This window comes from Paenisporosarcina sp. FSL H8-0542, assembly GCF_038632915.1.
Classification (GTDB): domain Bacteria; phylum Bacillota; class Bacilli; order Bacillales_A; family Planococcaceae; genus Paenisporosarcina.
Map to the genome: position 1 here is coordinate 102,501 of NZ_CP152050.1, position 54,165 is coordinate 156,665.

The window sequence follows — 54,165 nt, forward strand, 5'->3', positions numbered from 1 at the left end:
TCATTTAAAGAGTGCGTAATAGCTCACTGGTCGAGTGACGCTGCGCCGAAAATGTATCGGGGCTAAACAATTCACCGAAGCTGTGGATGGATTCCGTATGGAATCCGTGGTAGGAGAGCGTTCTAAGGGCGTTGAAGCTAGACCGGAAGGACTGGTGGAGCGCTTAGAAGTGAGAATGCCGGTATGAGTAGCGAAAGACGGGTGAGAATCCCGTCCACCGAATGACTAAGGTTTCCTGAGGAAGGCTCGTCCGCTCAGGGTTAGTCGGGACCTAAGCCGAGGCCGATAGGCGTAGGCGATGGACAACAGGTTGATATTCCTGTACCACCACTCCACCGTTTGAGTAATGGGGGGACGCAGAAGGATAGGGTAAGCGTACTGTTGGTTATGTACGTTCAAGCAGTAAGGCGTGGAATGAGGCAAATCCCGTTCCTATAACGTTGAGCTGTGATGACAAGGACCATTAGGTCTGAGTTCCTGATTTCACACTGCCAAGAAAAGCCTCTAACGAGGTGGAAGGTGCCCGTACCGCAAACCGACACAGGTAGTCGAGGAGAGAATCCTAAGGTGAGCGAGAGAACTCTCGTTAAGGAACTCGGCAAAATGACCCCGTAACTTCGGGAGAAGGGGTGCTCTATTAGGGTGTTAAAGCCCGAGAGAGCCGCAGTGAATAGGCCCAGGCGACTGTTTAGCAAAAACACAGGTCTCTGCAAAACCGTAAGGTGACGTATAGGGGCTGACGCCTGCCCGGTGCTGGAAGGTTAAGAGGAGTGCTTAGCGCAAGCGAAGGTGCGAATTGAAGCCCCAGTAAACGGCGGCCGTAACTATAACGGTCCTAAGGTAGCGAAATTCCTTGTCGGGTAAGTTCCGACCCGCACGAAAGGCGTAACGATCTGGGCACTGTCTCAACGAGAGACTCGGTGAAATTATAGTACCTGTGAAGATGCAGGTTACCCGCGACAGGACGGAAAGACCCCGTGGAGCTTTACTGTAGCCTGATATTGAATTTTGGTACAACTTGTACAGGATAGGTAGGAGCCTGAGATTCCGGAGCGCCAGCTTCGGAGGAGGCGTCGGTGGGATACTACCCTGGTTGTATTGAACTTCTAACCCTTGCCCCTTAGCGGGGCAGGAGACAGTGTCAGGCGGGCAGTTTGACTGGGGCGGTCGCCTCCTAAAGTGTAACGGAGGCGCCCAAAGGTTCCCTCAGAATGGTTGGAAATCATTCGTAGAGTGTAAAGGCAGAAGGGAGCTTGACTGCGAGACCTACAAGTCGAGCAGGGTCGAAAGACGGGCTTAGTGATCCGGTGGTTCCGCATGGAAGGGCCATCGCTCAACGGATAAAAGCTACCCCGGGGATAACAGGCTTATCTCCCCCAAGAGTCCACATCGACGGGGAGGTTTGGCACCTCGATGTCGGCTCATCGCATCCTGGGGCTGTAGTCGGTCCCAAGGGTTGGGCTGTTCGCCCATTAAAGCGGTACGCGAGCTGGGTTCAGAACGTCGTGAGACAGTTCGGTCCCTATCCGTCGTGGGCGTAGGAAATTTGAGAGGAGCTGTCCTTAGTACGAGAGGACCGGGATGGACACACCGCTGGTGTACCAGTTGTTCTGCCAAGAGCATCGCTGGGTAGCTATGTGTGGCCGGGATAAGTGCTGAAAGCATCTAAGCATGAAGCCCCCCTCAAGATGAGATTTCCCATTACGCAAGTAAGTAAGATCCCTCAAAGACGATGAGGTAGATAGGTTCGAGGTGGAAGCGCGGTGACGTGTGCAGCTGACGAATACTAATCGATCGAGGACTTAACCAAAATGAACTTGAATGGTTTTCAATGGCCCGTTTATCCAGTTTTGAGTGAACAAACACTCAAATAGTCTAGTGATAATGGCAAAGAGGTCACACCCGTTCCCATACCGAACACGGAAGTTAAGCTCTTTAGCGCCGATGGTAGTTGGGGGTTTCCCCCTGTGAGAGTAGGACGTCGCTAGGCAAAATAAGAAACCGATACCTTCCGAGGTATCGGTTTTTTTGTGTTGTTTTTTAAGCTTAGTACGAAGGTGTGCGAGAAAGAGGAGGAACAAAGAGTTCGAGGAAACAAAGGGATGAGACTCGGAGCGAAGAATTTCCAAATGCTTAAATTAAACACTTTGCAAAAGAACAACGAAAACACCCATCATCAAATGAAAGGTGTTCACGATAGTAATTAATTTCGTCTGTTCTTTCCAAATGTTTTAAGAGCGTTCAAAAAAAGTAATGCACACACCATCTGGATCAATAATGGAGAACTCCTTAGTCCCCCAAGGCTTGGCTTCTAAAGATCCATTCTGATGAATCACCTGTTGTTTTTCATATTCACGATACAGAGATTCAATTGCATCGACCTGGATGCGGAAGCTCGTCCATTCGCCTAAATGAGTATCATCCGTTTGGTAAAAAAGAATTTCAATATTTCCACGGTAGACACCGCCATAGCCGTTTGGAGTGAAACCCAGCTTTTGTTCATAGAAAGTTATGGCGGTTTCGATATCTTTCGCTGGGCTTAAAGGGGTCAAGCTCTTGAAATTAATAGACTCACTCATTCATTGTCACCACTTTCTCAAAAGATAGCCAGCTTACCAATCCTATCTACTGCTTCTTCCAATCGTGGCTCATCAACTAATAACCCAACCCGAATATAGCCTTCTCCAAATTCACCGAAGCCATTTCCTGGGGCTACGGCTACGTCTGCTTCATTCAAGAGTTTATCTGCGAATTCCTGGCTGGTATATCCTTTTGGAACGGGTAACCAAGCAAAGAATGAGCCTGTAGGGGCTTCTACTTCCCAACCAATCCGTTTACATGCGTTGATAAAGGTATTGCGACGGTTTTCGTAGCGCTCGACCAATGAGGAAACGCATAATTGATTTTCATTCAAAGCAGCGACTGCAGCATGCTGTATTGCAGGGAAAAGGCTGACGAATAAATGGTCTTGAATCAGGTTCAGGGCTTCAATCATCTCTTTGTTACCAACTGCAAAACCGACACGCCATCCTGCCATATTGTAGGTTTTAGATAACGTATACATCTCAATTCCTATTTCCTTAGCTCCTTCAGCTTGTAGGAAACTTACCGGTTTATCGCCGTCAAATCCAATGGCTCCATAGGCGAAATCGTGTGATACAGCAATTCCATTTTCTTTTGCGAACTCGACGGTTTGGTTGAAGAATTCAAGATCTGCCGTTGCTCCAGTTGGATTATTTGGATAGTTAAGATACATGAGTTTTGCGCGTTCTTTCGTGTCTTGAGAAAGTATATTGTAATCAGGTAAAAAGTTGTTTTCGGCGACTAGTGGCAGTGTTTCATATTGAACGTCAGCCATGACGACTCCAGATAAATAATCCGGATAACCTGGGTCAGGCAGTAACATCAAATCTCCAGGATTCAGTACAGCAATCGGCAACTCCACAAGTCCAATTTTCGTTCCGAATAAAACCGCAACTTCTGTAGTTGGGTCAATCTCAACATTGTATTCTCTTTTATAAAAGTCTGCTGCAGCTTCCTTCAATTCGCCAATTCCACGAAATGGCGAATATTTATGTGTAAGGGGATCTTCTGCAGCTTCTTGCAAGGCTTTTACGATGTGTGGAGGTGTTGGTTGGTCAGGATTTCCTTGACCTAAATTGATCACATCGCGACCTTGTGCCACTGCAGCTCCTACTTTTTGAACAAGTGAAGCAAAGAATTGTGGTGGTAATTGTTGAAGCTTCTTAGAAAGTTCCATGGTTTTTCCTCATTTTCTGAAATAGTTGCAATCATCAGCCAAATCTTATAATCTTTTGTGTATCTTGTCTACAGGGGGTGTACCCATGAAAATCGCATGCATTCAGCTCGACGTAGCGTTTGCCGAGCCTGAAAAAAATTTTTCCAACGTTCAAAAGTACATAAAAAAGGTCGCAAGTGAGGGTGCAGAGCTCGTTGTATTACCTGAAATGTGGAATACTGCCTATGCATTAACGGAGTTAGAACATCTTGCAGACGTCGAAGGGCAACGAACAAAAGAATTTCTTTCCGAGCTGGCCCGTACATATCATGTCCATATCGTAGGAGGGTCGGTTTCTACGAAAAAAGGAGACAGCTTCTACAACACGATGTACATTTATTCGAATGAGGGGCAGTTGGTCTCCGAATATGATAAAGCGCATTTGTTCCGTCTCATGGATGAACATCTATACTTAAAAGCAGGAAATCAATCAAATGTATTTTCATTAGGTTCTATTCAAGCAGGAGGGGTCATATGTTATGACCTAAGGTTTCCTGAGTGGTTAAGGGCACATGCATTAGCCGGAGCGAAAGTGCTCTTCTTACCAGCACAATGGCCTGAAACTCGTATCGATCATTGGAGAATCTTGCTTCAAGCCCGTGCAATCGAAAATCAATGTTTTGTCATCGCGGTCAATCGAACTGGGAACGATCCGAACAATCAGTTCAATGGCCAATCCATGATCATTGCACCTTGGGGGAAAGTGTTATGGACTGGAGCTGATGATGAAGATTACGCAATCATTGATGTTGATTTTTCAGAAGTTGAAGAGGTACGTACTCGCATACCGGTATACGAGGATCGCAGACCTTTGCTATATAAACCTTTGTTTGAAAAATGAAAATAATTTTCAAAAAGTGTTTGACACGTGTATAAAAACATCGTAAGATTTACTTCAGCAACAAAACAACCAAACAACTACATATGGAAATTTATCAAGAGAGACCGAGGGATAGGCCCTATGACGTCCGGCAACCCCCAGCACGAGCTGGGAAGGTGCCAATTCCTACAGAATGATTTCATTCTGAAAGATAACCCAAAATCCATTTTTCGGTGCCTCTTTCATGATGAAAGGGGCATTTTTTATTTGGCAAAAAGGAGCTTGTGATGATAAAAATTAATGATTTATCTAAAGAGTACATAACGAAAAAAGGAACGGTTATAGGTGTTGATCGCGTAAATCTCACCGTCAATGAAGGGGAAGTGTTCGGTATTGTCGGATACTCAGGTGCAGGCAAAAGCTCATTATTACGGTGCATCAATCTGCTGGAACGACCAACAAGCGGACAAATTGAAGTGAATGGACTGGACCTCACAAAATTAAAAGGAGAAAAATTACGTAAAGCCCGCTTGAAAATCGGCATGATCTTTCAACACTTTTACTTGATCAGTCAAAAAACAGTTGCTCAGAATATTTCCTTCGCATTAAAGGCAGCTAATACACAAAGTGAAAAAATGGAGACCCGCGTTTTGGAGTTGCTAGAAATGGTTGGTTTGACAGATAAGAAAGATGTTTATCCGGCCCAATTAAGCGGTGGACAGAAGCAGCGTGTCGGAATTGCTCGTGCACTGGCAAACAATCCTTCCGTCCTGCTGTGTGACGAAGCAACTTCAGCGCTTGATCCGAATACGACCTTATCTATTCTGCGCTTGCTCAAAAAAATCAATCGCGAATTGAACATCACCATTGTGTTGATCACACACGAAATGAATGTGGTAAAAGAAATATGTGATCGCATGGCCGTCATGCAAGATGGACGGGTGGTTGAAGAGGGAACGGTTTACGATATTTTCTCCAATCCGAAAGCAGAATTGACGAAAGAGTTCATCAGTAGCGTCGTATCATTCGAAGTACCTCAATCCATTTTGGATCAAGTCACTGGACGTATTGTGAAAGTGCTATTTAAAGGCAATGTGGCGGGAGAAGGTGTCATCTCGGATATGATTCAGAATTTTGATGTACGAGGTAATTTCTTGCATGGCGCGATTGAATACATTCAGGAAATACCACTCGGCTTGTTTTTGATGGAAATTCAAGGACAACCAGAAAATATAACAAGAGCTATCACGTATATGGAAGGACGAGGGGCGCAAGTGGAGGTGGTACGTAATGGGAATTGATATAACGCATGTAATTGAAATGTGGCCAGACATCCTGAACGCATTCGGGCAATCGATGTATATGATTGGGGTTTCATTAACAGTCGCAATCATTATTGGCTTACCGTTGGGGATTGTGCTTTTTGTTACAGACCGAGGTTTATTTTTAGAAAATCGATTTGTTAAAGGAACACTCGGTTTTATCGTCAATATGGTGCGTTCCATTCCATTTATCATTTTGTTGGTAGCTCTTATCCCTTTAACCAAATTACTGGTAGACTCAACGATTGGCCCAGCAGCTGCAAGTGTATCATTGTCAGTTGCTGCAATTCCTTTCTTCGCTAGAATTGTGGAAACGTCTCTTCGTGAAATTGATAAAGGGGTGATCGAAGCAGCCATTGCAGTTGGCGCGACACCTTGGATGATCATCAGGGATGTATTATTGCCTGAAGCAAAAACCAGCATCGTGCAGGGCATTACGATGACAATCATTAGTTTAGTAGCATACTCCGCCATGGCGGGTGTGGTTGGAGGCGGCGGTATTGGAGACTTAGCCATTCGCTTCGGATATTACCGTTACGATGAAACAATCATGATGGTGACAGTTGTCATTTTAATTGTTCTTGTTCAAGTCATTCAGCAGCTGGGTGACTGGACGTCAAAAGCAATAGATAAACGATAAAAAGGGAGAGAAACAGAGATGAAAAAAGTGTTATTAATGTTCATTCTAGTCTTAATGACAGCAGCACTTGCTGCATGTGGAGGAAGCGACAAAGAGTCAAAAGGTAATGCGGACAATGACAAATCAGTGACATTAGGCGGATCAGCAGGTCCATATAGCGACATGCTCAATAAGGCAATCAAACCTGCTCTTGAGGATAAAGGATACAAAGTGAAAATCGTTGAATTCAGTGACTATATTCAACCGAATATTGCGTTGGACAATGGAGATATTGACGCAAATCTTTTCCAACACTCGATTTACTTGGAAAACTTCTCAAAAGAAAATGATATGGAATTGACAGGCTTGATTGCAGTGCCGACAGCACCAATGGGTATTTACTCCAACAAGTTCAAATCTGTTGAAGAGATCAAGGATGGAGCAACCATTGCCATTCCAAATGACCCGGTGAATGCAGCTCGTACATTATTAATCTTGCAAGACCATGGATTAATTGAATTAGACCCTAATGCAGAACCATTGAAGGCATCTGAGAAGGACATTAAATCAAATTCGAAGAACTTGGTGTTCCAACCAATTGAAGCTGGCCAACTTCCACGTGCAGTGGACAGTGCGGACTTAGCAGCTGTACCTGGTAACTTTGCTTTGGCAGCGGAAATGAACCTGCTGGACGCGATTTTGCTTGAGAACATGCCGGACCGATACCGCAACTTAGTTACTGTAACGACACCAAACAAAGACTCACAATTAGCGAAAGATTTAATTGAAGTCGTGGAAGCACCAGAATTCGAGGAAATCATCGATGCGGAATTCGAAGGCTTCGGCAAACCAGAGTGGATGAAAAACCGTTAAGAGAGAAGGGTTTTTGTGGAAGACATCATAGTTCGGGGCGCACCAGCTGAATATGTTTATAAAAGTGGTGTACTGAATGAATTAGAAGAGAAGTTACAGCTAAGAAGCATTCAACGAGTACTTATTGTATCAGGCGTGAAATCATGGAATGCAGCGCGCTATTACTTTCCAAATCTAAAAAGCATTCAGGTATCACATACCTTCTATAAAGGCGAGTGTTCACTCACTGAAATTAATAGAGTCTCTACGTTGGCACAAACTGATGGTGTGGATGCCATTATTGGAGTAGGCGGCGGAAAAGTATTGGACGTGGTGAAAGCGGCTGCTAGCGCAAGTAGAACGAAGTCAGTGTTAATTCCAACGCTTGCTTCAAACTGCGCACCGTGGACACCACTAAGCGTTATTTATTCGGATGAAGGGGTTATGACACATTACGATGTGTACCCCATGAGTGTTGACATTCTTCTCGTCGAGCCGCGCATTTTAGTGGAAGCCCCAGCTCCACTTTTAATTGCAGGCATCGGCGACACGCTAGCCAAGTGGTATGAGGCAGACGTCCAAATTCGGCGATTAACCCATCCCCCGGTTGCGCTGAAAGTTGCTCATCATACCGCTCGGCTGTGTGCTGAAGAAATGTTTGCTCATGCAGAAGAAGCCATTGCTGACGCGAAAGAAGCCCAAGTGTCAGAGTCATTTAAAAAAGTAGTTGAATCCATTATTATGCTAGGCGGCATGGTTGGTGGATTTGGTGACAAATTTGGTCGCATTGCAGGTGCCCACTCCATTCATAACGGAATGACCATTGCACCGGAGTCACACGAGGCGCTTCATGGAAATAAAGTAGCTTACGGCATTTTGGTTCAACTGCTCCTTGAACAAAAAGAAAGCGAAGTGGAGCGATTACTGCCGTTCTATCATAAACTGGGTTTGCCTTCTTCACTTCGAGAATTAAATATTTCTGATACATGGATTGACGAAATTGCTGTGCACTCCACACGTGAAGAAGAGTCGATACATAACATGCGGAGTGAAAAGATAACCGCTACTGAAGTGTCACAAGTCATGCGTGACTTAGAGTCATTCCAACTCGTGAAAAGTCCGATTATGATTGAAGTAAAGACGAACCCGTGAATTTTGCGATCATCGATGATTATCAATTTGAAAGACCGACATTAAGCTGTTGGTCTTTTTTGTTGTGTAGAAGATTATACTTAAAAGGTCATGGTCATTTATATAAAATGGTCCGTCAAAACGTACATTTTATCCCCTTACACTTTGTATGGGGTTTTTTCTTGCTTAAATCCATATGTTTCGGTCACAATGACAGTAGAACAAGCTTGGAGGAACCATAGATGAAGCTCGTTACACGTATATTTATGCGGTTTTTTTCGGAGCGATTTTTCGATGAAGCTGCTCAAACCGCTTATTATCTGCTTTTATCGGTATTTCCTTTCTTACTATTTATCCTGTCATTAATTAGCTTCTTTCCGGTAGATGAGCAACAGATTTTAAATTTCTTGAGACCGTTTGCTCCTGGTGAATCGTTCAATTTAATAGAAGACAATGTGACAAATATCCTGGCTGCAGACAAAGGACGCGTACTGTCCCTCAGTTTGCTGGCTGCGTTCTGGGTTTCATCTATGGCTGTGCAGGCGCTTGCCCGTGCATTGAATGAAGCGAATGGAATTAAAAGTACACTTCCTTATTGGAAAGGACTGCTTCGAGATCTTGGCATAACCCTTTTGTTTATGACACTTATACCGTTGTCATTGTTTTTACCATTCATTGAAAGTGGATTGCACTGGGTGGTATCAAAAGCGGGTACAATCGATCACTGGCAAGGGTGGATTTATATTTGGCCCGCAGTTAAGTGGGGGCTTGGGTCTGTATTTTTGTTCCTGTTTTTCCTGCTTTTCTATAAAATCGTACCAAACAAAAGACTCACTTTCCGTGATGTATGGCCTGGTGCTTTATTGTCGGCAGTTGGTTGGCAAGTCGTTTCGATTCTTTTTGCCGACTACGTGGCGAATGTCAATTACAAGCGACTGTATGGTCAACTGTCAGGGATTATCGTGCTGGTGCTTTGGTTCTACTTGACCACCGTCGTGATTTTATTGTCAGGGCTGCTGATTGCAGAAGTACGAAAGCTTCGATTGGGAAGCGATGAAGGGGTTGAGTAAATGCGAACCATATTATTGGTAGATGATGATCCAAATATTTTAGCGCTTATGAGTATCCATTTAAGCAAAGCGAGATATAAAGTGGAAAAAGCACTGGATGCAGAGAGTGCACTTACGTTAATTCCACGTGTGTGGCCACATGTGGTTGTCGTTGACGTGATGATGCCCGGCATGGATGGTTTCGCGTTAACAAAAAAGATTCGGGATGAATTTGATATTCCCGTTATATTGGTAACAGCCAAAAATTTGCTTGAAGATAAAGAAAAAGGATTTCTTGCAGGTTCTGATGACTACGTCGTTAAACCGTTTGAACCGCAGGAACTCCTTTTCCGCATAGGGGCTGTGTTAAGAAGGAGCGCCAAACCAAATGAAATACGCATGCAGGTTGGGTCACTTGTGATTAATCGAAAGCGACTCGATATTTCAAATGGAGTTGAAACAAAGTGGCTGCCCTTAAAAGAATTTGAATTGCTTGCTTTGCTCGCATCCAATCCAGGCACTGTATTTACACGAAGTGTACTGATGGAGCAAGTTTGGGGATACGATTATGAAGGTGATGAACAGACATTGAGTGTACATATAAAACGATTAAGGCAACGCTTGGAGGGATTTGTCTCAGATGTGAAGATTGGTACAGTACGTGGAGTTGGCTATAAGTTGGAGGCTCAAACATGAGATCTTTGTATAGCAAGTTTATCCTTGTGACAGTCGCCATCATGGTTGGAAGTGCCACCCTTGGGTTTTTATTGGTCAATACGTATTACCATCAACAATTAAAAGAACAAAATGACGCCAAAAATGTTGGGATTGCACAAGACATGGCAGCTTTCATTGAACGCAATCCAAGCGTCCCTTTAACTGAATCAATCGAGGTATTTGGTGATGTCGGATACCAATTGTACGTTGTAAATGAAGCGGGTGAATCAGATTTTCATGGTGGTCCATTTCGTAAATCAACTTTGCCTGCAAAAGTAAAAGAAGGGGTACTTGAAGGAGAAATTTATCACGGCATGAGAGATTTTCCGAAAGAAACGTTTGTTACCGGCTTCTTTTCAAATCAATTGACCAATACAGTCGGCGTTCCATTTGTTTATGACGGCGAGAATCATGCGCTGTTTATTCGCCCAAATATCAAAATGTTATTTACGGAAGTACACCTTCTGCTGGGTGGACTGGCTACATCCATGACCGTGTTTAGTTTACTTGCGATGATAATTGTCGCGAGAAAGATGATTCAACCCATCACCTTATTAACGGAAGCAACGAATAAAATAGCGAATGAACGCTTTGATGAGCCCATTGCTGTTTCAAGTAGGGATGAAATCGGACAGCTGGCTGCAAGTTTTCAAATCATGGCCACTCGTTTGAAAGAGAATGATCAAGTACGAAAAGATTTTATAAGTCATGTCTCACATGATTTCCAGTCACCCTTACAGAACATCCAAGGATATGCGCAGTTACTTGCAAATCCATCTTGTCCGAAAGATGAACGACTTCAATATGCTGAAATCGTGGAGTTAGAGAGTAGGAGATTGTCAGCATTAACAAAGCAGCTGTTGTATTTGACTTCACTAGATCATCAATCGTATCAACCCACTTATAAGAGGGTTTCTATTAAAGAGCAAATTGAAAGGTCCATTCGTCAAAATGAATGGCGTTTTGAAGAGTTGGAGCTGGATGTTCAGATAGATATGCCACCCCTGCTTACACACGGAAATCCGGAATTATTGATGCAAGTATGGGAAAACATCATCACCAATGCAGTAAAATACAACCGTTTAAATGGATTCATTCACATTAAAGGATTTGAGTTGGAGAAGGAAGTTGCTATTACAATAGAAGATTCAGGGATTGGATTGACCGATGAACAAGCAGAAAAAGCTTTTGACCGGTTTTACCGAGCCGATCTCTCCCGGACTCGAGCTAAGGAAGGAACAGGGCTTGGACTGGCAATTGTCAGTGAGGTCGTGAAACGTCACAAAGGAACAGTGTCAATCAATAGTGAGATTGATAAAGGAACCACCATTCAAATCATTCTTCCAAAACTGTAATACCAAGTTCACGTTATGTTCATCTTCGTGTGGTAAGATGAACTCATCTTAAAAGAAGAAAGGTAGAAATAATATGCAAGAAAAATGGAGTATTCGTTTAATCCGGATTGCCGCAATTTTTGGGATTATTGGCGCCTATATCGGCTCGCATATGGCGGGAGCCGGGTCGTACGCATTCAAGCCGATTCATGCACATATTTTGCTGGTGGGTTGGTTATCTGTATTTAGTTGGGGTGTATTCTACAAGTTGTTTGAAGTGAAATATCCGAAATTGGTCGTCGTTCATGCATGGTCAGCCATTTTAGGAGCAATCGGATTAACAGTAGGAATGTGGCTTCAATTTATGCAACCTCTTGGAATACCTGAAACATTCTCATTGATTTTCTACATTGTGGGTGGAAGTACATTACTCTTAAGCTTTGCGTTGTTTGTAGCGGTTACATTCGCCATTAAACCAGCTAAGAAATAGTAGACTGAAAACATCAAGCTCTTCTATCACAAAAGGGCGTTCCATGCAGTCCTTAGAGAAAGAAGGAAAGAGGAGGCCAGATTGGCGCTCCTCTTTTTTGTTGGCTCAGTTATTGTTCAAAAAGAAAATAGAGCCATGATAGACAGATAAACTTCTTTAAGATAGCCTCTTTATAAAAAAAAACGCAATCCCACTTACAGGATTGCGTCTATCTTATTTCACTGTATACGTTTTTACCACATGGTCGTGCACATCGTCGCCTTTAGTTACATGAACTTGAATTTCGTAAGTTCCAGACTCTGTAAAGGTGAATTCTGTCTGGTACACGCCTGCGCCTTTTTCAGGGGCTTCAAGCCAAGTGTGGTGGTCGTCATCACTGCGTGAAATTTCATATCGTACGCGTGCTCCTTCAAGAGGCGCATCTGATAGAGAAACATTGGCAATTAACATTACCGCTTCACCAACAGTCGCAGAACCGTCTGCAAAATCAATCGTTGCACCGTGGCCATGATGGCTATCGTCGCCATGAGCTTTTCCTTCAGTCGAAGTGTCTGTCGCTTTGCTTGACGTTTCTTCGCCACCTGTCACCGTTGTTTGTTTGGTAGGCATAATGTGCATGTCACGAGCTGTTACATGCGATGTAATATCATACGTCCCATTTGTCTTAAATGTATAGTCGATTGCATACTGTTTGTCTTCATTTAATGTTGCAACAATCATTTCTTTTTCGCCAGAAGTTAAATTCAAGACCTCGATCTTTACTTCATTCGCATCTTCCACAATTTCTCCGTCTTGTGTGACTGCAGCAGCGATTACTACCTTTTCACCGGCAGTAACTGTTTCAGGTACGATTAAATCGACTTCAACTATTTCTGGAACTTCATCTGTTTTTGCTGCGTTATGTCCTTCATGTTCGTCATTTGTTCCACAAGCACTAAGAGTAAGAACAGTGAGTATTGATCCAATTGCTAAAAATCGTTTCATTTGTCATACGCCTCATTTCGTTTCGTTGATGTCATTGTAGCAAAAAAAAGCTTATACAGCTGTGACAGAACTAGGAATTTAGTATGTTACACTGCTTTTGTTTAAGTATCGGATAAAGTGGAAGGAAAATATTCTATAAAAATAGAGTTTCTTCTTATTATTATGAAATCATTGCACTCATTCAAAAGCCCAGTAACAAAAAAACGCCCAGCCTTACAAAAGGCTAGGCGTTTTTTTAGAGAATGGTTTGTCCTAAAGAGGTTTCACCATGTGATGAAAGGCACCGCCATAGATTTCCCACGGTTCAGCAATATGATAACCGATTCTTTCATATAGCCGAATGGCTGCTTCCTTTTCCAACTCCACATTAAGTGCGGCTTTAGAGAAACCTTCTTTTCGTGCGACTTCTTCTGCGTGCTTCAATAAGATACTGCCGATGCCCTGCCCACGGAAATCGGGGTTTACACAAACGGTATCAATATAAAATTCGTCTTTACGTGCCTCTGGTGGAATAACGATTGGTTCTCCTGTTTTCGTGCGTAACCATGTTACTAAATTCGCATCCATTTCAATGGCGTCGGTTCCTGAATATAGAACCATCACTCCAGTAATCCCATCTTGTTGTTCGGCAATTACCGTATTTAAATAGGAATGTCGATTGTCTTCTTGTTGAAATAAGTGGATTAACTGTTCTGTCACTGCTTCGGCATCCTTTTCGCCAGTCATTTGCTCGGCAATGTCGCCAATCGCATCGATGATGAGTGGAACGGCTATTTCAGCATCTTCAGGTCTTGCTTTTCGAATATGTATGGTCATGAAACTCAACTCCTTCCTTCAACTATACCAAAATGTACATGTTCCCTCTACAACGCCGTTCATGGTAATCTAATGCTACTAAATAGAAGGAGGATGGATGATGACTCAATCACATAAATCGCACGTCCTCACTTACGGGGATGCTTTTGTAGACTATATTGCAACCGATTCAACGAATACATCATTTTCAATGTTTTTGGGAGGGGCTACCGTTAATGTAGCAGTAGGTGTTGCTAGGCTTGGCGTACCTTCAGCGTTTATTACCATTACAGGTGATGATGCAACGTCTGAGTTTGTACGAGGTGAACTTGAAGTTGAAGAAGTCATCATGGACTTTGCCAAAGTAGAACCTGAAAAACGGGTGAGTGGAGTGTATGTGCATTTAACGGAAGACCATGATCGCATTTTTCATCAATATATTGACGATGCACCACATATTCAAGTCGGAGCTGAGGATTTGAAAGAAGAGGCATTTGAAAAAGCATCTGTTTTAAATTTATGTTCTGGTACATTGTTTCAACCGAAGGCATTGGAGACATCCCGCAAAGCAGTAGAATACGCGAAAAAGCACGGAGCTTTATTGTCTTTTGATGCCAATATCCGCCCGCTACGCTGGAATAGTGAAACCGAGTGCCGCGAAACAATCTCTTCATTTTTCAAAGACGCAGATTTGTTGAAGTTCACGGAAGAAGAGTTAACGTTCTTAACTGAAACGACTACCATGGAAGAAGGACTTTCAGCAATTGCCAAGCTGAATATCCCTATCATTTTAATAACAGCCGGTGCGGAAGGGACTTATGCCGTTTTGAATGGAGAACTCCAGCATGTTCCGGTAGAACCGGTGGTACCTGTAGATACGACCGGAGCTGGAGATGCCTTTATGGCAGGCGTATTACGCTATGTCCATCTCAATGGTTTGCCGACAACGATGGAATCCCTTATTGAATGTACTGCTTTTGCCAATCATCTTGGAGCCCTAGCTGCTACAAAAGCTGGTGCTTTGACTGCAATGCCGCGACTCAGTGAATTGCAAATATAATAGAAAATCGCCCATGACAACGTTTGTCAAAGGGCGATTTTTTGGTTCAGCTCAAAAGGAAGCCAGTGACACTACTGCCTATCAATATACTGATTATAATGATGGCAAGTAACCAATCACGGCCAGCGATGGTGAGTGGTTCGTAATAAACGGAACGCCGCTCACCTGTAAAGCCTCTTGCTTCCATGGCGAATGCCGTCCGTTCCGCTCGACGAACAGCGCTCGCAAGCAGTGGAATCAATAGCCTTTTCATGCTTAAGAGGCGTTGCCAAGCATGTTTTTCCTGACCAATTCCTCGCAATCGATGTGCATGTCGAATCTGAATGAACTCATCCTTCACGACAGGCAAAAACTGATATCCAACCATCACACCGTATGCAAGTTTTGGAGACAGCCTTAATTGTTGCATTAAACTCATCACAAATTTAACTGGATCTGTTGTTAATGCAAACAACAAAGACAGTGAGGATAAAGCGAAAACACGAAACGCCAATGATAACGCTGTATGCCACTGTTTATCCGTCACTTCAAATCCATGCCATGCCCAAATGACGTCACCACTTGTATCAGCCGCAAAGAGCACTGTCGTCCATAAATATCCGAGGGCAGTAAAGCCTATTGGAATCATGAATAAAATCCAAACTTTCCAATTTACTCGACTGAACGATATTTGAACAAAAATAACACCGATAAATAATAGAAAAGGCGTCCATGGATTGAAAAACCACGCCAAAGTCAACATAGAGATAATAACTAACATAAACTTCAAAGCAGGATTCATTTCATGTAACCAAGTACGACTAGACATATGAACCCACTCCAATCGGTGAAAGTAATTGGTGACGTTTTAATAATTCGGATTGCTGCCACAATTGGTCAATTTCATAACGCCCCGTTAATTCACCGTTATTTAATAAGAAAACGGTGTCTGCGATGGCTTCAGCAAACGCCATATCATGCGTCACAATCAATACGCTGAACCCTTCTTTGGCACGAGCATCGAGTAAGTGAAACAATTCGATAAGAGCATCTGAATCCTGTCCAGATGTAGGTTCATCTAATAATAGAACCGGTCGCTTATCTGCTAGCAGAGCTCCAATTGCCACACGTCGTTTTTGTCCATGACTGATTGCAAAAGGGTGGGCATCGTGAATTTCAGCTAGTCGTAACCGTTGCATAATATCCTCAATTTCATCAGTGCTAGAGTAATTTGAAAAGGAAATCTCCTGTCCTACTTGTTGAGTAACAAATAAATGCTCTGGCGATTGTGGAACGTACCCCGGAAACGTGTTTCCACTTTCGATGTACCCTGCCGATTTTTTCAAAATACCACATATGGTTTTCAGGAAAGTGGATTTTCCACTGCCATTCGGACCTGCAAGGACGGCGATTTCACCTCTTTGCAAACGGAGGGAAACGTCATGTAATAAATGTTTTTCATTGATGTTCACACTGACATTTCTTGCTTCCAACGTTATACCTTCTTGAATAGTCGAAGTACGTGAAGGAAAACGAATTGGAAATCTCGTCGGATGCTTTTCGACAGGGAAATTCACGGATGATGTGACGAGAAGGGCACGGTCGAAAAATGAACCCCACAAATCGAGACGGTGTTCAACAGCCACGATCGTGAAGCCATTGGATAATTGCAATGCATCCAACCACTCCACATATTGTTGTGCGGTCAGAGGGTCTAAATGAGCAAGCGGCTCGTCGAGCAACAGCACTTGCGGTTCTATTAACAATGCACAAGCGGTTGCAAGTCGTTGTTTCATTCCTCCGGAAAGCGTTTGAATCATTGCATGCCGGATTTCAGAAAGACCGGTTAGGGTAAGTGTTGATGTGATTCGCTGTTCCATTTCTGCCCGATTGACGTGCAGATTTTCTAACGTAAAAGCCATTTCTTGTTCAACTGTAGGCATACAAAATTGTGTATCCGGATCTTGGAAGACGGTAGCGATTCTCCGATTAATTTCCCCAGCGACATAACTACTGGTGTCTTTATTAAAGAGGATAACCGAACCACTTAGCTCTCCGTCACAATTGGCAGGGTACAAACGGTTCATTAAATACAGTAAACTACTTTTCCCGCAGCCACTCGGACCATATAAGACGACACGTTCGCCAGCATCTATCGAAAATGAAATGTTTGTAAAAACTGGCGAGTCATCGTCTGGAAATTGAAACGTGACTCCTCTGAAGTCAACTACTTGTGAGATGCCACTTGGTGATTCATTCGTGAAAGCTTTACCCAATGGACTCACCCTTCAGCTTGTGTTTCTTTGATGTATTGCGAGAAATCGAATATCCACGGAGAGCCCCTGTTGCCAGTAAACCATCGGATACATACTTTCCTCCTAAACCAGCGATGATGGCACCACTCATCACTCGAAGTGTGAACATCAAGAGAAGCAGTGAAGGGTCAAGCGCTGCGTAACCAGATACAAAGAAGCCATAGGCAAAACTGAAGACTGCAGAACCAATCCCCGCTAAACAAAGCACCCACCAGTCATAGCGTTTGTAACCTGTCGCGGCAAACGCAGCTTCTGCACCAAGCCCCTGGACTAGTCCAGATAAAATCAAACGTGGTCCCACCGCATTACCGATCATCACTTCAATAGTCGCTGCCATGGTTTCAGACAAAAGAGCGGCACCCGGTTTGCGGATGATGTATGCACAAATGATCGACACAATAAACCAAATCCCAAAGATCCACTCGTATGCAATAGGTCCAATCACTCCAGCCCAAATGTTTCCTACTTGAACAAACAGCAAATAAACGACGGCAAAGACAACTGCAAAAACGGATAGCAACACAACTTCTTTCAGTTTCCAGGACTTCAACATATTACTCATCTCCTTTGTGAGAAGGGCTGTTGATGCTCATGTTAACAGTCATGACCAAATGTTTATGTTGTTCCGATCGAGCGTGTGTAAAAGAATCTTCAAGGAATGCAAACACATCGTGAATATCCCCATGAAGTCCACTTGCATAATGCATGGAATCATTGAACACACCATATTCTTTTGCGCGTGCCACTTCCTGATAAATAACCGACATATAATCGGGGTTATTCATCGGATACAGAGCAAATTGTGATGATACATATTGTTTGATTTCGCTAATTTGAGGATGGTTTAACAGAACATCATCTTTTTCCAGATAAACATCGCCTGCAGAATCACCTGGGCAGCCAATCGAAAAGGTTCCGTTAAAGGCGACATGGGCACCCGTTTTTGCTGCATACAATACGATGGCTCTCGCTGTATCGAATACATGCACTTGCTTCCCACGCATCACCGTACTGACGTCGTCGGTATGCATCCATACATTTGAGGTATCTGCTTCACGCAAAGCCCCTTTAATAATTTTAATAAAATTGTCCGCCATCGGGTGAATCGAAAACCGTAAACCAACGATTGGACTAATCCCACAACTAAACTCATTCGACATCTCTTTTTCCTCCTTTTTTAGTGCCAGGCACCTATTATTGAACATAAAAAAGCTGCATTCGACGTGGAATGCAGCTGGTTTGCGCAAAAAGAAAAAAAGTTGGGCAAAGGTCACCGCACTTCCTCACGCCAGTATTACCTGGATCGAGTGTTAAGGGATCGGAGCAAATGCTCTCATCTCAGCCAAACTATAGCACCCCTAGTGCAAATTCGTATGCAGTTTTATATATTCAAGAACGGCTTCATTGTAACGCATGAAAAAAGGATTGTAAATAAAGTGAATATCAATACTTGCCAATCAGCAAATTCTGTTCTATATTGTATATAACAAGACTGTTCTACTAAGAATAGAACAAAGGGAGGTCGCATATGTTTATTGAGATTGAACCGGAATCGACCGTACCGATTTACTTGCAATTGGCTCAGCAAATTATTGAAGGGGTAGCAAAGGGGTCTTTGAAACCTGGAGATTCTTTGCCATCTGTACGCTCATTTGCAGCTGATCTCGGCATGAACATGCATACGGTAAATAAAGCTTATCACTACTTGGAAGAGAAGGAATTTATTCAGATTGTACCGAAGAAAGGTGTATTCATTCATGAAAAAGGTGTACGGAAAGCATCAGCTTCCGATCGCCAACGACTGAGTAAAGAATTACGCCCAATCATAGCAGAAGCACTTTGTCTTCAGTTGTCTCAAGAGGACATTGAGTTACTGGTGAAAGAAATTATTTTGGATTTGAAGGAGGTTAAGTAATGTCAGCAATCATTTTTATCGTCCTATTAATGTTCAACATTGCCATTCAAGCCTTTTTACCGAAGTTTCTGAAGGAAAGTGAAGCGTTTGGCGTGTATATCCCGGATACGCACTTAAAAGACCCGCGTCTTATGAAGATGAAAAATCGCTACACACAATTGGTTTTGCTATGTGGTGTGGTTGTTCTGGTCCTATTCATTGGCGGGGTGTTAATCGTCCGTCCACAGGAGCAACAAATTGTATTTTGGGGATTAGCCGCACAAATAGGTGCATTGGTTCTGCCGATGGGGCTATATGCAAAAAATCATATTGCATTAGCTAACTGGAAGAAAGATGAAAAATGGACAGCGGGTCAAGTTGAGCGGAAAGTGGTAGACCTGCAGTTTCGTGAGCAACTGAAGCTGTTGCCCAACATGTATTTTATCTTGCCCATGCTTTTGACATTCGGTCTAAGTGTTTATGGATTAACCCAATATGATTTGTTACCTGACCAGCTTCCGACGCACTGGGGTCCGAATGGGGAAGCGGATGCATTTACGGAAAAAAGTTGGCTTTCAGTCAGTTCGTTGCCATTCCTGACACTCGTGCTTCAAGGCATGTTGCTGTTTTTCAATGGGGCTATGAAGCAATCGGGTGCAAAGATTCAGGTACGAAATAAAAAACGTTCCCGAGAACAACAACTCGCGTTCCGTAAATATACAAGTTGGTTATTGTTTGTCGTGACCATCACGGTGACGTTGTTGATGGGGTACTTACAACTGACCATTATTTTTCCTGAAACCATGTCAACTTCAGTAACTCTTGCTTCCACCATCTCTTTCTTGGTCATTATTTTAGGTTCCGTTCTATTTTACGCCATTAAAGTAGGGCAAAGTGGCACCAGAATAACCGTATCACACCCGGATGAAAGTCTAGAAGGGGTAATCGATCAAGATGACGATCGATACTGGAAATTTGGAATGTTTTATGTGAATAAGAACGATCCGAGCATAATGGTGGAAAAACGTTTTGGGATTGGCTGGACCATCAATTTCGGTCACAAAACCAGTTGGATTTCCTTACTATTACTAATAGGAAGTATCGTGTTCGTTTTAACATTGCAATAAAGAGGAGTGGGAGAAAATGGAGGAATTACAAGGGGTGCCTTGGGGTATTATCACACCGATATTTATCATTCAATTTATTTTACTGGTAGTTGCACTTATCGATTTAGCAAAAATACATCAAACAAACGGACCTAAATGGGTCTGGGTACTGGTTATTATTTTCATTAGTATTTTTGGACCTATTACATACTTTATTGCAGGGAGAAAACAAGCATGACGACAATCTTAGAAGCTAATCATTTAATGAAAATATACGGCTCAGAGCGAGCTGTAAATGATGTGACTTTTGCGCTGGGAGAAGGCACATCTACGGCATTAATCGGACCAAATGGAGCCGGTAAAACGACGACTTTATCCATGCTTGGTGGGTTATTACAACCAACATCCGGTACCATTTCACTGAATGGGGAAAAACATGCGGACGTAAGAAAACATATTGGTTTCCTGCCTCAATATCCACAATTCTTTTCGTGGCTGACAGCACTGGAATTTACTGAAATGGCGGCGAAATTAAGTGGGATGGACTCACGGTCTGCCAAGCTTGAAGCACAAAAAACACTGGAGTTCGTAGGACTTGGAGACGCACTACGGAAAAAAACGGGCACTTTCTCCGGCGGAATGAAACAACGTCTTGGATTAGCACAGGCCATTGTTCATAAACCAAAGCTCTTATTATTGGATGAACCCGTATCTGCGCTGGATCCCGTTGGAAGACGCGAGATTATGAATCTATTAAAAAGCTTGCAACAAGACATGACCATTTTGTACTCGACACACATTTTAAATGATGCGGAAGAAATGACGGATCAATTGTTGTTTTTACGAAAAGGACAATTGGTCGAACAAGGTTCGATTGGCGATGTGCGTGCAAAATATGATCAACCAAGATACCGCTTGGAATTTGGCCGAGCAGAAGATGCCCTCATTTATTCAGAAAGTGCTCCATGGAAAGTACAAGTGGAAGGCACTTGCGGTACCATTCACATTACTCAAGGATTGCCGACAATGGCGGAAGTGTTGAAGTCGTTGGCGGAAAGTGGACTGGATGTCCAGAAAGCGGAGCGACAAACAGCGAACTTAGAAGAAATCTTTATGAAGGTGGCGGGGAAGGCATGAGGGAATTAATCGTACTTTTTCAAAAAGAGTGGCGTGAAAATACACGCAACTATAAATTTTTATGGGTACCTCTAGTCTTTATTTTCTTCGGATTGTCCGAGCCGCTGACAAGTTATTATTTGCCGCAAATACTCGACGCAGTAGGGAATATGCCTGAAGGCTCCGTCTTCCCAATGCCGGATTTCACGCCCGCTCAAGTCATCATGGCGACAATGGGGCAATACCAATTCATCGGCATGCTCGTATTAGTATTGGCATTCATGGGTACCATTTCTCGCGAGCGTAAAAATGGAACAGGAACGCTTATTTACGTACGACCGATTTCTTATATAAATTACTTTTTGAGCAAATGGAAAGTTGTAGGCTTAATTGCGCTAGTGAGCGTATGGCTAGGATTGTTGACGAGCTGGTATTACACAGGGTTGTTATTCGGCAAAATCGAAGCAGTTGATTTCTTAGCTTTTGCAGGCACTTATAGTGTATGGATTTTATTTGTTGTGACAATCGTTTTGGCTATGAGTGCGTGGTTACCTACAGGTGGTGCTGCAGGTGTATCATTATTACTGGTCTTACTTGTTCAAATTGCAGACTCTTTACTTGGAGCTTACTGGACCATATCACCTTGGAAGCTGTCTATTTATGCAACGGAGTGGTTGACAGGTTCACCAGACTCAGGCGATTTCTGGTGGAGCATGGTGATCACGATTGTGGCTATTATCGCGTTGATGATGTTTGGTGTATGGATGTCAAAACGCAACGCATCAAAAACAAAAGTGTAAAAGTTATCCCTCTCCAAATTAATATGGAGAGGGATTTTTTTGTAGGCTTATTTTTGGTCGTTATCGTCAGCTGCACCATCAGCATCTGGTATATCTGATTTGTCCATCGTTGGTTCTTCACCATCTGTTTTATTCTCTCCAGGTACGAAGTCTTTATCTTGATCACTTGGTCCCTGTTGAGTACCGATGGAAGTACCTTTATCCGTTCCACAACCAGCAAGCATAAACATAGCCAAAACGACTAATAATATAGATTTCATATACAAACTTTTACCTCCTGTTTCACCTGATTTTTGTTTTCAGCTTAGGTTGCTCATACAGGAGTGAAATATGTATTTTAATAAAATAGGTTTTGTATTTTGTCAGTCGTGTAACGTTTTTGTCGAGTGTGAAGTGGTTTCTGACTCGAAGGGGATTTTGACCATTTATTAATTTCCATCCTGACCATTCGAGAAAATTCCGATATACATGTTATTTTCCGGGTCTGCGATTTTCTTCCGATTTGAACCATGCACGAATGCCTTTTCCAGCATAAGGTTCGTCTGCAAAACGAGGCAAAATATGAAAATGCGCATGCGGAATCGATTGGTTTGAAGCGTCTCCAACATTCCAGCCTAGTGTGTATCCGTCTGGTGAGTAGTTCTCGTCCGCATAGGACTTCACTTGTTGCATCAATTCATATGTAGCGTTCCATTCTTCCTGTGTTAAATCAAAAACCGTTTGTCGATGGATTTTTGGAACGATTAGTCCACTGCCTTCTAAAATGGTTTGGTGATTGGGATGTTGTAAGTACTGGCAATATTCATTTTCAAACACAATACGCTGTTTAGAATCCTTTTGCGGATTGCAATAAGGACAATTTAATAGGTTTTCCAATTTCAACACCTCTTCTTACAGTAATTGTAATAGAACGACAGGAAAATAAGCAAACTATGTAGAAAGAGTTGCGAACGGGAGGAATGCAAAATGGATAAAACACAACAGGCCGAGCAATCAATTCGGAATTCCAATCGCTTTTTGACGGCTTTTCATCGCATTGAACATTCGATGAAAGACATTATTGGCACCAATGATCATCTGTCATTTTATAAATTAGTTGAGCTTTCGAAACGGAAGAATGCCGTTGTCAGACGATTTGAAGAGGATTTAAAAGAATATGCCACACTGCGAAATGCCATCGTCCATCATCAAACCTCAACAGAGTATGCCATTGCTGAACCCCATGATGAAATTGTACAAGCTCTTGAAGCAATTGATGAAGCACTGGCAAAACCAGTTACCGTAGGAGAAATGTTTGCACGAAAAGTAAGCACACTCCAAGCGCAAGACACGTTACTTGATGCCTTAGTCATGATAAGAGATAAACAATTTACCCAAATACCCGTATATGAAGGTAAAGTTTTTGTAGGCCTATTAACTGCGGTGGGAATTACCTTCTGGCTTGCAAACCATGTCGAAAAAGAGGATATTTCCTGGGAAATGACTATCGAATCCACTCTTCAACATGAAAAAAAGAAAGAAAATCATCTTTTCGTCCCACGAGAAATGTCGATTTTTGAAGCGGAAGAACTTTTTAAAGAGGCAATGGCAAAAGGAAAAAGACTCGAAGCATTGCTGATTACTGACAAAGATGGACTGGTCGGTATTGTCACGCCGTTGGATCTGATGAAAATTGAAGCGTGATTGAGTTTTATGCTCCGATTGGACGAAAACTCATATTGAATGGACAAAAACTTAAATGGGAGAAGGCTGCGTCTCCTCTTGAAAAGAAAAACCCTTCCATGCTGAAGCTTTGGAAGGGTTCGTTGCTTAAATTTCACTCATAACTGCATGTGTATTGCCTTCACCATCTTTGAAGAAAGCCATCCAGATTTCAATATCGCCCATTTTTCCAACCATATGGGGTTCATCAAAAAAATCTGCTCCCGCTTCTTTCATGGTGCTCACTGTTGAATTCAATTCTTTCACTTTGAAGTACAGCACGGAGCTGGGGTGGTCAAACTCTTTTTTCTCCGGCAAACTCAATAACAAACGTGTTTCTCCACATTGGAAAAACGCCAGTCCATCTGTTTCGAACAGTAACGGCAAGCCGATTACATCTCTGTAAAAAGCGACAGCTCGAGGCACGTCCTTTACATTGACGGCAATTTGACCAATGGACTCAATCGATAAATTTTTCATATGTAATTCCTCCAATCCCTTCTTTTTCAATTCGACAGAACGAGTGGAAATCCTGCTGTGGTATTCTTTAGAGTAGACTCGAAAGTTTGATAATAAAGGATGAAATCAAAATCAAGGGGTGAAGAAGTGAATTGGAATTGGAATGAAACGAGCATCACTTTGGCTTATACACCTGAAAATTTAAAGGACTTACTAAATAAGGTATGTAATAAAGAAAACAGTTTTTCACAATTTGATTTTAGTAAGTGGTGTGATAACTTAACGATGTTTTTTGATGATGACGAACGAGAAGAGTTGAATGAATTTGAAACCCTCGCTACGTGGGTTGCGACAGACATTGAAGCCCAATGGGATTTGTTTTTAATTAATACTTATTCGTCTAAGATATTGCAGGACTTGGACCTCACTAAAGTAGAATTGCCTCATCAATGGTGGATTCAATGGTCAGAAGAAATGAACGAGGCGTTATAGCTTTTGTTAATCGAACAAATACGCCCTCGAAAAAGGAGGATAAGCATGTTACATCACGTAGAAATGAATGTCTCCAATTTACAGCAATCCCGCGCCTTTTATGACTTTCTATTGCCGATGCTAGGCTATGAACTCTATCAACAATGGGATAAAGGATTTAGTTATAAGGTCAATCATACATATCTAGTTTTTGTACAAACAGAGGAGAAGCATGCGGATGCGTCATTCCACCGAGGTTGTACAGGCTTAAACCACCTCGCATTTCATGGGGAGTCCCGCACGCAAGTTGATGCTCTGACGGAAGAATTGATAAACCGTGGCGTAAACATTCTATATAAAGATCGTCATCCCTTTGCAGGAGGCAATCATACGTACGCTGTATTTTTTGAAGATCCGGACCGGATAAAATTAGAGATTGTAGCGCCTAAATAACGGGTATCAGGTAGAAAAGGAGTGATTCTGCCATGCCGTTTGATTATGACCTGGATTATGAAAATTTAGACCTTCGGAAAAAGCCTGAGTCTGTACCACGTTATAAAACGCCGGGCTTCCGTATACAGTGATAGAGACTACCTTGGTTGAATCATTAGCCAGACCATTCGCATTCCTTTATGCTTAAAGAAAACGATAGTTGGGGGAATCTCCATGAACATTACGATATTTGGTGCGACAGGTCGTGTCGGAAATGAAATCTTACAACGCGCTTTAAAAGATGGTCATCGTGTGAAAGCTCTTGTACGCACACCATCCAAACTAACGCCTCATGAAAATTTAACGATTCTAGAAGGCGATATCCGAGAACAACAATCGGTGAGTGAAGCGATTAAAGGTGCGGATGCCGTATTCAGTGCAATTGGTACTGATAAAACCACAACACTGACAGATGCGATCCCGCTTATTATTGAAGCCATGCAAAAAGAAGAAATAAAACGTATCGTCACAATCGGCACGGCAGGGATTTTGCAAAGTCGTACCAACCCTGAAGAGTACCGCTTTCAGTCAACTGAATCAAAACGTCGTTTAACCTTTGCGGCAGAAGAACATGCAAAGGCTTATGAACAGCTTGTTACAACGAATCTGGAATGGACAGTTGTCTGCCCAACCTATTTACCGGATGGAAAGGCGACGGGTCAGTGGAGAATCGAACGGAACTTTTTACCAGAAGATGGCGTTGAAATATCTGTAGGGGACACTGCTGAGTTCGCTTACAAAGAATTGCTGGACCCTCAGTTTATAAACGTTAGAGTGGGTCTTGCTTATTAAAAGGAGTTTTACATGTTTCGAAAACTATTGAAAGGTATCATTGCCGTCGCTTGTCTGATTGGCTTCTTATATGTGAATAACAACTGGCTCAGCGTTACGAATCATACCGTAGAATCTTCTGAGATTCCTTCATCTTTTGATGGATATCGGATTGTGCAAATTTCAGATTTACAGGATGCTACTTTTGGTGAAAATCAACAGCGGTTAGTGAATAAAATTAAACAGGCAAGGCCAAATATGATTGTCATTACCGGGGATTTGATTGATAGCAATCGCTATGATTTACCCAACAGTCTTGCGCTCATCGAGGAAATTGTGGAATTAACGGACGTGTACTACGTGACAGGAAATCATGAAGTGGCAACGAATGATGTGGAACATATAAAAGAGGAACTCACCACTCGTGGCGTGCGCGTGTTATCCAATGAAACCGTGAACATAACACGTGACGGAATGTCGATATCCTTAACAGGGATAGAAGACCCATTAAATGGTGCGACAGCTTCACAAATGATTGATTCTTCCAATGTTCCGAATGACGCTTTTTCAATTCTCCTTGCCCATCGCCCAGAAGATTTTCAATCCTATATAGATGCGGGAATGGATATAACGTTTTCCGGACATGCACATGGCGGTCAGTTCCGTATCCCATTCGTTGGTGGCCTTGTTGCGCCTGGTCAAGGTTACTTTCCAAAATATACAGCAGGCATTCATGAAGGTGGGTCATCTAAATTGATTGTCAGTCGAGGACTTGGAAATAGCATCATTCCGATTCGCCTGTTTAACTTGCCTGAAATAGTCGTGGTTACGTTAAAATCGAGTTCAATAAAATAACTCGATCGACAACTTAAGAAGGAGAGATTTTCATCATGCCACAAAGCATTACGCTTGTACCTTACAATCCAGATCATCAACAAGCATTCCAATTTTACCCGTTACCTCCCGACCAGCTTGAGTTTACGGCACACCCATTAGAGCTGCTGAAAAACGACAATTATTCCAGAACTCCCGTCACCATCTTGGAAGGGAATCATATCGTTGGGTTCTTTGTCCTGGATACCGGAAATGACCGTTTCTTTTATACTGACAACCCGAATTCTATTTTATTAAGGGGATTTTCCATTCATCCGGAATCCCAAGGTCAAGGAATTGCAGTGAAAACGATACATGCTCTTCCAACTTTTATTCATCGGCATTTTCCGCAATTCGACGAAGTGGTACTTGGGGTCAATGAACGCAACGAAGCTGCTAGACATGTTTATTTAAAGGCTGGTTTCAAAGATGAGGGACGTCGCTACATAGGTTCAAAAGGTCAGCAATATGCGCTGCATCTATATGTACCAGATACAATCATACGCCGAGCAAAGCCCGGGGATGAGGATGGAATTGTCAAGGTCTGTACGGAAGGTCAATGGTTTACATATGGGGATATATATACGAAGCAAGAGATTGAACATATCATTGATAGGTACTATACTCCTAAACGAATCTTGAAGGAAATCAGTGATTTGTCGAAAAAATGGAATGGTTACTATGTGGCAGAGGTTGAAGGGGAAATTGTCGGGGCAATCGGTGGGGGTATGACCAACTCCAAGACAGCAGAAATTTACGTTCTTTATTTGCATCCAGAGAAGCGGAACAAGAAAATTGGAACTCAATTACTGGAAGCTTATACCCGACTCCAACAAGTAGAGTATAATGCCACGGAACAGTGGGTTTCGGTGGAAAAAGAAAATGACAAAGGAATCCCATTTTATAAAGCAAAAGGATTCATTTTCGTTAAAGAAGAGCCTGCAAATGATTCCGAATTGACAAGTGCTCACACTTCTTTACGATTAAAAAGAGCATTAGATTAAAAGGAAATTTTAGATTTTTGGGTGCTCTCGTTTAGTTGATACATTTGAAGGTTTTCAAGTATTGCTCTTGAAGCCATTTCATTCATTATTAACATAAAAATAGTTGCCCTCGAGTAATGAGAGCAACTTTTTTTGTTATTATTTATAATCAGTGTGGCGATCTTTCGTTTCACCAATTTTTTCTTGTACGGCACCTTTAGCTTTATCGAACTTGCCTTCAGCTTGAAGTGATGTATTATCTGTTGCGTTACCAATATGATCTTTCAATTCACCTTTGGCTTTGTTTACTTCACCTTTAAGTTTGTCAGAAAATCCATTGTCTTTTGTCATGTGCTTTCCTCCTAATTTGTCATTTAATTTCTAGTTCATTACTATATGAAATACCCTTCTCCAACTCGCATAAACATACTAACTTGATAAAGAGGTAGCTCATGGATTACATTTGGTTATTTTTAATAGGTTTGATTGCGAATGTGCTGGGTACTTTGGCTGGAGGTGGTGGCTTAATCAGTTTACCGGCCATGTTGCTAATGGGAATACCGGTTCACTCAGCCATTGGCGCAAATAAGGTCTCGAATACAGTCAGCTCCTTATCTAGTTTCATCGTGATCTATAAGTATAAAGAAGTTACCGTCAAAGAAGCGTTCATCATCGTTCCGCTTTGTCTTGGTGGGGGAATATCAGGAGGATTAATCGCGTCCTTTCTAACAGAAAGCACATTGACAATAATCGCCGTTGTCCTCCTGAGTTTCGCATTGCTTACTTCATTTATGGGATCGAGTGATTTTGAAGGAAATCGTCTGCTTGTCGTTAGTAAGAAAAGTGGGGTCGGTCTATTTGGCATCGGTCTGTACGATGGGGTGTTTGGACCGGGATCTGGCACATTGATGATGTACGTGCTATCTCATCTAGGCATTTCTTATATTCGGGCTGTTGGACTAGCCCGCATTGCAATTTTTTCAAGTTGTTTCGGAGCGGCATTAATGTACATAGCGACGGGGAAAATTATGTGGGCGGTAACCATTGCACTATTGTTGGGCTCGGTAAGTGGTGCGCAAATCGGGGTGCATCTAGCTCGTAAATTGAAAAAAGAATATGTGAAACCTTTATTACGCATTGTAACGATAGCGTTGATTATACAAATTGTCGCAACGAATCTCTAGATAAAAAGGCTAAATTTTCAGTATAATTGTAAGAAAGAGTAAAGAGGTGATTGGTCATGAAGCGATGGGTAATCTTCACCTCATGCCTTCTTCTGTTAAGTGGGTGTGGAATATTTGAACAAAACAACTCTGAAGAACCAGAGTTAATTAAAGAAGTAGCTAAAAATCTTCAAGTCCCTTGGTCCATCAACCAGTCTGGGAAGGACTTTTACATATCTGAACGGGTCGGCACGATTGCCTATATTCAAGCGGATGGCACTGTCGAACATCAAAAAGTAGATTTTACCACGCCTTTAGCGACAGTTTCTGAAGCGGGTTTGCTTGGATTTGTCCTGAAACCGACGTTCGAAGAAACAAAAACAGCATTTGCCTATTACAATTACGATGCGGGAAATGGTCCATTCAATCGTATTGTCACATTAAAATTAGAAGGTGAAGTTTGGAAAGAAACCGCCATACACTTAGACGAAATCTCAACCGGCAATGTCCATCATGGAGGTCGACTTGAAATCGGTCCTGATCAGTTGTTGTATGCAACGATTGGGGATGCGTCAAATCCACAACTTGCCCAAGATCCCGATTCTAAAAACGGGAAAATTATCCGTTTAAATGCAAACAATCAATGGGAAACCGTTAGTCTGGGTCATCGCAATCCTCAAGGCCTCGCTTGGTCGGATGATGGCGTTTTATTTGCTTCTGAACATGGACAATCTGCCAATGATGAAATAAACAAAATCGAACCGGGCAGTAACTACGGTTGGCCCTTAATTGAAGGTAGCGAAGAACGAGAAGGATATGTGACTCCATGGCTTCATTCAGGCGCAAATGTCACATGGGCACCTTCTGGCATGGCGTTTCATAAAGGGAAATTGTATGTTGCAGCTTTGCGAGGAGAAGGTATTCTCGTCATTAATCCCGAATCTGGTGAATTAGAGGATAAAATTACGGGGTATGGACGAATAAGAGATGTATTTTCAAATGGTGAGGAGTTGTACTTCGTCTCAAACAATCGAGATGGACGTGGAAAAGCGAATGTTGATGACGATAAGCTTTACCAATATTTAGCGGAATAACAGCACGTTGTCATGTTTAATTGGTTGAACTGAATGGAATACTTTCAGGAAAGGAGCTGATTAAGAGTGAGTAAACAACAAGCATTGAATATTTTAAAAGAAAGTCGAACCGGCACGATGGCAACGATAAAAAATAATAAACCACACTCAAGATACATGACTTTCTTCAATGAAGAATTCACTTTATTTACGCCAACCAATAAAAACACGCATAAAGTTGAAGACATTGAAGCCAATCCATATACACATATTTTGATTGGCTATGACGGAGAAGGCTTCGGGGATGCATTCCTAGAGATTGAAGGCAAAGTAAGTGAAAGTAAAGACGAAAGTTTGAAAGAAAAAATTTGGAACGACCATATGAAAAATTGGTTCGAAGGTCCAGAAGACCCGAACTTAGTGATATTGGTTGTAAAACCAGAAAGCGTTCGTCTTATGAACAAAAGTGGAAAACCACCTGAAACCATTGAATTATAATAAATGGAAAGCTCGCTCTCAGACTGAGGGTGAGCTTTTTTGTGTAATGTGAAAGTTTGTGAAAAATTTAACGCTCAAACTGAACCATTTATTGGTCAAAAATCGAGTTTATCGCTCAAACTAGACTATTTATCGCTCAGATAGGTCTCAGAGTCAAGTTAACTTGCGCTGAGATGACGGTTCCCTCAAAGTGTGATTTTTAATCTCTCTCCATGGCTTTGAAGTACCCCAAAGCATCCAGTTGGGGCGAGTTCATATTTCCAGAAAAAAGGATTTAACTCCCTGGTGGAGAATAACGTAATAGATGAATACATTGATATCGATTAAAATGATTTTAAAATTGAAAGGAGCATTAAATTGCAATCTCTTAAACCGAAAAAGAGAAGTGCTTCCCGTATATGGATGGGAACTAAAGCTTATCGGCTGAAACGATATGCTGAATGGGTACTGGATGAAAAAAAGTACGCAAAAAATAAGCGAAATGAATCACTGGAATATCGAGTTTTCAAACACAAGACACCGTTGCTGCGTCAGTTAAAAGATGTGGACATGCAACTGCAATATAATAAAGTTAAGAATTTGAGGATTGCAGCCAAAAAGGTAAGTGGAATCGTCGTTCAGCCAGGTGAAACGTTTTCCTACTGGAAGACAATTGGAAAAACGACGAGGCGGAAAGGTTATCTTGACGGCATGATTCTACATTATGGAAAAGTGCGATCTGGTCCCGGCGGCGGACTGTGCCAATTATCCAATTTAATTTACTGGATGACGTTGCACACTCCACTTCAAGTAACTGAACGCTACCGTCACAGTTACGATGTATTTCCGGATTCCAAGCGCAGCCAACCCTTTGGAAGCGGGGCAACTTGTGCATATAACTATTTGGACCTGCAGATTAAAAATGAAACGAATGAATCTTACCAACTAATCATTTACGTAACCGATCAATCTTTGGTAGGCGAATGGCGATCGACACAACCTTCTTTGACGACCTACAATGTTTATGAAAAAGAGCATTGGTTTACATTAGAACAATGGGGAGGGTACGTACGTCACAACACGATATACCGTGAAGTATTCAACCATTTCGGAGAACGAATCGATGACGAATTCATTACTGAAAACCATGCCATTACCATGTATGAACCCTTTCTGACGGATGGAAAGGAATAAAAGAAACAGCTCAGCAGGAATCTGCTGAGCTGTTTTATTGTTCGACTAATAAAGAAAGAAAAAATGACTATTTTGATTAACATTTACGGATGAGGTTTATATGTTTTGTATAGGGGTAAATTTGAATTAGAACATTAGAAACATTCAACTAACACAAAATATGAGGAGGAAACTAACATGGCAGATTGGAAAAAAACATTATTAGCAAGTAGTCTAGTAGGTGGAATCGTTTTGGGTGGTTTAGCAGGTTGTGGTGACGGAGTTGACCAGGATAATGGTGTCAATGATGGTGACCAGAAGGACGAAGTAGATTCTGAAAACAAAAACACTGAAGAAGGCGAAGAATAATTCAGCCGATTTAAGGAGCGTAAAGCTCCTTTTTTTTATGGACAATAAGTGAAGTTAATGGGTTTAGCCTTGTAACACCATCACTCTATAGCTTATTAGCAGTTAAGAATTTCTCTTTATATATGTTGCTTAATTCACTCCAAACGTCAAATTTATTCCCATCTAAATCATAAAAAACAAAGTTTTTTCCTGTGTGCCCTCGGTTTTCAATATCGCCAATTCTTATTTCTTTTTCATTGAAATCCTTGTGTATACTTTCTAAAGCAGATAATCCATTCACTTCAAAGGTAATAGAGAAATGTTCATTCCCATTAATGTCATAGAAGTTCGAGCTTTGATTATCTCTAGACTTAACAAGGAATATACTTTGGTTAGCTAAATTAAGAATAGCTTTATCGTTGTCTTTGTAGCTTAATTCAGCACCTAATTTGTGTACATACCATTCCGAAGATAGCTCTACGTCTGTAACAGGTAAATATGTAGTTCCAACTCTTAGTAACTTTTCCTTCATCTTATAATCCTCCCCAAAAATTTTCTGAAATTGAGTTCTTCATCCTATTTCTATTTTCGATACTACAATGGGAAAATCCTGTTTGAACTTATGAACTGGAAACCGATCAAATAAAAAACCATCTCCTTTTTTTCGGGAGATGGTTTTCATTATGATTTGAATAAATTCAGCCAGCCTTTGTATTTAAACCAGGCGAACATTAACAATCCGATAAGTGCCATTCCGCCTAAAGCGAAAAAGTAGCCGTATTTCGTCTCGAGTTCCGGCATGTTTTCAAAGTTCATGCCATATACCCCTGCTACAAATGTTAGTGGAATGAAAATGGAGGATACAATCGTTAAAATCATCATGATTCGGTTCATTCGATTGGAGTTCATTGCCATATAGCTATCTCGAATATCCGCTGTAAGTTCTCGGTTTGACTCCACAATTTCTGTCAGTTTGACGAGGTGATCAGAAATATCCGCAAAGTAGGAATGTTCGTGCTGTTGAAGGTTAAAACGACTCGAGTTTAATACACGGTACATCAAATCACGCATCGGCAAAATCGTTCGGCGCAACCATAACAAGTCACTGCGCATTTCAAAGACGGTATCCATCGAAAAATGCTTCATATCAAACGTCATCTGATCTTCAATTTCGTTCAAATGGTCCTCAATCTTGTACACAAGTGGAAAGTAGGAATCAACCACTTTGTCGAGAATTTGATACATCGCATAAATCGCTCCACGTTCCCAGAAGGAAGCATCGCGTTGCAATTTTTCTCGAACCAAGTCCAATTCTTGAACGGCATTATGATGGAAAGTAACAACAAAATTCTTTCCGACGAATAAATCCAACTCCTCGGCTTCAAGCGTCTCTTCATTCAGCGTATGGACGACAAAGAAATGATATCCATCGTGGTAATCGACTTTCGGGCGCTGCAAGCGGTGTAAACAATCTTCAATCGCCAGTGGATGGAAATGAAAGAACGAATCAAGCAAAGCCCATTCAGTGGCTGATGGTTTGTCAAAATCAATCCAGTACCAGTCGAATGACTTTTTATGTAGATCTTCTAAAGGAAAGTCCATTTCTAATTGGCTATCAACGGTAACTCCAAATGTTCGAATCATAAGTAAAACCTCGTTTCACACGGTAAATTCTAGTAGTAGTTTACCACGAAAGTTCGATGTGCTTGTATTGAAGCCAACAAAATTCGTTTGAAAAAGGAGAAGTTACCAGTTGATTTCTTATAACTTCGCATTAAAAGCTCATTTTCTAAATAATGTCTTAACAAGTCATTCACATCCTCTTCATATTCATCGACTACACTAAAGGTGCAAGCTCAAATCCAAGGAGGTCCTACATGAGTCAAACACGTTTGAAAAAGAAAGCTTTACCTATCGCAATCCTTTCGTTTTTAGCCATCAGTGGAGTCGCGGGAACCATTGCCACATTTCCATTTCATAAACGACAACGAATACCTCTAAAAGCTAGATAAAGGAAAAATAAAAAATGCGATTTAAAGGAGAGTCATTAACGTGGAAATTCAACGAAGACCTTGGAAAAAAATATCTTTGACGCGATTTATGGACTTTATAAGTAAGTCCACTCAAAGAGCACAAGAAAAGAGATTTTCTCAATTAAATTCATCACAGACACCTTGGAATTAACTAAACGCAGTCATATATAAATAAATTGATTCACTTTAATACTCTCATTTCTAATGGAGAGTTTTTTCTTGTTTAAAAACTCAATCATATGGGGATCTTTAATAACTTTTTCATGCGCTAACAAATACGAAATCGGGATGAGAAGAAAAAGAATGATCAATCCAATCATCGTACCAAGCGGAGAGATAGGAAGTAGATTACCTGCAAAAAAACCAAGTAACTGATAAAAAATGACGAAAATGACGATGGACATGATCAAAATAATGATCTTATTTTTGAAGGTTTTCATTGTGATTCTCCTTCCGCAACAACCAAATATATTACCATTAAGTATTACATTTACTTCCAATTGTTACAACTGTTTCTTTAAAGCGAGCGCATCGTTTGACTCTCTGTAAAATATAGTTTATTCTAGCCATGGAATTAATAAATGCATAAAGCGCCATTTTCACAATGGCGGCCAAGTTTTCTAGGGTTCCGCAAACAACCGGTTTGGTCTGGTCCAAGAGAAAACGCTTTGCACACACGCAAAGATACACGGAAGGATAAAAGCCTGGGAGATGACGTATGATACGTTTATCTCTCGGGCTTATTTTGATTTGGAAAAGGAGTATGTTTTCATGAATAAAGAATGGATGAAAGTCTTCATAGCAGCATTTTTTGAAGTGTTTTGGGTAATTGGTCTCAAGCATGCGGATGATATCTGGACATGGTTGGGCACGGCAATTGCGATTTCGGTGAGTTTCTATTTAATGATTATGGCAGGGAAAACACTTCCTGTTGGAACCGTGTATGCAGTGTTTGTCGGACTTGGTACAGCTGGTACAGTGATTGCGGATATCCTCTTTTTCGGGGAATCATTTAGTATCGCAAAAATTGCCTTGATTGCACTTCTGTTAATTGGGGTTGTCGGGCTTAAGCTGGTGACAAAAGAACAGGAAGAGGTGGAATCCTAATGGCGTGGATATTCTTAGTCATTGCTGGATTGTTTGAAATGACAGGTGTGGCGATGATCAGTCAAGTGCATAAAAGTCGCAATTGGAAGTCCATTAGCGGATTGTTCGCAAGCTTTTTGGCAAGCTTCCTGTTCCTTGCACTCGCCATGGAAACCCTTCCGATGGGTACGGCATACGCAGTGTGGACTGGTATTGGTGCTTCAGGTGGAGCGATTTTAGGCATGATTTTATACGGGGAGCCTAAAACATGGTTGCGCATGCTGTTTATTGCCATGGTGTTAGGAGCGGCTGTCGGTTTGAAATTTATTTCTTAGGACTGTCATATCTATTTCCCGGCAAACATAGCATAGCTTTATCACACATATAAAAAGCAGTATATTTTAATTTATTAGAAAATTATGTTGACAAGTATTTTGCACCCTGTCATAATCCAATTTAGATTTTAAAAAAATATCATATCTACATTTTTCTTATCAAGAGCAGGTGGAGGGACTAGCCCTATGAAACCCGGCAACCGACTTACGCGAGTAGGCACGGTGCTAATTCTTGCAGCAGTAGCTGACAGATAAGAGGATGTTAGTTCAACTACTAACCTCTTCTTTTTTGTGAAGAGGTTTTTTATTTTCCCTAAAGAGGTGAAGACATTGAGTGAAGTAGTCGCGACTTATTTAGTCCATAGCATAGAAGAAAATTTAGAAAAAAAAGCAGAAGGCATCGCACTTGGCTTGACGGTCGGATCATGGACCGACTTACCACAACTGGAACAACAGCAACTGAAGAAACATAAGGGACGCGTTGTATCTGTCGAAAAAGAAAATAGTCAATTAGAAAGCAGAACGAAAGGAATTATTCGCATTGCATACCCCACGGCGAATTTCAGTCCTGATTTGCCAGCCATTTTAACGACGACTTTTGGCAAGTTATCACTGGACGGGGAAATCAAATTAATTGATTTGGAGTTCAGTCCGGAATTAACGGGACACTTTCCAGGGCCGAAATTCGGCACAGAAGGCATACGACAACTGACAGGCGTGCAAGAACGACCATTTGTCATGAGTATCTTTAAAGGCATACTCGGGAAAGATTTGGACTTTTTACTGACACAACTGGAACACCAAGCACGCGGTGGTGTGGATTTTGTGAAAGATGATGAAATTTTATTCGAAAACGAGTCGACGCCTTTTGAACAACGGATTGTAAAAGGACGTGAAGTACTCGAGCATGTTCTCTCGGAGACAGGTCACCGCACACGTTACGCAGTGAATTTGACAGGACGTACATTCGACTTAAGAGACAAAGCAAGACATGCGACAGAGCTAGGGGCAGATATGTTGCTGTTTAATGTTTATGCATACGGATTGGATACACTGCAAAGTTTAGCTGAAGATCCAGAAATTGCGATTCCGATAATGGCACACCCAGCCGTTTCGGGAGCATTCACTCCATCCCGAAAGTATGGTCTCTCAAACCACCTCGCACTGGGTAAAATATTGCGACTTGCCGGGGCGGATTTCTCGTTATTTCCTTCACCGTATGGCAGTGTGGCCTTGGAAAAATCAGAAACATTACAAATTGCAGAAGCACTCCAGGTTCCTGGTTTGATAAAGACCTCTTTGCCAGTGCCTTCAGCCGGAATTCATCCGGGCATGGTGCCGCAACTGATTGAAGACTTTGGTATTGATTCCGTCATCAATGCAGGTGGCGGGGTGCACGGACATCCAGCAGGTTCTGTGGCGGGGGGAAAAGCATTCAGGCAAGCGGTTGATGCAACGCTTTCAAGAAAGACCTTATCAGAGGCTGCACAAACAAATGCAGAACTGCAACAAGCACTGGAATTGTGGGGTGACAAAGTACGATGACACAACCCGTTATATTTTGTGATTTTGATGGCACGATTACCACGAAAGATAACATTATGGCCATCATGAAAAAATTCGCACCACCTGAGTGGGAGCCGATTAAAGACCAGATTCTCGGCCAACAAATAACCATTCAACAAGGCGTAACACAACTTTTCAACTTGCTATCAACCGACCAAAAAGATGAAATTACCCAATTTGTATTGAAACAGGCACAAATTCGAGAAGGATTTGAGGATTTTGTGGCCTATACGAAAGCACAGAAGATTCCACTCTTTATTGTATCTGGAGGCATTGATTTCTTTGTTAAGCCACTCGTGAAGGAACATATAGAAGACGACCGTATTTACTGCAACGTGGCAGATTTTTCTGGAGAAACCATCATAATCAACTGGCCTCATACATGCGATGAACATTGCTCGAATGGCTGTGGTTGTTGTAAACCATCCATCATTCGCAAACTGAGTGACGACAACACTTACAAAATCGTCATCGGTGATTCCATTACCGATTTGCAAGCGGCCAAACTGGCAGACAAAGTCATAGCGCGGGACTTCCTCATTGAAAAGTGCGAAGAACTCGATATTCCTTTTGAGCCATTTGAAACATTTACAGACGTGATTCACATTTTAAAGCAATTGGAGGTACGCACATGAGCAATTACTTTTCCCGCTGGAACGAGCTTGCGGCCATAAAAAAAGAACTCGCAGACCGCGATTGGTTCTACGGCACGAGTGGTAATTTATCGATTAAGGTAACGAATGAACCGGTTACATTCCTCGTTACAGCATCCGGTAAGGACAAACGGAAATTCACGGATCATGACTTTTTACTGGTTGATGCAACTGGTGAAAAATTGGAGGAAACGATGTCAAAGCCATCGGCCGAAACGTTGCTCCACGCTAAGATTTATAACAAAACAAATGCCGGTTGTGTCCTTCATGTGCACACGATTGACAACAATGTCATCACAGAACTGTATAAACATGATACACATATCGATTTCACCGGAAATGAAATTATTAAAGCACTCGGTTCCTGGGAACAAGATGCCAAAGTCAGCATTCCGATCATTCCAAATGTCGCGCATATCCCGACACTTGCTGAACAATTTGATCGTTATGTAACAGGGGACACGGGAGCAATCCTGATTAAAAATCACGGCATCACGGTGTGGGGCAAAGACGCTTTTGAAGCGAAAAAATATTTGGAAGCATGGGAATTTTTATTCTCGTACCAAGTGAAAATAGCAACTATAAAACATGTAGTGGGGAGTTATTAAAAATGGCATACATTCGCAAACACGCAAACAACGAACGCATTGAAGAAGAGCAAGCAGTCATCGCCTTTTTGAACAGCAATGAAGTTATTTACGAAAAATGGGCCATCGAGAAGCTTCCAACCGAACTTCGTGAAAAATTCAATTTAACAGATGAAGAAAAACAACAGATTCTATCCGCATTCGGAATCGAAATTGCTGACATTTCCAAGCGACGCAACTACCAGCAAGCGGATGTGATTTCACTCTCTGAATCAACGCCTAACTTGGAACAACTGTTGAAAAATTTCCAACAAGAGCACCATCATGAAGACGATGAAGTGCGTTTCATCGTCAGCGGTCATGGCATTTTCGTCATTCAATCGGAAGACGGAGAGTTCTTTGATGTCGAGTTGCAACCGGGAGACTTAATCTCTGTACCTGAAAATGTTCGGCACTACTTTACGCTGATGGAAGACCGTAAAGTTGTAGCAGTACGCATCTTTGTCACGACAGAAGGCTGGGTACCGATTTACGAGAAGGAAACAGTCGCTTAATTAGAGGTTGATTACTTTTTGACCACTTGATAAAGGTCTTTGACCAGTCAAGATTGATTTTCATCCAGTTAGCCCAAGTTTTTGACCAGTCAGCAAGGCTTTCGTTCATTCGTGGTCACTTTCCGTCCATTCGCCTGGACACGGAAAAAATCATCCTTTCCAGACACACAATAAAACCTGACATCCCGTAAGGAGTCAGGTTTTTTGTACTTATTACACACGATGGGGGAAGAAAGAGTCGTGCGTCATAGTCGGATGTGAGGGTTAATTTCTATAAATTAGTATAGACAACTCGCACCGACAATAATTAACAAGATGAAGAGAACAACAATCAACGTGAACGTAGAACCGCTAGTATTGCAGCATTCGTATCCCATGCTTTACACCACCTTTTTAGAAAGGATGCTTTAGCATATGCACATCTTTGGCACTGACCCGGGAAAAAATCACGGTTCACTACACAAGATTGTTTCTTGCTTCATTCATTTTATTTGGCCACACCATTCTTCTTTCAAGACGGCATTTACTTTGGCTAAGTTGAACTTTTGATACCCTTGACCTTCTGCCCGTGCTTTCATCCCCGCGTGTTTAGGGTCATCTTTGTCTTTCATGACGCGCTTGAATTCGTCATATCCAGGCGGACAAGTACCTTTGCCTTCGAGCAGTTGCGGATGATCATACGTGTAATCATCCACTACTTGTTCGAGCACCACTTCGTGGTCCCAGCTGTCTCCAAAGTCATACATGTAGCGAAATACGGGGGAGTCATGGACGTATTTGGTCAAATCCACATTGCGTGCGAGTAATAGCTGAGTACGGATAAACTGTTGATACATTCTGAATTCAAACGATCCTTCTTCTGGCGGGTTTTTCATATAGTGTTGGGCCATGCCGAAGTTTTCTGAAACCGATTCTTCATCGCCGACCAATGGAATCGTCGATGGAGAAATTAAATAAGTGACTATTTGTCCATCCGACAGAGGTTTGGATAATCGAATGTAAATCATAAAAATCGAGCGTCTCAGGTACGATAATGCGACGCCATACTTTCGGTTTTACATAATTTAGCGTGACAAGAAATTGATATGCTTTCAAGATATCACCTCTACTTTAGAATTTTCCCCATCATAGGAAATATTTACAGTTCCCATTTCTATCAATTTTAAGAAACATGGTATGATAGAAGAAAATTAATTTATTGCATAATAAAATTATTTCCATAGGAAGATACGAGTGGGTGACGAATGAAAGAAGCGATCAACAAATTCACGCATAAAAACTGGTTGGTTTGGGGTGGCTTATTGTTGCTGCTCATTTTTTTACTATTAAATCGTCAGATCATTACTCTTCTCGTAAATCGTGACGTCGAAGGCATTCAAGATTTTTTGGATGATAATCTGCTTTATGCATATATATTTATGCTGATCATCATGATTCTCCAAAATTCGTTTACGGTGTTTCCTTTACTTTTAGTAATTACCATCAACATTACGTTGTTTGGATTTTTTGATGGTTTTTTATGGAGCTGGATTTCCAGTGTAATCGCCGCAGTCTTCGTCTTCTGTGCCGTCCGCTTCTTGTTTCAAGAAAGATTGATTGAAAAATTCAAACCAGGTTTACTTGTGCAAATAGAAGCAAATGGATTTGCTTATGTATTCCAAGCGCGGATTTTCCCTTTAGTCCCGACTAGTTTGGTCAATATATTGGGAGGATTGAGCACGGTTCGGTTTTGGCCGTTTATTCTTGCCACGACCATCGGGAATTTTATTTATTTTTTCATCCTGGCGCTGATTCCCGCTGGACTAGTCTCAAAGGAAATTGATGAAACCATGATTTGGGTCATTTTAGTGAGTGCTATCTTGTTATACTACTTGTTCAAACTTGTTCGAAAAAAACGGAAACCCTCTAACTAAAGAGACTAACCCAGTTCACAAAGTGTGAGCTGGGTTTTATTTTTGATCTAAAAATTCGAGTACGAAATCCAAGAACAGCAAGGGTTGTTCCACATTAGGCGCATGTCCTGACTGATTGAACTCCACAAACGTAGCATTCGGAATCAATTTCGCTGTTTCACGTCCCACTTCAGGCGGATTCAATCCATCATGATCGCCACTGATGACCAATGTTTCAGCTGTTATACGATACAAATCCTCACGGAAATCAAAGCCCTCTAACGCTTCGTTTGCAGCTTCAATCTCGTTAGCGGTCAAGGGTGAACCCTTTTCAGCCGCATAGTGACTCCACTTTCCGACAGCTTTGAGGTCATGAAAAATATATGGAGAGACTTTGACTACTTTCTCTGAAAAGTCCATTCCTTCAAGTTCTTTTGCATGTTTGGCAAACAAGGCTTCCATTGAAGATGTTTTCCCTTGAGATTTCGTTGCCACTAAAATCAGTTTCTTCACACGTTCCGGTGAAGCAATTGCTACACCTTGCGCAATATAGCTGCCCATTGAGACACCTAGCAAATAAGTTTCTTCAATCCCTAAATGTTCAAGCAATCGAAGTACATCACCGATATGATCATCTAACGTATACGATGATGGTTTCTCGGAGTCCCCGTGCCCACGTGCATCTAGTACGATTGTTCGAAAATACTTCTTGTATACTTTTACTTCCGCATCAAACATATGGCGATTGCCGGTCAACCCATGCAGTAACAATAGAGGCTCACCGGTTCCATATTCTTCATAAGTTAAACTCGTTCCATTACTCTTAAATGTTCCCATCCAATCACCTCTATTTATCATGTTCCCTCGTGCCCTCGAATGAAAACAACAGCTAAGGTGTTACTTATTCTGTTAATTCTCAGAAACGGGGCTTGTCCAAAAATTCCAAAGCGATTCTTCATAATAGGGGAGAGCGCCTACAAAGCGCTCTCGGAGTGCTTGTGAGAGTGGTTTTCTTTTCCTTGCGATTATTTTAATTAGTAAAGAAAAGCAGCTCCGACAATAATCAACAAAATGAAAAGTACCACAAGTAAAGCGAAAGAAGATCCGCCGCTATTATATCCCATAGATAACACCGCCTTTCATAATGAGATGTTGTATTATACGTAATACAACGGTCTGCAAATGGGGCAATGTCTTGGATAATATAAATAAATCTATGTTTCAGGCAAGGACCAAGTCTACGAACATCTTAGTTTGTTGTTCAAGCAAGATTCTTCATAGTATAAATATTATAGGGTTAATATGGTTAATATATGCAATGAAGCCAATCATCTCTGAGAATTATTGAATTTTTTCCATACATGCAAAAGTAAAGCGAATGCCAACACGAAGACAAGATACTGTCCAGCTTGTGCCCATTCTACAAGTGCGTATGTAGCGGAAGTTTCCAACAGTAGAGCGGGCAACTTACCTATACTGCCGGCTACTGCAAAGGACCCAAAACTCATGGTGCCGACTGCTGCATAAAGAGTGACTAATCCAGAAGGGACGAATGGCATCAACCGCAGCCCGATGACAAACAAAAAGGCTTCCTTGGGTGAAGCATGCAGCAACTTTTGCAGGCGTGGAGCATGCTTGGTCTTATCGGCGATAACATGTCGAAATCCTTTTCGGTACAATCCAAAAGCGATTAAACTCCCCACAATTTCTCCAATAAGTGAGACTGAAAAACCTCCCCAAAATCCAAAAACCGCCACATTCGCAGCCGTCAAGAATGCACTTGGGACAACACCTGAAATGGCAATTAATATATTGAGGGAAATACTCAATAAGACAGCTACAGGAAGGGGGAGCATATGTAAATAAGTCAATAAAGCATCCATGTATATTAAGCTCCTTGCACAAAACAATATTGAAATGTAGTTAATATTTCAGCGAAGCCATACTTTTTCTTAGTCACGGCTTCTATAAGATTCGATGATAGATATATAATACCTTCAATTAAAGGAAGATGCCGCAAGCGTAGCGTGAAGGTCTGTCACATCGTTGACCATAAAAATTCACATTAAAAAAGCCAAACAGAATGAAGTTCATCCTGCTTGGCTTTCTCACATCTTTTAGGCAACCATGTTACGGCATGCTTCAGCGCATACCCGGTCGAGACGAATGCAGTCCACCATCATTTTCACATTGTCTTCTTTCAGACAGGAATCAAAACAAACGTTATACGCTTCCAAGCATTCTTCATAAGTGGGATTTACGTTTTACTCCTCACCTTCATCCAGTAGCTTACATATCGTTCCCTACAGACGCTACACTAAACGCCTTTCAGACAATTAGTGCTTAGTGAAAAGAGTTTTTATTTAGAAACGCTACCGGCAGCTAAAATTTGTTTCCAATTAGCTCCGCCATCAGTTGTTTGGTACACATCATTTTTCAATGTTGCGATGGATATTTCTTTTGCATTTGTGGGATGCACAGCCATGTAAATGATGGCATTATCCTTCTTCAGTTCTGGAATGGCCATGGCTTTTTCCTCTTTTATCGCAAGGTCGATTTGATTCAATTGAACTTTGTTATCTACTATTTCCGCAACATATGCCTGTTGTTCGTTTAACAAGGCATAAGTGATTGTCTTATCTTTCGTAGCAAGGGAAAACGTCTTGCCCGCATCTTTAGATACGTACAACCCACGGTCTGTACCAATCGCAACGGTTTCAGGTTCATCTGGATGTGCGGATATATTGGACATCATGTCGGCTTCAAATCCACCCATATCCATGGTAGTCCACGACTTACCTAAATCATCCGAATAATAAAAGCCGTTTCCTAACTTTTCAGTTGGCATCTCATTAAAAACGTAGATGCGATCTGTATTGTAACCAGCTGCTAAATAGTGAAAGTCAATTTCACCTTCGAATGCATATTGCTCAAACGACTCGCCTGCATTTGTACTTTTGAGCAGACCAAGCGGATTTTTATATTTCGAACCAGGCTCAGGATGACCACTGGAAACAAAGCCGTCCGCCACAGCTTGGAAGCCCATGTAATCATGCTTCTCACCCGTTGTTTCTTTCCATATTCCTTCTTCATACAAAACAGGACCGTGGTGGCTAGCGAGCATTAATGCGTCACCGGAACCAGGGTAGCCAATCCCGTGTATATGAGATACTTCAACATCTGTTGTTTCCTTATAAAAATCTCCAGATGGAGAGGAAGAACTCTCCTGAGTTGATTTCTCTACTTTGTGTTCATTGTGTTCGGTCTTTTCATTTGATGAACAGGCTGCTAGCATCAAACTCATAAGTCCCATCATAAGAATCAATTTTTGCATATTCCACACTCACTTTCATCTAATGGTAAATCCGTGCTTATATCATCATCGGCTAACTGCCTTCATTTTACACGAAAAATAGATTTAACCTATGCTATGACAAAGAAGTATTCTTGGAGAAATTCGGACGCCTTCAAGTGCCGCAACGTGAAATAATGTTCAAGCTGTTTTATGTAGGTGAATAACGATATACGATAACCCTTCGACTTCAAGTTGAAGGGTTATTTTTAGTGGGTTGGAACATACTTTTAAATGGGTTGGACCGTTTTATGTAAAAACTCCTCTAATTACCATTGTTAAAAGAACAAATGTTCGCATATAATGAAAAAAAGGAGGCGGCTTGAATGAAAGACAACATCGTAAAAATCATGAAGCGGCACGATATATTGGAAATGGTCTATTTAGCGAAGGATGGTAATATCACCAAACGCCGTGTGAAAATCATTAAAGCCTACCATGACACGTTTCAGGCGTACTGTTTTACAAAGCAGGCAAAGCGTACTTTTTACTTTGACAATGTCTTAGCAGCCGTCCCCGTCATTCGAAAAGAACGAGAGGACGTGATCTGATGAAAATCAACCGCGGATTAAAAATGCAAGGCGACCTCAAAGATCGCGGCAAAATCAAATGGACGGCCATGATGCTGCCAGAGCACGTCGCGCAACTCCGCGAATGGCAACAAGAATACGAGTTGGTCAAAAAGCCCGAACTCGACGCGTTCGATTACGATACGATGCAAGAAGAAATCGAACGCGCGCTCATCAGCCGAATGGAAACCCGTCTCACTTCGTGGAAGAGCGGCAAAATCCACTATCACCGCGGCATCATCAAAGAAGCCAACAATCAGTGCCTACGATACGAAGATCCTTACGGTATTCACCAACTGCCACTCGACGAACTCGTCGGTGTCTTTGTTCTTGCCTAACCCTTAAAGAGCACCCAAAAACCTCTTTAGCGATTAAACTAAAGAGGTCATTTACCGCGAACACGCAACTGCATAATTCAACTCATCTAAAGCACCTTCATACACTTCTCCTACCAATAACTCACCAACTGACATTTCTAAAACAAAAGTAGAATCGGCATTCAAGGCGCATTGCTGGGATGCACAGTAATCGAACAATGAAAAAAGCGAAGCGAAGCGAAGTGATGCCGTCACTTTCGTTTCGCTTTTTTGCTATCGACAATAACGCATCTTTACAATCTGAACACCAGGTGCAATTTCCACCGTCCGCTCTTGCTGGAACCCCAGCTTTTCATAAAGAGTAACAGCGGGGATATTCTTCAAACCAGTTGAGACTACAACCTCACGAGAACCCCGTATTTCTTCCATTATGTAACTCACCAACTGACGTCCAATGCCTTTACGAAAAGAAGCGGGAGCCACAACCAACCGGCAAATATCAACGAAGTCTTCATTTTCTTCATAAGAAAGAACCCCAAGGAGTTGATCGTCTTCGAAATAACCAATGAAGGTTTCTTTACTGTTCACGATATCCTCCGCCGTTTCGGAAAGAGCAGGAATGCCTTGAAATCCAATTAGGTCTGCTTCAATTTGATAAGAGGGACGTTGGATGGCAAGGATTTTGTGTGCAAGTGTTAAATCTATATGGAGAATTTTCTTGATCATAGTTATTCAACTGCTTTCATTTTATCGTTTTATGAGAATTTTCCATCAAATTGAGATCTCTAGATCAGGTTCCGTTATACTGAATATACCAGAATATGAGAGAAGGTAGATGGAAATGTCAGTTGCACATGTATCATCCAAAGTGAACTTGGATTTCTTAATAAATGAATTGGGGTTACGCCAAGAACGGAATACAACGATTTTTAATAAAGGTAGCATCTTTGTAATCTCGCCTTCTGTTCAGAATAAGTATAATTGGTTCGATATTGGTGAATCGATCATGGGAAATTATAATGCAAAAGAGCAAGAAGGCTATCTCCTTGTTCGATTTAAAGACAAATATTTAATGGCAAAACTTGAGCCTTTTCAGCGGAAAATGATGTTACGGTCAACTATGCCCAACACAACAAAATTAAGACCGCATTGGAAATTCAAAGTAGAGGAAGGTGCTAATCCTTATATAATAAATATGGGGGATAGTGATCTGAGATATCCGATTAAAATGCCTAGTGAGAATCAATTGAAAAAGTTTTTTAATAAGTAATGTTAGGAGAACAAGAAATGAAAAAGCATATAAATGTTGTAGCAGCGGTAATACATAATGATGAAAATAAAATTCTGTGTGCACTTCGCTCTCCAGTGATGGCTCTACCGAACTTATGGGAGTTTCCCGGTGGAAAAATTGAAAAAGGGGAAAGTCATGAAATCGCATTAGTTAGGGAAATTCAAGAAGAACTTGGTGTGCATATTGTAGTTGGCGACAAAGTAGAGGATACATATTTTGAGTATGATACTTTCACAATTCAACTAACTTCATATTTAGCAAAAATTACAGAAGGAAATTTACAACCAACGGAACATGCTGAACTTAAATGGTTAACAATTAATAATTTAGACGAACTAAACTGGGCACCAGCTGATATTCCGGCAGTAGAAAAACTAAAAAAATTATTTAAAATAAAGCAGGTGCTATAGGTGGGGGAATTTCTTCGGAATTTAGAAGAGTCTTTACATAAAGGATTTATTAATCAAAATTTTATTACGCCAGGTTCCTATAAGCCACAATTATTAGTGAACAATACTGTTGAAAATGAGAATGTTTTATCGACTTTATTAGATGAATTAGAGCATTGTGAAACCTTTTTGTTTTCAGTGGCCTTTATTACTGAAAGCGGTCTTGCTACATTAAAAGCTCATTTTCATGACTTAAAATTAAAAGGCGTTCATGGACGAATATTAACTTCGACATTTTTGCAATTTAATCAACCAAAAGTATTTAAAGAGCTCTTAAAAATTGAGAATGTAAAAGTACGGCTATCAGATATTAAAGGATTTCATTCAAAAGGGTACATTTTTCAACACTCGACTTATTATTCTTTAATCGTAGGAAGTTCCAACCTGACTTCACATGCTCTTAAGGTGAATTATGAGTGGAACATCAAACTTACAACACATGAAAATGGGGAAATTATTCATCACTTTCAAAACCAATTTGAGGATGTTTGGGAGAAATCTCAAGAATTATCCTCTGAATGGATTAGTGAATATGAAAAAGTTTATATAGAAACTGTTGAAAAGAAAAAGATGGAGAAAGTAATCGAAGGCTTTGAAGAATATAAAATTAATAACCTTGAAACTGCACTAAAGATTAGTCCTAATAAGATGCAGACCGAAGCATTGTTAAATATTGAAAGCATGCGAACTGAAAAAGATAAGGGGTTAATTATTTCGGCTACTGGAACCGGGAAAACATATTTATCAGCATTTGATGTTAGAAAATATGCACCCAAAAAGATGTTATTTATTGTCCACAGAGAACAGATATTACAAAAAGCAAAATCTGATTATAAAAAAATATTAGGTGGATACGATGATGAATTTGGAATTTTGTCAGGCACAATAAAAGAAACGAATGCTAAGTATTTATTTGCCACCATTCAAACATTGTCTAAAGATAGTATGCTTACTCAGTTTGAACAGGATGAGTTTGATTACATTTTAATAGATGAAGTACACAAAGCAGGTGCACAATCTTATCATAAGGTGATAAATTATTTTCGACCGAAATTTTTAATGGGTATGACAGCAACACCCGAAAGAACAGATTCATTCAATATATATGAGTTATTTGATTTTAACGTGGCTTATGAAATTAGACTTCAGAAGGCATTAGAGGAAGATATGCTTTGTCCCTTCCATTATTTTGGGGTTACAGATTTAGAAATCAATGGGGAATTAATTGATGATACAGCGCAATTCTCTAAATTAATTACTGAAGAACGAGTTAATCATATTGTCGAGAAGATTGAGTACTATGGATTTTCCGGAGAAGCAGTAAAAGGCTTAATGTTTTGTAGTAGGAAAGATGAAACAACGGAGCTTTCTAGACTCCTAAATGAAAGAGGGTATCGAACTGTTGCCTTAACAGGAGACGATTCTCAAGACGAACGGATTAAAAGAGTTATTGAACTAGAAAATGGAGAACTTGATTATATTTTAACGGTAGATATCTTTAATGAAGGTATTGATATCCCAAGTGTTAATCAAGTAGTAATGCTCAGACAAACACAATCAAGCATTATTTTCATTCAACAACTTGGACGAGGGTTACGTAAACATGAATCAAAAGATTTTGTAACCATTATTGACTTTATTGGAAATTACAAAAATAACTATCTTATTCCAGTGGCTTTATCTGGGGATCAATCACAAAATAAAGACAATATCAGACGGAAATTAAATGACACTAGCTATATTAAAGGTATATCGACAGTTATTTTTGAAGGCATTGCGAAAGATCAAATCTATAAGTCGATTAACAACACGAAGTTAACACAACTAGCATTACTTAAAGATGCCTTTGAAAAATTGAAAAATCGAATTGGACATATTCCATATTTATACGATTTTGTAATCAACGAGTCTTTAGATCCTGTAGCCATTATGTCAGAACACGATGACTACTATGCTTTTCTAAAAAAGATTAAACAGGAAATTCCTCAAATAAATGACTATCAAAAACAGGTTTTAACTATGTTCTCTCAAGAAATATTAAACGGTAAACGAAAGCATGAACTGATATTAGTACAGCTTCTTATTCAACAGGGAAGTGTTCTAGTTGATGACTATAAGACTGTTTTAATTGATAACAACTGTAGATACGATGATGCCACATTGGAGTCTGTTTACCGAGTACTTGATTTATCGTTTTTCACCAGTGGGAATAAGAAGAAATACGGTTCTGAACCCTTGATTTTTATACAAGACGAAAGAATTAAGCTGAATCAACACATTAAGAATAGCATTGAAAATAATGCTTATTTCCTGCATTTAGTAGAGGACATTATTAATAGTGGACTAGCGAAAAGTGAAGGTTATGACTGCCAAGAAAAACTGACGTTATTTAAGAAATATTCCAGAAAAGATGCGTGTAAATTATTAAATTGGAATCAAGATGAAACATCAACTATGTATGGATATAAAATAAAACATCAAACATGCCCAATATTTGTAACGTACCATAAACATGATGAAGTTGAGTCAAGCGTAGCTTATGGAGATGAATTCATCGATCAAAATTTATTTAAATGGTATACACGCAGCAATCGAACATTAGAGTCACAAGAAGTAAACAAAATAATAAATGCACAAAAAAACAATGTTGATATTCATTTCTTTGTAAAAAAAGATAATGGTGAGGGAAATGATTTTTACTATTTGGGAGAAGTAAAACTAGACCCCAAAAGTGTTGCTCAAGAACAAATGAAGGATAAAAACGGGAAGACTCTTCCGGTGGTAACAATGAATATGCAATTTGAAAATCCAGTAAATAGTAATTTATATCATTACTTACGATCAGAAACAATTTCTTAAAGGGGTTATAAATGGGTCATCTTCTATTAACTTCAACGGGCTTTTTCCATGAAAAAGTCCGAGAGCAATTCATTGAGCTAATTTCTAATAGAAAGTCCGCAGTCATTATAACGACGGCATCAGCACAAAAAGAATCGAATCCATTTGCTATTCAAGCACGAGTTGATTTACTTGATATGGGGTTTGAACAAGTAACTTTTTTGGATGTGGAAAGGGAGAAAATAGATTGTTTGCGAACTGCAGATGTTATTTACCTAAATGGCGGAAATCCTTTTAGATTGTTGCACGCTCTCAGGGAGAGTGGGGCAGACGAGCTACTTCAAATGAGAGCAAAAGAAGATTGTGTCATCGTGGGCGTAAGTGCTGGAGCAGTGGTGCTTGGCGCATCTATTCGAATTGTTGATTGGTTCAGTCCATCATTGAATACGATGAATTTGAAAAATTTCAAGGGGTGCGAGCTATATAAATCCTCTCTATTTCCTCATGTGGACCGAATAGACCTGTTCCCAGGTACGACTCCCATTGAAGAAAGAATTCATGCATTTGAGAAAACGTCAGGTGAGCACGTGTTGCGATTGGTGGATAGTGAATTCAAAATAATGGAAATCTAGCCATTAAGAGGTGTCAATTATGTTGTTTTACAATTGATAAAGAAAGAACAACTCCAATAGATACTAATATGGATAGGGGTAGTTCGAAATATGATTTATACAACATCTATTAAAAATATAACAAAAGATCAATTGAACGGATTTTTTGTTGGGTGGCCAAACCCACCGTCTTCTGAAGTCCATCTTAAATTATTGGAAAAAAGCTCACATATGGTATTGGCAATTGCTCAAGAGTCCAAACAAGTCATCGGGTTCATCACGGCGAACAGTGATGATGTATTGTCTGCTTATATACCGTTCTTGGAAGTTTTGCCAGCTTATCAAGGACAAGGTATTGGTAAACAACTCGTCAAAGAAATGTTTAACTTATTGAGTGATATTTATATGATTGATCTGATGTGTGATGAAGACTTGATGGGATACTATGAAAAATTAGGAATGCAACGAGCACATGGAATGATCCGAAGAAATTATACAAAACAATCTGGTTTGTAAGGGGAGGATCTAACCTAATGGATTTCGAATCGTTAAAGTGGGTGTTGTTAGGCATTTGCGCATTGTTGTTTGCGATTAAGTTCTATGTAAAACGAGAGTCACTTCTTTTGGCCTGATTTTTTATGTAGGTGTGTTCGCATCAATGTCCTATTATGTAAATTTCAATGACTGGGGACAGGGGTGGAAGATTGGATTTTTGCTAATCGCATCTTTTGCTTTCTGGCAATTTCTATTTAAAGAAATTGCTCAGTTCCGTCGTTTACGAACAGTCCGAACCCAAAAATGAATGAAGCAGGAATCGGCCGAAATTGCATCTTCGGCCGATTATTTTATTTAAAGAGAGTGCCGAGTCTTTAGTTACCCAAACAAACAACTACGTTAACTTTTAACCCCCATGTCCAGGACACGTGGGGGTTTGTGATGTGTTTTAAAATATAATCAGAAAATTGTAACATTTTTCCTGTCCATCGCGTCATAAATACTATAGAGATAGGGGGCAGTCGAAGATGAGGAAGAGGATTTTATTCATACTACTTTCCAGCTTGTTGGTTTTATTAGCTGCGTGTAGTGGTGGCGAGGAGAAAGCTGAAAGTTCCGAGGACAAAGCACTTGCACCACAGTCAGATTCCAATGAAGTAGCTACGGAAGAATCTGCGGAATTAGCTAACAATTCAAGTTCAGGTGAAGCCAAGAAAACAGCACCTACTGTTGCAGTGGAAAGAATGATCATTCATAAGGCGATATTAAGTGTGAACGTCAAAGAATTGGATAAAGCACAAAGTAATATTCAGAAGAAAGTCGAGCAATTTGGTGGCTATATCGTGGAGTCAAACGTCTATCAAGAAGACGAACAGACGAGCGGCGGCAAAATGATTGTAAGGGTTCCAGAAGAGAACTTTGAAAAGTTTCTATTAGAAGCTGAAGGGGAAGCGGCTAAAGTATTGGAACGCAATGTGACGGGTCAGGATGTCACAGAGCAATACGTGGACCTCGAATCACGAGTGAAATCAAAACGAGCGGTTGAAGAACGCTTACTGGAATTCATGAGCAAAGCACAGAAAACCGAAGACTTGTTGAAAATTTCTGCAGATTTAGCACAGGTTCAAGAAGAGATTGAAGTGATGGTTGGTAAGATGAAGTATCTTGAAAACCAGACGTCATTTTCAACGATTGAAATCACAATGTATGAAAATCGTGTGGTAGTTCCTGAGATAGATAGCAAAGAACTCAATACATGGGAAAAAACAAAAAAACAATTCGCGACAAGCATGAATTCCTTACTTTCGACATTCTCTGCATTGATTGTATTCTTCGTTGGTAACTTACCAGTTCTCGTTATTTTGACAGCCATTGGATTATTGGTCTATTTCGTCATTAAAAGAAGGCTTCGGAATGAACAGAAAAAGGTCTGAAGGTAAGGGGAGTAGTTCATGAGGAAAAAGATTCTTGTGACAATGATGTTAAGTGTCGTCTTTTGTTTGTTCAGCTTGTCCATTGTTCCGACAACCAGCTACGCATGTTCATGTGCTCAGCCTCCATCAGTAGAAGATGAGTTGGAACGCTCACAAGCCGTTTTTTCAGGTAAAGTACTTGAAGTGAAAGTACAAAAAAACTTTAAGGGGTATGTGAAGAAAAGAGTATTAATTGAGGTAGCAGAAACCTGGAAAGGTGTATCGGAGTCTCAAGTAATTATTACCACCGGAAGTGGTGGGGGTGATTGCGGCTATGAATTCCAGGTGGGTCAGGAATATTTAGTTTATGCCACTGAGTCTACGATGTATGGAGATAAAGCAGAGCTCGTAACAGTCATCTGTGATCGAACAACAGAGTTAAGTGCTGCACAGGAAGACTTGACCGTTCTCGGAGAAGGAAAAGAACCGACTGAACAAGTGGATTTAGTTACAGAACAAGCGGGAATTGCCGAATCGAATGCAATGATTGCTGTTATTGTTGCTGTCGGCATTGTTCTTTTAAGTTTCATCGTTTGGAAGAGGTTTAAGAAACGGTAATTCAACAAGAACCTCGTGAAAATCATATGCATATTAAAATGAACTTGGAAATTTTTCTATGCTTTATTTTTGATATAACACAGTTGAAAAAAGGGTTTTTGACCACAACTGTCAAAAACTCTTTTCCTTTTTCAACTGTATATCTTTTAACAGCGAGATGATTGCCTTGTTTTGTTCAACCTGCACGTCCGTATTGTTTTTAATGAGTCGAATCCATCGGACGACGAGGGCTCCAATGACAAGTAGGAATCCATACATAACCAACCACTCTAAATTATCCATTAGTCTACCTCCATCACTTAATTATGCAATCCCTAAAAAGTGTTCCAAAAAAGACCGGAAGTCATTATTCATATGGGTTCACCTCACGTTATACCATTGTCTAGTGGTTGGTCACTTTTGTCCATTCGTCTTCAATGGCCGCCATGATTTTATACGCACCAGACGACTTATTTGAACAAACCACAACAATGCGGGAATCATCCGGGTAGTATGCCGAGTGAAAACTTACTCCTGGGTCATAGCCCATAACATGATACTTGGTTACGGTCTCGTCTTTTTTATTAATCCAAATCCCATAACCATAGTAGCTGCCTTCTTTTACTTGAACATGTGCCGTGAGCAGGCGATCAGTCATTTCCTTGCTAAGAATTTGATGATTCATAAGAGATTCCCAGAGAAGAGCCATATCGGTAACGGTGACATAAGCGCCGCCATCCGACCCACCTTTTGCCGGCAGTGAGTACATATTGGTTTTCCACGTTCCATCAGAATGATCGATGTATCCCCATGCCGTTCTCTCAGGTAGGGAGTCAAAAGAAAAGTAGCCCGAATCGACCATCCCAGCTTTTTTGAAAATGTGTTCTTCCACATAGTCAGTAAAGGGAAGTCCACTTGCTTGTTCCACAATCAACCCTAGCAAAATATAGCCGGAGTTATTGTAACTGAAACTCTCACCTGGTGGATTTTTCATCGGTTCATTTTGGAAAAGAGGAAGGAAATCCTTCAAGGTCCTGATATGGTACATTGGCGTTTTGATCCACAACTCCTCAAAATCATCCATGACTTCTTCGTCAAAATAATCAGGAACGCCCGATGTGTGGGTAAGCAAGTGATGGACAGTGACGTTGTCATCAAAATGAGGAAACTTTACATCCAGACAGTCTTTCAATTTGGAGTCGAAGGAAAGTTTTTTCTCCTCCACGAGTTTGCAGATGGCGATCGCGGTGAAGAGTTTGCATCCTGAAGCAATTCCATACCTGGTTCCAGACTGATTGTTTATTGCTTCTGCCCGATTGGCATATCCAAAGCTACGATCAATAAGAGCATTCTCTCTTTCTT

At 41.0% G+C, this 54,165-nt stretch carries 69 protein-coding genes, 2 rRNA genes, 1 pseudogene and 4 riboswitches (2 of these 76 running past the window's edge); of the genes and pseudogenes, 45 read left to right on the plus strand and 27 right to left on the minus strand.

The window, feature by feature from the left end; translation table 11 throughout:
* Positions 1-1,810, plus strand: a 23S ribosomal RNA gene (locus MHH33_RS00525) (it extends 1,122 nt beyond the left edge of the window).
* Between the two features lie 64 nt (positions 1,811-1,874).
* Positions 1,875-1,990: ribosomal RNA gene (gene rrf, locus MHH33_RS00530) — 5S ribosomal RNA — on the plus strand.
* A 241-nt stretch (positions 1,991-2,231) separates the two neighbouring features.
* On the opposite strand, the gene MHH33_RS00535 is transcribed toward rrf, so the two are convergent.
* Both MHH33_RS00535 and MHH33_RS00540 read right to left on the minus strand, forming a co-directional pair.
* Positions 2,232-2,579, minus strand: coding sequence for a VOC family protein (locus tag MHH33_RS00535; RefSeq protein WP_342542631.1), 348 nt, complete (start codon positions 2,577-2,579; stop codon positions 2,232-2,234).
* 17 nt (positions 2,580-2,596) lie between these two features.
* Positions 2,597-3,760, minus strand: a complete 1,164-nt coding sequence (locus MHH33_RS00540) for a pyridoxal phosphate-dependent aminotransferase (RefSeq protein ID WP_342542632.1) — start codon at positions 3,758-3,760, stop codon at positions 2,597-2,599.
* A gap of 85 nt (positions 3,761-3,845) precedes the next feature.
* Here MHH33_RS00540 and MHH33_RS00545 point away from each other — a divergent pair, with 85 nt between their 5' ends.
* From MHH33_RS00545 to MHH33_RS00585, 9 genes are all read left to right on the plus strand, one after another.
* Complete coding sequence (locus tag MHH33_RS00545; RefSeq protein WP_342542633.1) at positions 3,846-4,640, plus strand: carbon-nitrogen family hydrolase; 795 nt, start codon at positions 3,846-3,848, stop codon at positions 4,638-4,640.
* An 88-nt stretch (positions 4,641-4,728) separates the two neighbouring features.
* Positions 4,729-4,837, plus strand: a riboswitch (SAM riboswitch).
* 69 nt (positions 4,838-4,906) lie between these two features.
* A complete protein-coding gene (locus MHH33_RS00550; protein ID WP_342542634.1) occupies positions 4,907-5,920 on the plus strand; it encodes a methionine ABC transporter ATP-binding protein in 1,014 nt (337 codons plus the stop codon).
* Positions 5,910-6,581, plus strand: a complete 672-nt coding sequence (locus tag MHH33_RS00555; protein ID WP_342542635.1) for a methionine ABC transporter permease — start codon at positions 5,910-5,912, stop codon at positions 6,579-6,581. Before MHH33_RS00550 ends, MHH33_RS00555 begins: the two co-directional genes overlap by 11 nt.
* 18 nt (positions 6,582-6,599) lie before the next feature.
* Positions 6,600-7,433: a MetQ/NlpA family ABC transporter substrate-binding protein gene (locus MHH33_RS00560; protein WP_342542636.1), complete on the plus strand. Its 834-nt coding sequence runs from the start codon at positions 6,600-6,602 to the stop codon at positions 7,431-7,433.
* Positions 7,434-7,448: 15 nt separating this feature from the next.
* Positions 7,449-8,564, plus strand: coding sequence for an iron-containing alcohol dehydrogenase family protein (locus MHH33_RS00565; RefSeq protein ID WP_342542637.1), 1,116 nt, complete (start codon positions 7,449-7,451; stop codon positions 8,562-8,564).
* Between the two features lie 221 nt (positions 8,565-8,785).
* Positions 8,786-9,613, plus strand: coding sequence for a YihY/virulence factor BrkB family protein (locus MHH33_RS00570; protein ID WP_016429777.1), 828 nt, complete (start codon positions 8,786-8,788; stop codon positions 9,611-9,613).
* Positions 9,614-10,288 (plus strand): response regulator transcription factor, encoded by a 675-nt coding sequence (locus MHH33_RS00575; protein ID WP_016429778.1) that lies wholly within the window; start codon positions 9,614-9,616, stop codon positions 10,286-10,288.
* Complete coding sequence (locus MHH33_RS00580; RefSeq protein WP_016429779.1) at positions 10,285-11,664, plus strand: HAMP domain-containing sensor histidine kinase; 1,380 nt, start codon at positions 10,285-10,287, stop codon at positions 11,662-11,664. Before MHH33_RS00575 ends, MHH33_RS00580 begins: the two co-directional genes overlap by 4 nt.
* Positions 11,665-11,737: 73 nt before the next feature.
* On the plus strand, positions 11,738-12,133 hold the full coding sequence (locus MHH33_RS00585) for a hypothetical protein (protein WP_342542638.1): 396 nt from the start codon (positions 11,738-11,740) through the stop codon (positions 12,131-12,133).
* A 213-nt stretch (positions 12,134-12,346) separates the two neighbouring features.
* On the opposite strand, the gene MHH33_RS00590 is transcribed toward MHH33_RS00585, so the two are convergent.
* Positions 12,347-13,117, minus strand: a complete 771-nt coding sequence (locus tag MHH33_RS00590) for a FixH family protein (RefSeq protein WP_342542639.1) — start codon at positions 13,115-13,117, stop codon at positions 12,347-12,349.
* A 252-nt stretch (positions 13,118-13,369) separates the two neighbouring features.
* On the minus strand, positions 13,370-13,933 hold the full coding sequence (locus MHH33_RS00595; protein WP_342542640.1) for a GNAT family N-acetyltransferase: 564 nt from the start codon (positions 13,931-13,933) through the stop codon (positions 13,370-13,372).
* Between the two features lie 100 nt (positions 13,934-14,033).
* Here MHH33_RS00595 and MHH33_RS00600 point away from each other — a divergent pair, with 100 nt between their 5' ends.
* Positions 14,034-14,972, plus strand: a complete 939-nt coding sequence (locus MHH33_RS00600) for a PfkB family carbohydrate kinase (RefSeq protein WP_342543707.1) — start codon at positions 14,034-14,036, stop codon at positions 14,970-14,972.
* Between the two features lie 46 nt (positions 14,973-15,018).
* Here the strand turns inward: MHH33_RS00600 and MHH33_RS00605 are convergent, their stop codons facing one another.
* The 4 genes from MHH33_RS00605 to MHH33_RS00620 are packed head-to-tail and all read right to left on the minus strand — an operon-like array spanning position 15,019 to position 18,426.
* Entirely contained in the window at positions 15,019-15,780 is a 762-nt protein-coding gene (locus tag MHH33_RS00605) for an energy-coupling factor transporter transmembrane component T (protein WP_342542641.1), read from the minus strand.
* Entirely contained in the window at positions 15,773-17,227 is a 1,455-nt protein-coding gene (locus MHH33_RS00610; RefSeq protein ID WP_342542642.1) for an ATP-binding cassette domain-containing protein, read from the minus strand. The genes MHH33_RS00605 and MHH33_RS00610 overlap by 8 nt, the downstream gene beginning before the upstream one ends.
* On the minus strand, positions 17,220-17,819 hold the full coding sequence (locus MHH33_RS00615; protein WP_016429786.1) for an ECF transporter S component: 600 nt from the start codon (positions 17,817-17,819) through the stop codon (positions 17,220-17,222). The genes MHH33_RS00610 and MHH33_RS00615 overlap by 8 nt, the downstream gene beginning before the upstream one ends.
* 1 nt (position 17,820) lies before the next feature.
* Positions 17,821-18,426, minus strand: a complete 606-nt coding sequence (locus MHH33_RS00620; RefSeq protein ID WP_342542643.1) for a YkoF family thiamine/hydroxymethylpyrimidine-binding protein — start codon at positions 18,424-18,426, stop codon at positions 17,821-17,823.
* Between the two features lie 103 nt (positions 18,427-18,529).
* Positions 18,530-18,636, minus strand: a riboswitch (TPP riboswitch).
* 158 nt (positions 18,637-18,794) lie between these two features.
* Here MHH33_RS00620 and MHH33_RS00625 point away from each other — a divergent pair.
* The 5 genes from MHH33_RS00625 to MHH33_RS00645 are packed head-to-tail and all read left to right on the plus strand — an operon-like array spanning position 18,795 to position 22,182.
* The gene (locus MHH33_RS00625) at positions 18,795-19,181 is read left to right on the plus strand and encodes a GntR family transcriptional regulator (protein ID WP_342542644.1); all 387 of its coding nucleotides are present in this window, start codon (positions 18,795-18,797) and stop codon (positions 19,179-19,181) included.
* The gene (locus tag MHH33_RS00630; RefSeq protein WP_342542645.1) at positions 19,181-20,287 is read left to right on the plus strand and encodes a DUF5808 domain-containing protein; all 1,107 of its coding nucleotides are present in this window, start codon (positions 19,181-19,183) and stop codon (positions 20,285-20,287) included. Before MHH33_RS00625 ends, MHH33_RS00630 begins: the two co-directional genes overlap by 1 nt.
* Positions 20,288-20,303: 16 nt before the next feature.
* Positions 20,304-20,504, plus strand: a complete 201-nt coding sequence (locus tag MHH33_RS00635) for a PLD nuclease N-terminal domain-containing protein (RefSeq protein ID WP_016429790.1) — start codon at positions 20,304-20,306, stop codon at positions 20,502-20,504.
* Positions 20,501-21,403, plus strand: a complete 903-nt coding sequence (locus MHH33_RS00640) for an ABC transporter ATP-binding protein (protein WP_016429791.1) — start codon at positions 20,501-20,503, stop codon at positions 21,401-21,403. The genes MHH33_RS00635 and MHH33_RS00640 overlap by 4 nt, the downstream gene beginning before the upstream one ends.
* Entirely contained in the window at positions 21,400-22,182 is a 783-nt protein-coding gene (locus tag MHH33_RS00645; protein ID WP_016429792.1) for an ABC transporter permease subunit, read from the plus strand. The genes MHH33_RS00640 and MHH33_RS00645 overlap by 4 nt, the downstream gene beginning before the upstream one ends.
* 47 nt (positions 22,183-22,229) lie before the next feature.
* On the opposite strand, the gene MHH33_RS00650 is transcribed toward MHH33_RS00645, so the two are convergent.
* Positions 22,230-22,448: a hypothetical protein gene (locus MHH33_RS00650; protein ID WP_016429793.1), complete on the minus strand. Its 219-nt coding sequence runs from the start codon at positions 22,446-22,448 to the stop codon at positions 22,230-22,232.
* A gap of 205 nt (positions 22,449-22,653) precedes the next feature.
* The gene (locus MHH33_RS00655; protein WP_016429794.1) at positions 22,654-23,058 is read right to left on the minus strand and encodes an HIT domain-containing protein; all 405 of its coding nucleotides are present in this window, start codon (positions 23,056-23,058) and stop codon (positions 22,654-22,656) included.
* A gap of 90 nt (positions 23,059-23,148) precedes the next feature.
* Between MHH33_RS00655 and MHH33_RS00660 the strand changes: the two genes are divergently transcribed.
* The gene (locus MHH33_RS00660) at positions 23,149-23,865 is read left to right on the plus strand and encodes a CBS domain-containing protein (RefSeq protein WP_342542646.1); all 717 of its coding nucleotides are present in this window, start codon (positions 23,149-23,151) and stop codon (positions 23,863-23,865) included.
* A 126-nt stretch (positions 23,866-23,991) separates the two neighbouring features.
* Here the strand turns inward: MHH33_RS00660 and MHH33_RS00665 are convergent, their stop codons facing one another.
* Positions 23,992-24,363: a VOC family protein gene (locus tag MHH33_RS00665; protein WP_342542647.1), complete on the minus strand. Its 372-nt coding sequence runs from the start codon at positions 24,361-24,363 to the stop codon at positions 23,992-23,994.
* Positions 24,364-24,489: 126 nt separating this feature from the next.
* On the opposite strand from MHH33_RS00665, the gene MHH33_RS00670 reads away from it, so the two are divergent.
* The 5 genes from MHH33_RS00670 to MHH33_RS00690 all read left to right on the plus strand — a co-directional run bounded on the left by MHH33_RS00670 (position 24,490) and on the right by MHH33_RS00690 (position 27,953).
* On the plus strand, positions 24,490-24,834 hold the full coding sequence (locus tag MHH33_RS00670; RefSeq protein WP_342542648.1) for a hypothetical protein: 345 nt from the start codon (positions 24,490-24,492) through the stop codon (positions 24,832-24,834).
* Positions 24,835-24,879: 45 nt separating this feature from the next.
* The gene (locus tag MHH33_RS00675) at positions 24,880-25,266 is read left to right on the plus strand and encodes a VOC family protein (RefSeq protein WP_342542649.1); all 387 of its coding nucleotides are present in this window, start codon (positions 24,880-24,882) and stop codon (positions 25,264-25,266) included.
* A 213-nt stretch (positions 25,267-25,479) separates the two neighbouring features.
* The gene (locus tag MHH33_RS00680; RefSeq protein ID WP_342542650.1) at positions 25,480-26,097 is read left to right on the plus strand and encodes an SDR family oxidoreductase; all 618 of its coding nucleotides are present in this window, start codon (positions 25,480-25,482) and stop codon (positions 26,095-26,097) included.
* A 12-nt stretch (positions 26,098-26,109) separates the two neighbouring features.
* Positions 26,110-26,931, plus strand: a complete 822-nt coding sequence (locus tag MHH33_RS00685; RefSeq protein WP_342542651.1) for a metallophosphoesterase — start codon at positions 26,110-26,112, stop codon at positions 26,929-26,931.
* A gap of 35 nt (positions 26,932-26,966) precedes the next feature.
* On the plus strand, positions 26,967-27,953 hold the full coding sequence (locus MHH33_RS00690) for a GNAT family N-acetyltransferase (protein ID WP_342542652.1): 987 nt from the start codon (positions 26,967-26,969) through the stop codon (positions 27,951-27,953).
* A gap of 138 nt (positions 27,954-28,091) precedes the next feature.
* Here MHH33_RS00690 and MHH33_RS00695 read toward each other — a convergent pair whose 3' ends face one another.
* Positions 28,092-28,283 (minus strand): CsbD family protein, encoded by a 192-nt coding sequence (locus tag MHH33_RS00695; protein WP_342542653.1) that lies wholly within the window; start codon positions 28,281-28,283, stop codon positions 28,092-28,094.
* 101 nt (positions 28,284-28,384) lie between these two features.
* On the opposite strand from MHH33_RS00695, the gene MHH33_RS00700 reads away from it, so the two are divergent.
* The 5 genes from MHH33_RS00700 (at position 28,385) to MHH33_RS00720 (ending at position 32,187) form a co-directional block, all read left to right on the plus strand.
* Complete coding sequence (locus MHH33_RS00700; protein WP_342542654.1) at positions 28,385-29,116, plus strand: sulfite exporter TauE/SafE family protein; 732 nt, start codon at positions 28,385-28,387, stop codon at positions 29,114-29,116.
* Between the two features lie 56 nt (positions 29,117-29,172).
* Positions 29,173-30,189: a PQQ-dependent sugar dehydrogenase gene (locus tag MHH33_RS00705; RefSeq protein ID WP_342542655.1), complete on the plus strand. Its 1,017-nt coding sequence runs from the start codon at positions 29,173-29,175 to the stop codon at positions 30,187-30,189.
* Between the two features lie 66 nt (positions 30,190-30,255).
* Positions 30,256-30,666: a pyridoxamine 5'-phosphate oxidase family protein gene (locus MHH33_RS00710; protein ID WP_016429803.1), complete on the plus strand. Its 411-nt coding sequence runs from the start codon at positions 30,256-30,258 to the stop codon at positions 30,664-30,666.
* A gap of 351 nt (positions 30,667-31,017) precedes the next feature.
* Positions 31,018-31,839 (plus strand): VanW family protein, encoded by an 822-nt coding sequence (locus MHH33_RS00715; protein WP_342543708.1) that lies wholly within the window; start codon positions 31,018-31,020, stop codon positions 31,837-31,839.
* Positions 31,840-32,016: 177 nt separating this feature from the next.
* Complete coding sequence (locus MHH33_RS00720; RefSeq protein WP_016429805.1) at positions 32,017-32,187, plus strand: hypothetical protein; 171 nt, start codon at positions 32,017-32,019, stop codon at positions 32,185-32,187.
* An 85-nt stretch (positions 32,188-32,272) separates the two neighbouring features.
* Here the strand turns inward: MHH33_RS00720 and MHH33_RS00725 are convergent, their stop codons facing one another.
* Entirely contained in the window at positions 32,273-32,698 is a 426-nt protein-coding gene (locus MHH33_RS00725; protein WP_342542656.1) for a VOC family protein, read from the minus strand.
* 149 nt (positions 32,699-32,847) lie between these two features.
* Positions 32,848-33,810, minus strand: coding sequence for a magnesium/cobalt transporter CorA (corA, locus tag MHH33_RS00730; protein ID WP_342542657.1), 963 nt, complete (start codon positions 33,808-33,810; stop codon positions 32,848-32,850).
* 233 nt (positions 33,811-34,043) lie between these two features.
* Between corA and MHH33_RS00735 the strand changes: the two genes are divergently transcribed.
* Positions 34,044-34,178, plus strand: coding sequence for a hypothetical protein (locus MHH33_RS00735; protein ID WP_016429808.1), 135 nt, complete (start codon positions 34,044-34,046; stop codon positions 34,176-34,178).
* Between the two features lie 182 nt (positions 34,179-34,360).
* Here the strand turns inward: MHH33_RS00735 and MHH33_RS00740 are convergent, their stop codons facing one another.
* On the minus strand, positions 34,361-34,639 hold the full coding sequence (locus MHH33_RS00740) for a hypothetical protein (protein ID WP_342542658.1): 279 nt from the start codon (positions 34,637-34,639) through the stop codon (positions 34,361-34,363).
* 169 nt (positions 34,640-34,808) lie between these two features.
* A riboswitch (guanidine-I (ykkC/yxkD leader) is annotated at positions 34,809-34,912 on the plus strand.
* 58 nt (positions 34,913-34,970) lie between these two features.
* Between MHH33_RS00740 and MHH33_RS00745 the strand changes: the two genes are divergently transcribed.
* The 6 genes from MHH33_RS00745 to MHH33_RS00770 all read left to right on the plus strand — a co-directional run bounded on the left by MHH33_RS00745 (position 34,971) and on the right by MHH33_RS00770 (position 38,980).
* Entirely contained in the window at positions 34,971-35,306 is a 336-nt protein-coding gene (locus MHH33_RS00745) for a multidrug efflux SMR transporter (protein WP_342542659.1), read from the plus strand.
* Positions 35,306-35,620 (plus strand): multidrug efflux SMR transporter, encoded by a 315-nt coding sequence (locus tag MHH33_RS00750; protein WP_016429811.1) that lies wholly within the window; start codon positions 35,306-35,308, stop codon positions 35,618-35,620. The genes MHH33_RS00745 and MHH33_RS00750 overlap by 1 nt, the downstream gene beginning before the upstream one ends.
* Positions 35,621-35,773: 153 nt before the next feature.
* Positions 35,774-35,878: riboswitch (SAM riboswitch) on the plus strand.
* Between the two features lie 72 nt (positions 35,879-35,950).
* A complete protein-coding gene (locus tag MHH33_RS00755) occupies positions 35,951-37,165 on the plus strand; it encodes a 2,3-diketo-5-methylthiopentyl-1-phosphate enolase (protein WP_342543709.1) in 1,215 nt (404 codons plus the stop codon).
* Positions 37,162-37,821 (plus strand): 2-hydroxy-3-keto-5-methylthiopentenyl-1-phosphate phosphatase, encoded by a 660-nt coding sequence (locus tag MHH33_RS00760; protein WP_342542660.1) that lies wholly within the window; start codon positions 37,162-37,164, stop codon positions 37,819-37,821. The genes MHH33_RS00755 and MHH33_RS00760 overlap by 4 nt, the downstream gene beginning before the upstream one ends.
* Positions 37,818-38,447, plus strand: coding sequence for a methylthioribulose 1-phosphate dehydratase (locus MHH33_RS00765; RefSeq protein WP_016429814.1), 630 nt, complete (start codon positions 37,818-37,820; stop codon positions 38,445-38,447). The genes MHH33_RS00760 and MHH33_RS00765 overlap by 4 nt, the downstream gene beginning before the upstream one ends.
* A gap of 2 nt (positions 38,448-38,449) precedes the next feature.
* Entirely contained in the window at positions 38,450-38,980 is a 531-nt protein-coding gene (locus MHH33_RS00770) for a cupin domain-containing protein (protein WP_016429815.1), read from the plus strand.
* A 278-nt stretch (positions 38,981-39,258) separates the two neighbouring features.
* Here MHH33_RS00770 and MHH33_RS00775 read toward each other — a convergent pair whose 3' ends face one another.
* From MHH33_RS00775 to MHH33_RS00785, 3 genes are all read right to left on the minus strand, one after another.
* Positions 39,259-39,357 carry a YjcZ family sporulation protein gene (locus MHH33_RS00775; RefSeq protein ID WP_081637846.1) on the minus strand — a complete coding sequence of 33 codons (99 nt, stop codon included), beginning with the start codon at positions 39,355-39,357 and terminating at the stop codon, positions 39,259-39,261.
* Positions 39,358-39,462: 105 nt separating this feature from the next.
* Entirely contained in the window at positions 39,463-39,978 is a 516-nt protein-coding gene (locus tag MHH33_RS00780) for a plasmid pRiA4b ORF-3 family protein (RefSeq protein WP_342543710.1), read from the minus strand.
* Positions 39,896-40,075, minus strand: a complete 180-nt coding sequence (locus MHH33_RS00785; RefSeq protein WP_342542661.1) for a hypothetical protein — start codon at positions 40,073-40,075, stop codon at positions 39,896-39,898. The genes MHH33_RS00780 and MHH33_RS00785 overlap by 83 nt, the downstream gene beginning before the upstream one ends.
* Positions 40,076-40,224: 149 nt before the next feature.
* Between MHH33_RS00785 and MHH33_RS00790 the strand changes: the two genes are divergently transcribed.
* A complete protein-coding gene (locus MHH33_RS00790; protein WP_342542662.1) occupies positions 40,225-40,893 on the plus strand; it encodes a VTT domain-containing protein in 669 nt (222 codons plus the stop codon).
* Between the two features lie 36 nt (positions 40,894-40,929).
* On the opposite strand, the gene MHH33_RS00795 is transcribed toward MHH33_RS00790, so the two are convergent.
* From MHH33_RS00795 to MHH33_RS00815, 5 genes and pseudogenes are all read right to left on the minus strand, one after another.
* Positions 40,930-41,709: an alpha/beta fold hydrolase gene (locus MHH33_RS00795; protein ID WP_342542663.1), complete on the minus strand. Its 780-nt coding sequence runs from the start codon at positions 41,707-41,709 to the stop codon at positions 40,930-40,932.
* Positions 41,710-41,906: 197 nt separating this feature from the next.
* Positions 41,907-41,996, minus strand: coding sequence for a YjcZ family sporulation protein (locus MHH33_RS00800; RefSeq protein ID WP_016429819.1), 90 nt, complete (start codon positions 41,994-41,996; stop codon positions 41,907-41,909).
* A gap of 204 nt (positions 41,997-42,200) precedes the next feature.
* On the minus strand, positions 42,201-42,755 hold the full coding sequence (locus MHH33_RS00805) for a VTT domain-containing protein (RefSeq protein WP_342542664.1): 555 nt from the start codon (positions 42,753-42,755) through the stop codon (positions 42,201-42,203).
* 252 nt (positions 42,756-43,007) lie between these two features.
* Positions 43,008-43,109: pseudogene (locus tag MHH33_RS00810) on the minus strand (four-helix bundle copper-binding protein); the annotation flags it as partial.
* A gap of 122 nt (positions 43,110-43,231) precedes the next feature.
* Positions 43,232-44,206 (minus strand): F510_1955 family glycosylhydrolase, encoded by a 975-nt coding sequence (locus MHH33_RS00815; RefSeq protein ID WP_342542665.1) that lies wholly within the window; start codon positions 44,204-44,206, stop codon positions 43,232-43,234.
* Between the two features lie 344 nt (positions 44,207-44,550).
* On the opposite strand from MHH33_RS00815, the gene MHH33_RS00820 reads away from it, so the two are divergent.
* Together MHH33_RS00820 and MHH33_RS00825 are read left to right on the plus strand one after the other, a co-directional pair.
* A complete protein-coding gene (locus tag MHH33_RS00820; protein WP_016429822.1) occupies positions 44,551-44,775 on the plus strand; it encodes a hypothetical protein in 225 nt (74 codons plus the stop codon).
* A complete protein-coding gene (locus MHH33_RS00825; protein WP_342542666.1) occupies positions 44,775-45,131 on the plus strand; it encodes a YolD-like family protein in 357 nt (118 codons plus the stop codon). Before MHH33_RS00820 ends, MHH33_RS00825 begins: the two co-directional genes overlap by 1 nt.
* Positions 45,132-45,182: 51 nt before the next feature.
* Here the strand turns inward: MHH33_RS00825 and MHH33_RS00830 are convergent, their stop codons facing one another.
* On the minus strand, positions 45,183-45,365 hold the full coding sequence (locus MHH33_RS00830) for a hypothetical protein (RefSeq protein WP_342542667.1): 183 nt from the start codon (positions 45,363-45,365) through the stop codon (positions 45,183-45,185).
* 18 nt (positions 45,366-45,383) lie between these two features.
* Positions 45,384-45,836, minus strand: coding sequence for a GNAT family N-acetyltransferase (locus MHH33_RS00835; protein WP_342542668.1), 453 nt, complete (start codon positions 45,834-45,836; stop codon positions 45,384-45,386).
* Between the two features lie 115 nt (positions 45,837-45,951).
* Here MHH33_RS00835 and MHH33_RS00840 point away from each other — a divergent pair, with 115 nt between their 5' ends.
* From MHH33_RS00840 to MHH33_RS00870, 7 genes are all read left to right on the plus strand, one after another.
* Positions 45,952-46,380 carry a hypothetical protein gene (locus tag MHH33_RS00840; RefSeq protein ID WP_342542669.1) on the plus strand — a complete coding sequence of 143 codons (429 nt, stop codon included), beginning with the start codon at positions 45,952-45,954 and terminating at the stop codon, positions 46,378-46,380.
* 17 nt (positions 46,381-46,397) lie between these two features.
* Positions 46,398-46,811, plus strand: a complete 414-nt coding sequence (locus MHH33_RS00845) for a (deoxy)nucleoside triphosphate pyrophosphohydrolase (protein ID WP_342543711.1) — start codon at positions 46,398-46,400, stop codon at positions 46,809-46,811.
* The gene (locus MHH33_RS00850; protein ID WP_342542670.1) at positions 46,812-49,709 is read left to right on the plus strand and encodes a DEAD/DEAH box helicase; all 2,898 of its coding nucleotides are present in this window, start codon (positions 46,812-46,814) and stop codon (positions 49,707-49,709) included. It begins immediately after the preceding gene.
* An 11-nt stretch (positions 49,710-49,720) separates the two neighbouring features.
* Positions 49,721-50,320, plus strand: coding sequence for a Type 1 glutamine amidotransferase-like domain-containing protein (locus MHH33_RS00855; RefSeq protein ID WP_342542671.1), 600 nt, complete (start codon positions 49,721-49,723; stop codon positions 50,318-50,320).
* A 90-nt stretch (positions 50,321-50,410) separates the two neighbouring features.
* A complete protein-coding gene (locus MHH33_RS00860; protein WP_342542672.1) occupies positions 50,411-50,815 on the plus strand; it encodes a GNAT family N-acetyltransferase in 405 nt (134 codons plus the stop codon).
* 506 nt (positions 50,816-51,321) lie between these two features.
* Positions 51,322-52,227 carry a DUF4349 domain-containing protein gene (locus MHH33_RS00865; RefSeq protein WP_342542673.1) on the plus strand — a complete coding sequence of 302 codons (906 nt, stop codon included), beginning with the start codon at positions 51,322-51,324 and terminating at the stop codon, positions 52,225-52,227.
* Positions 52,228-52,245: 18 nt separating this feature from the next.
* Positions 52,246-52,824 (plus strand): hypothetical protein, encoded by a 579-nt coding sequence (locus tag MHH33_RS00870; RefSeq protein ID WP_342542674.1) that lies wholly within the window; start codon positions 52,246-52,248, stop codon positions 52,822-52,824.
* 111 nt (positions 52,825-52,935) lie between these two features.
* Here MHH33_RS00870 and MHH33_RS00875 read toward each other — a convergent pair whose 3' ends face one another.
* On the minus strand, positions 52,936-53,106 hold the full coding sequence (locus MHH33_RS00875) for a hypothetical protein (protein WP_016429834.1): 171 nt from the start codon (positions 53,104-53,106) through the stop codon (positions 52,936-52,938).
* Between the two features lie 100 nt (positions 53,107-53,206).
* Positions 53,207-54,165: the 3' portion of a serine hydrolase gene (locus MHH33_RS00880; protein ID WP_342542675.1), read on the minus strand. 73 nt of this gene lie beyond the right edge of the window; the window shows 959 of its 1,032 coding nt (coding positions 74-1,032); its start codon lies off the right edge, out of view; its stop codon occupies positions 53,207-53,209.

Excerpts from the sequence above, each read along its gene's own strand:
- MHH33_RS00535 (WP_342542631.1), bottom strand. The coding sequence starts at position 2,579 with ATGAGTGAGTCTATTAATTTCAAGAGCTTGACCCCTTTAAGCCCAGCG.
- MHH33_RS00540 (WP_342542632.1), bottom strand. The coding sequence starts at position 3,760 with ATGGAACTTTCTAAGAAGCTTCAACAATTACCACCACAATTCTTTGCT.
- MHH33_RS00545 (WP_342542633.1), top strand. The coding sequence starts at position 3,846 with ATGAAAATCGCATGCATTCAGCTCGACGTAGCGTTTGCCGAGCCTGAA.
- MHH33_RS00550 (WP_342542634.1), top strand. The coding sequence starts at position 4,907 with ATGATAAAAATTAATGATTTATCTAAAGAGTACATAACGAAAAAAGGA.
- MHH33_RS00555 (WP_342542635.1), top strand. The coding sequence starts at position 5,910 with ATGGGAATTGATATAACGCATGTAATTGAAATGTGGCCAGACATCCTG.
- MHH33_RS00560 (WP_342542636.1), top strand. The coding sequence starts at position 6,600 with ATGAAAAAAGTGTTATTAATGTTCATTCTAGTCTTAATGACAGCAGCA.
- MHH33_RS00570 (WP_016429777.1), top strand. The coding sequence starts at position 8,786 with ATGAAGCTCGTTACACGTATATTTATGCGGTTTTTTTCGGAGCGATTT.
- MHH33_RS00575 (WP_016429778.1), top strand. The coding sequence starts at position 9,614 with ATGCGAACCATATTATTGGTAGATGATGATCCAAATATTTTAGCGCTT.
- MHH33_RS00580 (WP_016429779.1), top strand. The coding sequence starts at position 10,285 with ATGAGATCTTTGTATAGCAAGTTTATCCTTGTGACAGTCGCCATCATG.
- MHH33_RS00585 (WP_342542638.1), top strand. The coding sequence starts at position 11,738 with ATGCAAGAAAAATGGAGTATTCGTTTAATCCGGATTGCCGCAATTTTT.
- MHH33_RS00590 (WP_342542639.1), bottom strand. The coding sequence starts at position 13,117 with ATGAAACGATTTTTAGCAATTGGATCAATACTCACTGTTCTTACTCTT.
- MHH33_RS00595 (WP_342542640.1), bottom strand. The coding sequence starts at position 13,933 with ATGACCATACATATTCGAAAAGCAAGACCTGAAGATGCTGAAATAGCC.
- MHH33_RS00600 (WP_342543707.1), top strand. The coding sequence starts at position 14,034 with ATGACTCAATCACATAAATCGCACGTCCTCACTTACGGGGATGCTTTT.
- MHH33_RS00605 (WP_342542641.1), bottom strand. The coding sequence starts at position 15,780 with ATGTCTAGTCGTACTTGGTTACATGAAATGAATCCTGCTTTGAAGTTT.
- MHH33_RS00615 (WP_016429786.1), bottom strand. The coding sequence starts at position 17,819 with ATGTTGAAGTCCTGGAAACTGAAAGAAGTTGTGTTGCTATCCGTTTTT.
- MHH33_RS00620 (WP_342542643.1), bottom strand. The coding sequence starts at position 18,426 with ATGTCGAATGAGTTTAGTTGTGGGATTAGTCCAATCGTTGGTTTACGG.
- MHH33_RS00625 (WP_342542644.1), top strand. The coding sequence starts at position 18,795 with ATGTTTATTGAGATTGAACCGGAATCGACCGTACCGATTTACTTGCAA.
- MHH33_RS00630 (WP_342542645.1), top strand. The coding sequence starts at position 19,181 with ATGTCAGCAATCATTTTTATCGTCCTATTAATGTTCAACATTGCCATT.
- MHH33_RS00635 (WP_016429790.1), top strand. The coding sequence starts at position 20,304 with ATGGAGGAATTACAAGGGGTGCCTTGGGGTATTATCACACCGATATTT.
- MHH33_RS00640 (WP_016429791.1), top strand. The coding sequence starts at position 20,501 with ATGACGACAATCTTAGAAGCTAATCATTTAATGAAAATATACGGCTCA.
- MHH33_RS00645 (WP_016429792.1), top strand. The coding sequence starts at position 21,400 with ATGAGGGAATTAATCGTACTTTTTCAAAAAGAGTGGCGTGAAAATACA.
- MHH33_RS00660 (WP_342542646.1), top strand. The coding sequence starts at position 23,149 with ATGGATAAAACACAACAGGCCGAGCAATCAATTCGGAATTCCAATCGC.
- MHH33_RS00665 (WP_342542647.1), bottom strand. The coding sequence starts at position 24,363 with ATGAAAAATTTATCGATTGAGTCCATTGGTCAAATTGCCGTCAATGTA.
- MHH33_RS00675 (WP_342542649.1), top strand. The coding sequence starts at position 24,880 with ATGTTACATCACGTAGAAATGAATGTCTCCAATTTACAGCAATCCCGC.
- MHH33_RS00680 (WP_342542650.1), top strand. The coding sequence starts at position 25,480 with ATGAACATTACGATATTTGGTGCGACAGGTCGTGTCGGAAATGAAATC.
- MHH33_RS00685 (WP_342542651.1), top strand. The coding sequence starts at position 26,110 with ATGTTTCGAAAACTATTGAAAGGTATCATTGCCGTCGCTTGTCTGATT.
- MHH33_RS00690 (WP_342542652.1), top strand. The coding sequence starts at position 26,967 with ATGCCACAAAGCATTACGCTTGTACCTTACAATCCAGATCATCAACAA.
- MHH33_RS00695 (WP_342542653.1), bottom strand. The coding sequence starts at position 28,283 with ATGACAAAAGACAATGGATTTTCTGACAAACTTAAAGGTGAAGTAAAC.
- MHH33_RS00700 (WP_342542654.1), top strand. The coding sequence starts at position 28,385 with ATGGATTACATTTGGTTATTTTTAATAGGTTTGATTGCGAATGTGCTG.
- MHH33_RS00705 (WP_342542655.1), top strand. The coding sequence starts at position 29,173 with ATGAAGCGATGGGTAATCTTCACCTCATGCCTTCTTCTGTTAAGTGGG.
- MHH33_RS00720 (WP_016429805.1), top strand. The coding sequence starts at position 32,017 with ATGGCAGATTGGAAAAAAACATTATTAGCAAGTAGTCTAGTAGGTGGA.
- MHH33_RS00725 (WP_342542656.1), bottom strand. The coding sequence starts at position 32,698 with ATGAAGGAAAAGTTACTAAGAGTTGGAACTACATATTTACCTGTTACA.
- corA (WP_342542657.1), bottom strand. The coding sequence starts at position 33,810 with ATGATTCGAACATTTGGAGTTACCGTTGATAGCCAATTAGAAATGGAC.
- MHH33_RS00735 (WP_016429808.1), top strand. The coding sequence starts at position 34,044 with ATGAGTCAAACACGTTTGAAAAAGAAAGCTTTACCTATCGCAATCCTT.
- MHH33_RS00740 (WP_342542658.1), bottom strand. The coding sequence starts at position 34,639 with ATGAAAACCTTCAAAAATAAGATCATTATTTTGATCATGTCCATCGTC.
- MHH33_RS00745 (WP_342542659.1), top strand. The coding sequence starts at position 34,971 with ATGAATAAAGAATGGATGAAAGTCTTCATAGCAGCATTTTTTGAAGTG.
- MHH33_RS00750 (WP_016429811.1), top strand. The coding sequence starts at position 35,306 with ATGGCGTGGATATTCTTAGTCATTGCTGGATTGTTTGAAATGACAGGT.
- MHH33_RS00760 (WP_342542660.1), top strand. The coding sequence starts at position 37,162 with ATGACACAACCCGTTATATTTTGTGATTTTGATGGCACGATTACCACG.
- MHH33_RS00765 (WP_016429814.1), top strand. The coding sequence starts at position 37,818 with ATGAGCAATTACTTTTCCCGCTGGAACGAGCTTGCGGCCATAAAAAAA.
- MHH33_RS00770 (WP_016429815.1), top strand. The coding sequence starts at position 38,450 with ATGGCATACATTCGCAAACACGCAAACAACGAACGCATTGAAGAAGAG.
- MHH33_RS00775 (WP_081637846.1), bottom strand. The coding sequence starts at position 39,357 with ATGGGATACGAATGCTGCAATACTAGCGGTTCTACGTTCACGTTGATT.
- MHH33_RS00790 (WP_342542662.1), top strand. The coding sequence starts at position 40,225 with ATGAAAGAAGCGATCAACAAATTCACGCATAAAAACTGGTTGGTTTGG.
- MHH33_RS00795 (WP_342542663.1), bottom strand. The coding sequence starts at position 41,709 with ATGGGAACATTTAAGAGTAATGGAACGAGTTTAACTTATGAAGAATAT.
- MHH33_RS00800 (WP_016429819.1), bottom strand. The coding sequence starts at position 41,996 with ATGGGATATAATAGCGGCGGATCTTCTTTCGCTTTACTTGTGGTACTT.
- MHH33_RS00805 (WP_342542664.1), bottom strand. The coding sequence starts at position 42,755 with ATGGATGCTTTATTGACTTATTTACATATGCTCCCCCTTCCTGTAGCT.
- MHH33_RS00815 (WP_342542665.1), bottom strand. The coding sequence starts at position 44,206 with ATGCAAAAATTGATTCTTATGATGGGACTTATGAGTTTGATGCTAGCA.
- MHH33_RS00820 (WP_016429822.1), top strand. The coding sequence starts at position 44,551 with ATGAAAGACAACATCGTAAAAATCATGAAGCGGCACGATATATTGGAA.
- MHH33_RS00825 (WP_342542666.1), top strand. The coding sequence starts at position 44,775 with ATGAAAATCAACCGCGGATTAAAAATGCAAGGCGACCTCAAAGATCGC.
- MHH33_RS00835 (WP_342542668.1), bottom strand. The coding sequence starts at position 45,836 with ATGATCAAGAAAATTCTCCATATAGATTTAACACTTGCACACAAAATC.
- MHH33_RS00840 (WP_342542669.1), top strand. The coding sequence starts at position 45,952 with ATGTCAGTTGCACATGTATCATCCAAAGTGAACTTGGATTTCTTAATA.
- MHH33_RS00845 (WP_342543711.1), top strand. The coding sequence starts at position 46,398 with ATGAAAAAGCATATAAATGTTGTAGCAGCGGTAATACATAATGATGAA.
- MHH33_RS00855 (WP_342542671.1), top strand. The coding sequence starts at position 49,721 with ATGGGTCATCTTCTATTAACTTCAACGGGCTTTTTCCATGAAAAAGTC.
- MHH33_RS00860 (WP_342542672.1), top strand. The coding sequence starts at position 50,411 with ATGATTTATACAACATCTATTAAAAATATAACAAAAGATCAATTGAAC.
- MHH33_RS00865 (WP_342542673.1), top strand. The coding sequence starts at position 51,322 with ATGAGGAAGAGGATTTTATTCATACTACTTTCCAGCTTGTTGGTTTTA.
- MHH33_RS00870 (WP_342542674.1), top strand. The coding sequence starts at position 52,246 with ATGAGGAAAAAGATTCTTGTGACAATGATGTTAAGTGTCGTCTTTTGT.
- MHH33_RS00875 (WP_016429834.1), bottom strand. The coding sequence starts at position 53,106 with ATGGATAATTTAGAGTGGTTGGTTATGTATGGATTCCTACTTGTCATT.